The following is a 56,185-nucleotide window of genomic DNA, read 5'->3' on the forward strand; positions in this document are numbered from 1 at the left end:
CCCAACCGAGCACACCGCCAACACGAACATCCCCGGCATTCGTGCGACAGCCTGTGCTCTGCACCCACCACCACCACACCTTCGAAGCCGAAGGATGGGCCATCGTCATGCACGACGGCATCCCCCACTGCATCCCGCCACCCTGGATCGATCCGGCACGAAAACCCATCCGGAACACCGCACACCACCTACCCGACATCGACTTCACCGCGGGCCGGCTCAGTGTCGGCTAGCGGGCGCCTTCTCGGGCCCGGGCGAGCAGCCGGGCCAACAGGTCGCCGTCCTCGTCGGACTCTGCGCGTCGGCGCCGCCGGCCGGTCGGCTGCTCGGGTGCGTCGTCGACCGCGCGGCGGCGGCCGGAGTACCCAGAGCCGTCGGCGGCAGGACGGCCGCTCGGCGGGCCGCCGGCCGGTTCCGGCCGATCCGCAGCGGCAGAAGGAGACGCCGCAACGGCGGCTGCAGCCGCTGGCGGCGCGTCGACCGGGTCCAGCTCGAAGTCGGTGAACGGACGGAGCCGGGGCAGGGCCGCGAAGTCGTCGACCGGCAGGGTCGGCCGCTGCCCGACGGGCGGCTGCACCGCGGCCGGGGCCGGCTGCGCGGGCGTCGGCGGGGCGGCTGCGGCCGGCTGCGCGGGCGTCGGCGGGGCGGCTGCGGCCGGCTGCGCGGGCGTCGGCGGGGCGGCGGCCGGCTGCGGCGGGCCGGCAGCGGGAGTCGGCGCGGCGGCAGCGACCGGTTGCGGCGCAGGCGGAGTGGCGGCAGGCGGAGTGGCGGCAGGCGGCGGCGCGGCAGGCGGCGGCGCGGTGACAGCTGGCACCGGCTCCGGCGCCACCGCAGGGCTCGCCGCCTGCTCAGCCGTCGGCTGGGCATCGAACGCGGTCGCACCGTCGGAGGACGCGCGAGCCGGCTGCACAGTCGAGCGCACCGCCTCGGACTCCCGGCTGACCGGGCGCACCCGCGCCGGCTCGACGACCGGGCGGGCCGGCGGCTCGGTCGTGCGGCGGCGGGTGACGGTCGTTTCAAAACCGGTCTCATCGCGGGCGGACATCAGCTGGCGGACCTCGTGCTGCAGCGCCTCGAGGTCGGAGCCGATCAACCGGGTCGTCTCGATCCGCTCGAGCCGCAGCTGGCCGCCGACGCTCTCCAGCAGCTCGCCGCGCAGCTCGGCGATCTCGGCCCGCAGCGAGCGGATCTCATCGCCCATGGTTTGCCGCAGCTCGTGGCGCAACATGTCCTCGAGCCGGGCCTCGAAGGCGCGGCGGCTCTCGGCGTCCTGGACGCGTTCGAGGTCCATCCGTCGGCGCAGCTCGAGCGCGACGCTCTCTCGCGCGGCTTCGACCGAGGGCAAAGCACCGGCACGGGCGGCCGCACCGACGGCATCGCCGCGGTTCCTCCCCATCACCGCGAAGGCGCCCATCAGGACGCTCCAAGCGCCTGCCAGCGCGCCAAGCCGCAGTTTCGCCTGGGTGTTCCCGTTGACGATCAGCCACACGCCGACTGCGCCGAGCCCGATGGCAAGCACGAGCAGGACGATGCGAAGCACCAGGCCGCGGGTGATCGGCGGCGCGTCCTCTCGTCTCGGCACGGCCCCCAGCTTAGAGCCCCGATCGAGGGTTGGCCTGGGGAGCGGCGCCGAGCGCCGGCCACCCCACGGCCGTGGAGTGTCAGGACGCGGGCGTGCGGCGGTCCCGTCCGGGGTCGATGCCGGCTCGCTCGAGCAGCAGTCCGGCGACGACGAGCAGCGCGGCGGCGACCAGCACCAGCACACCTACCCGCGCGTCGTTCTGGGCGACGCGCACCGACCGCAGATCAGGCGCCAACCGGACGAGCAGGCCGAGCGCCGCGCCGACCACACCGGCCCCGACGAGCGAGGACGCCTTGCCGAGCGCGACGCACCGGGCGATCGCGATGGCAGCCATCGGCTTGGCGTCCGGATCGTGCCGCACCGCGGCGCGCACCCGGCGCGCGGCGACGAACTCCACGGCCGCGAGAGCCGCGATCGGCACCGGGACGACGTATTGCAACGGCGGCAGATCCGAGTAGCTGAAGCGCAACAGGGCGAACACGGTGACCGCGACGACGATCAGCGGCACGGCGAGGTCCTGCCAGCGCGTGCGCCGCATGCCGGAGCCGCCAGTCATCGCAAGGCCGCCGAGTCGGCCGGCCGCACGCCGGCGACGTCGGCCGCGGGCAGCTCGGCGAGCAGCTCGGCGACCGGCCGGCCGCGCAACTCGGCTGCCGGGTCGGCTGCGAGCCACGGCACGAGCACGAACGCGCGCTCAGCGGCGCGCGGGTGCGGCAACGTCAGCTCCGGGTCGTCGCTGACGACCTCAACCGAGGCAACCCGATCCGACGCGAGCCGGCCCGACGCAGACCGATCCGACGCAACCCGCACCGCGACCACGTCGACGTCGAGGGTGCGCGGCCCCCATCGGACGTCTCGGGTGCGGCCGGCGGCACGCTCGGCGGCATGGGCGCGGGCGAGCCAGTCCGCGGGGCCGGCGCCTGGATCGTCGACGAGCAGCACCGCGTTGAGGTAGTCCGCCTGCGGCACGGGCCCCCACGGCGGCGTCTCGAAGACCGGCGAGACCGCCCGCAGCCACGGTCGAACCGCGTCCACCGCGAGCTGCAGGCAACGGAGCCGGTCGCCGAGGTTCGAGCCGACGGACAGCACCGCGGCGCTCACCGCCGTTCTCGCCGGATCGTGACGGCGACGTCGCCGAACGCGAGCGGGATCGGCGCCTGCGGCTTGTGCACGGTGACCGTCGCCGCGCGCACCTGGGGATCGGCGAGGCAGGCGTCGGCGAGCCGTGCGGCCAGGGTCTCCAGCAGGTTGACCGGCTCGCCGGCCACGACCGCGGCCAGGCGCTGCGCGAGCTCGCCGTAGTCGACCGTCTGGGTCAGGTCGTCGCTCGCCGCCGCGGCCGCGGTGGACACCTCGAGTTCGGCGTCCACGACGAAGTCCTGCCCGTCGCGGCGCTCGTGGTCGAACACGCCATGGAAACCGCGCACCCGCAGTCCGCTCAGCCGGATGCGGTCGGCCGCCGGCCGCCGGCCGCCCGCGTCCCCGCCGGCAGCATCCTGCGCGGCAGCATCCTGGATGGCCGCGTCATGGATGGCGCGGACGGCCAGCGCGGCGTCGACGGACGGCCGCACGTCGTGCACCCGCACGCCCCAGACCCCGGCGGCCGCGCAGTGGGCGGTGAGCGCGGTCGTCGCCGACTCGCGCTCGCCCACCGGCCGCGAGGCGCCGTCCGGCCCGGCCAGCAACGCGCCCAGGAAGGACTTGCGGGAGGCCGCGACGAGCACCGGCAGCCCGAGCTCGACGAACGACGGCAGCGCGCCGAGCAGCGCCCAGTTGTGCGCGCCGGTCTTCGCGAAGCCCAGTCCCGGGTCGAGGGCGAGCTGCGCGGCGTCCACGCCGGCGCCGACCGCGGCGTCGACTCTGGCGAGCAGCTCGGCGCGGACCTCCCGCACGACGTCGTCGTAGTGGGCGAGGTCGCGCATGTGCTCGCTGTGCCCGCGCCAGTGCATCAGGATCCACGGGCACCCGGCGTCGCGCACCACCGCCGCCATCGCCGGGTCGCCGAGGCCGCCGGACACGTCATTCACGACCCGCGCGCCGGCCGCGAGTGCGGCTGCCGCGACCGAAGCGCGGTAGGTGTCGACGGACAGCGGCACGCCCTCGGCGGCGAGCCCGGCGAGCACCGGCTCGACGCGGCGCAGCTCCTCCTCGGCCGACACCCGCAACGCCCCGGGACGAGTGGATTCGCCGCCGACGTCGATGAGGTCCGCGCCCTCGGCGCGCAGTCGCAGCCCGTGCGCGATCGCGGCGTCGACGCCGGCGTATCGGCCGCCGTCGGAGAAGGAGTCGGGGGTGACGTTCACGACCCCGACCACGCTGATCCGCTCGGCGCGAATCGGCAGGCTCGTGTCGCGGCCCGGTCCGCCCGCCGTCATCGGTTTGCTTTCGGGGCCCCCGCGGGAACGTGCAGCGTTCTGTGCGGAACGTTCTCGTGCGGTGTGCTCATCGGCTCAGGATCAGGCTCAGCGCCTCCGCGCGGGTGCGCGGGTCCTCCTGCATCGAGCCGCGCACGGCCGACGTCATCGTCTGCGACCCCGGTTTGCGGATGCCGCGCATCGCCATGCACAGGTGTTCGGCCTGCAGCACGACGACCACCCCGCGCGGGCGCAGTTTGTCGACCAACGCGTCGGCGACCTGCCGGGTGAGCCGCTCCTGCACCTGAGGCCGGCGGGCGTACAGGTCGACGACCCGCGCTAGCTTCGACAGCCCGGTGATCCGGCCGTCCGGGCCAGGGATGTAGGCGACCGCGGCGGTGCCGTGCCACGGCAGCAGATGGTGCTCGCACACCGAGTACAACGGGATGTTCTTCACCAGCACGAGTTCCTCGTGCGACTCGTCGAAAGACGTCTCGAGCACCGCCGCCGGATCTACGTGCAGCCCGCCGAAGATCTCGACGAGCGCCCGGCCGACCCGCGCCGGTGTGGACTTGAGCCCTTCGCGGTCCGGATCCTCGCCAATCGCGAGCAACAGCTCGCGCACCGCTGCCTCCGCGCGGGCCGTGTCGACCCCCCCGCCCGGCTGCCCTTCGGTCAAGCCCGGCTGCCCTTCGGTCAAGCCTGGCCGCCGCCGGACGGGCCGGACTGCGGCCCGAACAGCCCACCCGACGGGCTCGGCGGCTGGGGCATGTTCGGCTCGGGAGTGACGCCGGGCAGCGCCCTGCCACTCCCGTTGCCGTTGCCACTCCCGTTGCCGCTGCCATTGCCGTCCCCGCTGTGGCCGTTGGCGCCGTTGGTCCCGTTCGGCGCCGGCTTGCGCAGCGACATCGGGATCTCGATCGGCGGCCGGTCGCTCGGCGTGCGCTTGCCGAACGCGGTGAAGCTGTTGTGCGGCGGGCGCTTGCGCACCGGGGCGAGGATCCGCTCGAGATCGTCCTTAGACAGCGTCTCCTTCTCGACGAGTTCGAGCACCATCGCGTCGAGCTGGTCGCGGTACTGCTGCAGGATCTCCCACGCCTCGTCGTGCGCGCCCTCGATGAGGTCGCGGACCTCGGCGTCGATGTCGGCGGCGATGTCCTCGGAGTAGTCGCGCTGGTGGCCGTAGTCGCGGCCCATGAACGGCTCGGCGTCGCCGGTGCCGTACTTCACCGCGCCGAGCTTGCTGCTCATGCCGTACTCGGTGACCATCGCGCGGGCGAGCTTGGTCGCCTTGTCGATGTCGTCGGACGCGCCGGTGGTCGGCTCGTGGAACACGAGCTCTTCCGCCGCGCGCCCGCCCAGGGCGTACACGAGCTGGTCGAGGATCTCGGCGCGGGTCTGGGTGTAGCGGTCCTCCAGCGGCAGCACGAGCGTGTGTCCGAGCGAGCGGCCGCGCGGCAGGATCGTCACCTTGTGCACCGGGTCGAGGTTCGGCATGGCCCACGCAGTGAGCGCGTGCCCGGACTCGTGATAGGCGGTGACCCGCTTCTCCTTGTCGCTCATCGCCCGCGTCTTGCGCTCGGGACCGGCGAGCACGCGGTCGATCGACTCCTCGAGCGCCCCGCCGGTGATCAGCCGCCCGTTGTTGCGCGCGGTCAGCAGCGCGGCCTCGTTGATGACGTTGGCCAGATCGGCGCCGGTGAAACCGGGCGTGCGCCGGGCGATCACGCCGAGGTCGACGTCGGCGGCGAACGGCTTGCCCTTCGCGTGCACCTTCAGCACCGCCTCGCGGCCGATGACGTCCGGCGGGCCGACCGCGATCTGCCGGTCGAAGCGGCCGGGCCGCAGCAGCGCGGGGTCGAGGATGTCCGGCCGGTTGGTGGCGGCAATGAGGATCACGCCGCCCTTCACGTCGAAGCCGTCCATCTCGACCAGCAGCTGGTTCAGCGTCTGCTCGCGCTCGTCGTGACCGCCGCCCATGCCGGCGCCGCGGTGCCGGCCGACGGCGTCGATCTCGTCGACGAAAATGATCGACGGGGCGTTGGACTTGGCCTGCTCGAACAGGTCGCGGACCCGGCTCGCGCCGACGCCGACGAACATCTCGACGAAGTCGGAGCCGGAGATCGAGTAGAACGGCACGCCCGCCTCGCCGGCGACCGCGCGGGCGAGCAGCGTCTTGCCGGTGCCGGGTGGGCCGTAGAGCAGCACGCCCTTGGGGATCTTCGCGCCGATGGCCTGGAACTTGGCCGGGTTGGCGAGGAACTCCTTGATCTCGTGGAGCTCCTCGATGGCCTCGTCCGCGCCGGCGACGTCGGCGAACGTGGTCTTCGGGGTGTCCTTGTTGACCAGCTTGGCCTTGCTGCGGCCGAAGCTCATCACCCGGTTGCCGCCGCCCTGCATCTGGCTCATCACGAAGACCAGGACGCCGACGATCAGCAGGACCGGCAGCAGGCTGAAAAGCAGGGACAGCCAGGTGTTCTGCCGCGTGACGTGGGTGCGCCAGTCGGTCGCGGCCTTGCTGTCGTGGGCCTTCTCCAGGGCGTCGTAGACCCGGCCGGACACCCCGGAGGGGTACTGGGTGCTGACCTTCGAATACTTGCCGTCGAGCTTGTCGGTCAGGGTGAGCTGGAGCGTCTGCTCCTTGTCATCGACGACGGCCTTGCTGACGTGGCCCTGCTCGATCTGGGTGAGCGCGGTGGCGGTGCTGACGCCGTGATAGTCGCTGCCGCCGGACAACAGGTTGGGCAGCACGAAGATGACGAACACCGCGATGAGGCCCCACAGCCACCACGCTCGGAGGATCCGCTTACGATTCATATCGTTACCACGAACGACCGGGCGCTCGCGTTCCTTCCCGCATAGGGGCCGCTGGAGTGGCGCGAACACGCCCGCCGACCGGCTAAACGGTACACGTCAGCCCCCGTAGACGACTGGTTTGAGCCGCCCTATGTAGGGCAGGTCGCGGTAGCGCTCGGCATAGTCGAGCCCGTAGCCGACGACGAACTCGTTGGGGATGTCGAAGCCGATGTAGTCGACGGCGACGTCCACCTTCAACGCGTCCGGCTTGCGCAGCAGCGTGACGATGGAGATCGACGCGGGGTTGCGGCTGCGCAGGTTTCGCAGCAGCCACGACAGCGTCAGCCCCGAGTCGATGATGTCCTCGACGATCAGGACGTGTTGCCCGGCGATGTCGCGGTCGAGGTCCTTGAGGATGCGCACGACGCCGCTGCTCTGGGTGCCGCTGCCGTAGGAGCTGACGGCCATGAACTCCATCGTCGAGGCGACGTCGAGCGCGCGGGCCAGATCGGACATGAACATCGCCGCGCCTTTGAGCACGCCCACGAGCACCGGCTCGCGATCGGCGTAGTCCTCGTCGATCTGCTTGGCCAGCTGGATGATCTTGTCCCGGATCTCGCCCTCGGAGATGAGGACCTGCTCGATGTCGTCGTCGAGAACGGACACGCGTCACTCCTGCGGGGCGGGTGGGCCGAGCGCGGCTGCCTCGAGTCTCCCAGACCGCCGGCGGACGACGACCGCCCCGGGTAGCTGCACTTCGTGCTGCCCGTGCCAGCCGACGACGAGCGCGTCGAGGGCGTCGGTGCGCTCGGCGGTGAGGGGCTCAGCGCCGGCGCCGACGGCCCAGTGGCGCAGCACCCGGGTGCGCACGGCACGCGGCAGCCGGGCCAGCGTGCCGACGTCCAGCGCCGCCGACACGTCGCGATGATCTCGGCTGGACGCGGCGTCTTCGCATGGCTGAGCGGAGATCATCGCGGAGCTAAGCGCTGTCGCCGCCCACTCGTCGAGCGCGGCCAGGTCTGCGCGCATCAGCTCCGCGGAACGGGCGAGCGCCGCGCCGACGCCGCCCTGTAACACGTCCTCGAGCAGTGGCAGGACCTCGTGCCGCAGCCGCGCCCGGACGAAGCGGGCGTCGCGGTTGTGCGGGTCGTCCCACACCGGCAGGCCGAGCGCGGCACAGGCAGCCACGGTCGTCGCCCGGGGGAGCGTCAGGAACGGGCGCAGGTAGCGGCCGTCAACCGCCGTCATGCCGGTGATCGAGCGCGGCCCCGAGCCGCGGCCGAGGCCGAGCAGCACCGACTCGGCCTGGTCGTCGCGGGTGTGCCCGAGCAGCACGGCGGCGTCGAGGGCGGCCGCGACGGCGTCCAACGCGGCGTAGCGGGCGGCGCGCGCGGCTGCTTCCGGGCCACCCGCGGTGTCGACGGTCACCGGCAGGATCTCGACCGGGTCCAGCCCGAGTTCGGCGCCGATGGCGGCGACGCGCTCCGCCTGCGCGCTGGAGCCCGGCTGCAGGCCGTGGTCGATCGTCACCAGGCCGATCGCGAGCCCGGCGCGGGGACCCTCGAACGCGGCGGCGGCGGCGAGCGCGAGGGAGTCCGGGCCGCCCGAGCAGGCCACGAGCGTCAATCCCGGGCGGCCGTCGGGCCCGCCGCGCCCACTGGCCAACGGGGCGAGCGCCGCGCGCACCGCAGCGCGGATCTCGGCGACCGCCGGCGCCGGGCCCATACCGCGCTCAGCCGCGACTGATCAACAGCGGGTGTCGGCCGGGATTCGACCGAATCGTGCTGTTGATCAAGAGAGGAGGGCCGTCCGGTCAGGCGTGCACGCGGGCGATCCACCGAGCCGGCTCGGCGATCTCGGCACGCGTCGGCAGCGTCTCGACGGAGGTCCAGATGGCGTTGAAATCGTCCACGCCGATTCGTTCCACGACCGAGCGGACGAACGCCGAGCCGTCGACGTACTGACGGGTCTTGGCATCGAGGCCGAGCAACCGGCGCAGCAGCCGGTCCAGCGGGTTGCCGCCGCGCCGCCGGCGCACCGCGAACCGGCTCTCGATCACCTGCTGACTGGGGATGACCTCGCTCGGCACGGCGTTCATCACATACTCGGCGTGGCCCTCGACCAGCGACATGAAGGCGGTGACCCGCTCGATCACGACGCGCTGTTCGGGCGTGGCCAGCACGGTGAGCAGTCCGGAGCCGTCGCCCTGCCCCCGAACCGCCTTGACGAGCTCGCTCGCCGCGCCGGACAGCCGTCGGCGCAGCTCCGCGGGGTCGGTGTCGAACGTGTCGCCGAGGGCCGCGACCTCGCCCAGCATGTGCTGGCGCAGCCAGGGGACCGCGGTGAACTGGACGCGATGGGTGACTTCGTGCAGGCAGACCCAGAGCCGGAAGTCGTGCGGGTCGACCTGCAACAGCCGCTCGACAGCGACCAGGTTGGGCGCGACGAGCAGCAGCTGCCCGCCGGGTCGGTCGAAGAACTCGAACTGGCCGAGCACCTTGCCGGACAGGAAGCCGAGGATGCCGCCGACCTGGGCGCCGGTGATCCGGCCGCCGACCGCCTCGCCGAACTTGCCGACCGGGTTGGCGGCGGTCAGCCGGTCCACGAGCGGGTCCATGATCGTGCGCAGGCCGCCGGCGTTGGCGTCGATCCAGCCCGCCCGGTCGACGACCCGGGTCGCCGCGGTGACCGGCGGCTCCTGCAGGTGGGTGAGCTGCGCGACGTGGTCCGCGGCGGCGGCCGTCGCCCGGTAGAGCTCGCCGACGACGTCGTCCGCCTCGCGCCGGGAGACGCCCGGCGACGCCGGGCTGAACCGCTTGGCGGTCCGGGCCGCGAGGTCCCAGTCGATGAGCGAAGCCATCACCCCACGCTACCGGCGCAATCGGCGAGCGGCAGGCCGAACGAGTCGACGGCGGCGCGTCAGCCGGGACATCCGCAGCCGGCGAGCGCGGCGACCACCCGGTCCAGGGCGGCCTCGGCTGCCGACGTGGAACTCGCCCGGTCGGCGATCAGCGCGAACGCCAGCGCCGAGCCGGCGCGGTCGTGCACGACGCCGGCGAGCGCGGACACCCCGGTCAGCGTGCCGGTCTTCGCGCGCACGACTCCCGCGCCGGCCGCCGCGCTGCCCGACACGTACCGATCGGCGAGGGTGCCGGACCACGCCGCCACCGGCAGCCCCGCCAGCACGTCGCGCAGTCGCGGCGTGCGCGCCGCGAGCCGCAGCACGCCGACGAGCGCGGCCGGGCTGAGCCGGTCGCTCGCGGCCAGCCCGCTGGCATCGCGCATCCCGGCGCCGGGATCGACGCCGAGGCGGCCCAGCACCGCGCGGATCGCCGCGGCCGCCCCGGCGAACGACGCCGGCTGGTGGTCGGCGAGCGCCACCAACCGGCCCAGGCATTCGGCGATGACGTTGTCCGACAGCTGCAACATCTGCTCGATCAGCTCACTCAGCGGCGCCGAGCGGACCTCGCCGATCAGCGGGCTCGACCTCGGGGCCCGGCCCCGCCCGACCGGCAGCCGCGGGGACCCGAGCGCGGCGGCCAGCGCGCGACCGGCGGCGAGGTCGGGTTCGGCACTGCGCACGGCGGCGCCGGTCCTCGCCCGTCCGCCGTCGACCATCGCGGCAGTGATCGCCGAGGCGTAGTCGCTGGGGACGTCGCCGGGCGCCCAGGACGGGGAGACGGGCGGACCGGTGAACAGGCGGTCGTCGACGACGATCCGGGTGGGGCGCAGGTGCGCGCGGCGGACGGCGGCGGCCAGGCCGGCGATCCGGGCGGCGTCCGGATAGGCCGAGCGGCGCCCGGCCGGCGCGGCGCTGAGCGTGGGGTCGCCGCCGCCGACGAGCACGAGCGCGCCGCCGGCCCCGCGGCGCACCGTCGTGGCGATCCGGTCCGTCGGGGCGCGGACGGCCAGCAGCGCGGCGGCGGTGAGCAGCTTGGCGGTGGACGCCGGCGCGGCGGCACTCGCGCCGCCGGTGTCGTAGAGCACCGCGCCGCTCGCGAGGTCGGCGACCCGGGCGCGCAGCCGGCCGCCGAGACCCGCCGCGCGCACCACCGAGCGCAGCCGTGCGGCGACCGCGGCCGGCGTGCTTGCCGGCGAGGTCGACGTGTTCGGAGCGGGCGCCGCCTGGGCGGCGGCGGACGGGCGCGACGGCGGGGCGGCCGCGGCGGACAGCGCGGCGGCGCCGACGCTGTTCCGCGGCGCCGGCCGCGCAGCAGGCGCACGGCGCGCGGCGGCGGTCACCGCGTAGCCGGCGACGACGGCCGCGGCGGCAAGCGCCATGACCAACAGCACTCGGGCCGCCGTCGCCCACCGTCGCCTGCCCACGATGGGCCAGACTAGGTGGACCATGCGAGCCGCGCTGCTGCGCCGGCGCCGATCCGAGGAGCTGCCGTCGTGGAGTTCGACGTCCTGATCGAGATCCCCCGGGGAAGCCGGAACAAGTACGAGATCGACCACGCGACCGGTCGGATGCGGCTGGACCGCACGTTGTTCACCTCGACCCAGTACCCGGCCGACTACGGCTACATCGAGGACACGCTCGGCGAGGACGGCGATCCGCTCGACGCGCTCGTGCTGCTGCCGGGCGATCCGCTCTACCCGGGCGTGCTGGTCCGCTGCCGCGCGATCGGCATGTTCCGGATGACGGATGAGAAGGGCGGCGACGACAAGGTCCTGACCGTGCCGTCGAGCGACCCGCGGCTCGCGCACCTGGCCGACATCGACGACCTGCCGCAGTTCGACCGGATGGAGATCCAGCACTTCTTCGAGGTCTACAAGGACCTCGAGCCCGGCAAGAGCGTCGAGGGCGCGAACTGGGTGGGCCGGGCAGACGCTGAGGCCGAGATCATCAATTCCCGCAAGCGACTCGCCGACAATCCCGGCGCCGTCCACTGACGCTGCGCGCTAGCCGGCTTGTCCTGGTTCCGGGACGTCCAACCGAAAGCTGATTTTCGACCGGACGGAACCAGGAGAAGCGGGCGAGCGGCGGCGAACACGAGCGGCGAGCGGCAACTCGCCGGCGGCGTCACTCGACCGCGGTGATCTGCACCGGGCGATGCGCGAGGTACTGGTTCGGCCGCGGGTTGTGGCAGGTGAGGCCGGTGGCGCGCACCCGGTCGACGCGCACGGTGACATCCAGCAGGCCGTGCGGCCCACGCAGGCGGACGAGCGCAACGCCGTCCGTCGCCGGTCCGACGCCGACCACCTGGAGGTCCCGGCGGGCGCGCAGGGCCAACTGCTCGTGCGCGAAGGCGAGCGCCGCCTGCGCGGCCGGCGCCAGGCCGATCCGGCCACGCAGCAGCGCGCCGACCACCTCGCCGTTCTCGGCCGCCGCCACGAACTCCGCCGCGGCAAACGGCAGCACTCGGCCGTACAGCAACCCGATCGGCAGCACGAGCACGTTGGCCGCGAACCGGTCCCCGCCCATATGGCTGGACTCCCAGACGCGGCCGCGGCGCAGCTCGGCGATCGCCGCCGCCACCGGCCGGCCGCGCAGCGCGCAGCAGGTGTCGTGCTTGCTGTGCGCGCAGACCAGGTAGAGCGGCTCGTGGTCGAGCTCGCCGCTTGAGCCGTCGAGAGGCAGTTCCAGCAGCTCGGCCGGGTCGGCGTACCGGCCCCAGCGCAGCGATTCGACGCCGTCGCGGGTGTCGGCCAGCGCCCAGCGGCGGGTCGGCGCGCTCGCCGTGCGTCCGGGCCGGCGGATCGCCTGGACGCGGACACCGGCGCGGGTGGCGCGGGACTCCAGCTCGGCCGCGAGCCTCGCCGGAAAGCGAGATTCGCGCAGCCCGGCCGCGCCCCACGGACCTGGCTGTTCGACGAGCAACAGCCGGGCCGCCGGGAACGCCGTGCCCAGCATCGGGTCGCCGCGCAGCTGCGCCCGCAGCGCACAACGGTCTGGCGTCTCCTTCGGGTGCGGCGCATGCGCGGCCTGCGCCGGCCGGGCGTTCACGCCGGCACGAGGACGGCTTCGCGCAGCAGCCGGCGCGCGAGGGCGAGCTGGCCGGCGGCATCCAGGCCGGGCAACTCGCCCGGCGTGAGCGGCGCGCCGACGAGCACGGCCTTCAACGCCTCCGCCGCGGCGGCCGGCACGGTGATCGTCCGGTCGAGCAGCACCAAGCGCAGCTCGGCGTCCGCGGCGCCGCCCTCGAGGCGGGCGCGCAGGCCGGCCCGCGCGCGCAGCGGGGTCCGGGCGTCGAGGGTCTCGGCCGCGCGCAGCTGGGCGAGCGGGCCGACCGGTTCCGGGCGGGTGCGCCGCGTCAGGTTCACGCCGACCGCCCGCGCCACCGCGGCGACGTCGACGTCCGGCAGCCGCTCGGCGACCCGCGCGACAGCGCCCGCGAGGTGCTCGGCGAGCACCGCGGGATCGGACAGGTCGACGCCGGCGGGCAGCGACGCCCGCAGCTGCGCGTCGTCCTGCAACGCGTCGAACAGGTGCCGGACCAGCTGGTAGCGGGTCACCGGGTGGACGCCGACGGTGAGGTGGATCGACGTGTCGCCCTCGGCCTTCGCCGAGTGGATCGTGCCGCGCGGCAGGTACAGCGCATCCCCGGGCTCGAGCACAGTGTCGATGACCGGCGACTCCGCGGCGCGGGCGGCGACCTCGGCGCGGCGCTGCTCCCACGGCTGGTTGTCGAGCGGATCCCGCACGACCGGCTCGTGGATCGTCCAGCGCTTGCGGCCCGCGACCTGCAGAACGAAGACGTCGTGCACGTCGTAGTGCGGCGCGAAGCCCTGATTCTGCGGTGGGGTGACGTAGGCGTTGATCTGCACCGGGTGGCCGAGCTCGTCGGCCAGCCGGCTGCCGAACGACACCAGCGGCGGCCAGCTGCGGTGCAGGGCCTGCAGCACAAGGGTGGCGCCGTCGGCCAGTCGTGCGAGCACCTTGTCGTCGGCCGCCTGGTCGCCGATCGAGGCGCCCGCGCCGCCGCCGCGGGTGAACGTCGAGGACGCGAGGACGGCGCCGTCCTTGGCCATCCGCAGGAACGGGGTGCGCAGTCCGCGGCTGGAGGTCAGCTCGTCGACCGCCGCCGCGTCGAGCAGATCGTCGAAGCGGCCGTCGAGCTCCGCGGCGGTGCTGAGCAACGGCGCCCGGCCCCAGTGCAGCGCGGCGAACTTCTCGCCCGGGCACGACACACAGCGCGCCAGCGCCGACCCGGGGTCAGCCGTCACAGCCATCCCAGTTCCTGTCCCGGCCATGCCGGTTTCTGGGCTGACCTGGACGGGCCGACGCGAGTTCCACGCCGGCCCGCCACTGCTCGAAATGTCCGCTCACGCGCCGCTGTCGGCCGGGCCCTCCGGACCGGGCGAGGCGGCGCCGTCCGCCCCGCCATCGCCGCCGCCGGCGGAGCCGTCCGCGCCACCGTCGCCGCCGCTGCCGGCCGAACCGTCCGCTCCGCCGTCGCCGAAGCCAGCGCCGCCGTCACCACCGCCGTCGGCCGCGCCGTCCGCGCCACCGTCGCCGCCGGCCGAACCGTCCGCCCCGCCATCGCCGCCGCTGCCGGCCGAACCGTCTGCCCCGCCGTCGCCGCCGGTGCCGGCCGAACCGTCCGCCCCGCCATCGCCGAAGCCAGCGCCGCCGTCGCCGCCGCTGTCGGCCGCGCCGTCCGCTCCACCGTCGCCGGTTGTGATGTCGCTGTCGTCCATGTGATCCTCCAATTTCGGTTTGGCTCTAGCTCTTGCGTTCCGAGCTAGAAGCCGGAATGTCGCTGCACACTCACCCTGCCACTTACCCGCCCGACGTCAGCTAACGGGCGCCGGGGGCTGGGCTCAGCGCGGCCATGTGGAGAGCGACGATGCCGCCCGTCAGGTTGCGAAAGCGGACGTCCGCCCAGCCGGCGGTCGCGATGGTGGCCGCGAGGTCTTCCTGTGCCGGCCACGCGCGGATGGACTCGGCCAGATAGACGTAGGCCTCAGCGTTGGAGGACACCCGGCGCGCGACCTTCGGCAGGGCGCGCATGAGGTAGTTGAGGTAGATGACGCGAAACGGCCGCCAGCTCGGCCGGCTGAACTCGCAGACGACGAGACGTCCGCCCGGGCGGACGACCCTGGCCAGCTCGCGCAATGCCCGCGGCACGTCCGACACGTTGCGCAGTCCGAAACTGATCACCGCGGCGTCGAACGAGTCGTCGGCGAAGGGCAGGGCGGTGGCGTCGCCGGCCACGAACGGCACGCGGAGCCGTCGACGCCGATTTCCCCGGCCGGCCTTCAACATGCCCAGCGAGAAGTCGCAGGCGACGGCCCGGACGCCGGGACGAGCCAGCTCGACGGTCGACACCCCGGTGCCGGCGGCGAGGTCGAGCACGGTCGAGCCGGGCGTCAACTCCAGGCACTGCCGCGTGCGCCGGCGCCAGTGCCGGTCCTGGCCGAACGACAGCACTGTGTTGGTGAGGTCGTAGCGGCGGGCGACGCCGTCGAACATCCGCGCGACTTCACGCGGGCGCTTGTCCAGGGTCGCTCGAGGCACCCGGGCAGTCTCGCACCGCGCACGCGGGCCGCTCACCGGCGGACCGCTCAACCGCGCCTCTCGTGCTCCGGGTCGGCCAGCCGGATCGCGCCGGCGACGACGGCGACGAGGCACAGGGCGTACACGACTGCGCGCCAGGCGGAGATCGGCACGTTCTCGCGCAGCAGCAGCACCCCGAGCAACACCCCGGTGAGCGGGTCGGTGGCCAGATTGGCCGGCAGGGTCGCGCCCAGCGCGCCCACCTGGAAGGAGAGCTGGGTGAGCACGATGCCCCCAGCGCCGACCAGCACGATCCCGATGAGCGGGACGAATCCGCGCGGCGTCGCCAGCAGACCGTGCAGACCGGCCTTGCTGAACCGGTCGGACGCCGCGTCGACCAGCACCGCGAGCGTGCCGAAGTACAGGCCGGCGACGGCGCCATACATGACCCCGCGGCACACCCGGCCGCGGCCGATGACGGTGAGCACGAGCCCGGCGCCGAGGACGAGCACCGCAAGCACCGCCATCCCGATCACGTGCGGGCGCGGGACGTGCCCCGCGGCCGGGCGGCCGATGAGCGCCAGGAAGACGGCGAGGCCGCCGAGCACCCCGAGCACGCCGAGGTAGTCGGCGCGCCGCGGGTGGTGGCCGCCGGTCAGCGCGCTGACCACCAACGCAACCGGCAACATCAGCACGACAAGCGGCTGAATGACGACCACCGAGCCGAGTGACAGCGCCACGATCTGCAACAGGAACCCAACGAGGTCCCCGCCGATGGCCATCAGCCAGACGGGATTGCGGGCCATTTGGAGCAGCGCGGACGCCGAAGCCTCGCCCTCGTCCCCGACGTGCGCCTGCGCCATCCGGTGCTGCACGACGATCGAGGCGCCGTACACGACTGCCGAGCCGACCCCGAAGGGCACGGCGACGGCTAGGGACACTCCGGCAGGGTAAGGGAGGTCGCCCGCGGCCGCCTGACGGCGGGCGGGCGCGCTTCAGCTTGCGGCCGCGGCCGGGGTGAGGGTCAGCGCGGTGGAGCTGAAGTGCGAGTGCACCCGGTGGTCGACCGGGTCCTGCGCCGGGTCGCGGTGCACGACCAGGTGCCGGTAGAGCGTGTCGCGCTGCGCGGGCACGCGGCCGGCGCCGCGGATCAGCTCGATCAGCTCGGCGCGGTTGCTGCGGTGCCGCGCGCCGGCGGAGGACACGACGTTCTCCTCGAGCATGACGCTGCCCAGGTCGTCCGCGCCGAAGTGCAGGGTGAGCTGGCCGATGTCCTTGCCCGTCGTCAGCCACGAGCCCTGCAGGTGGTTGACGTTGTCGAAGAACAGCCGGGCGACCGCGACCATCCGCAGGTACTCCAGGCTGGTGGCCTGGGTGCGGCCCTTCAGGTGGTTGTTCTCCGGCTGGTAGGTCCACGGGATGAAACTGCGGAAGCCGCCGGTGCGGTCCTGCACGTCGCGGATCATCCGCAGGTGCTCGATGCGCTCGGCGTTCGTCTCGCCGGTGCCCATCATGAACGTGGCGGTGGACTCCAGGCCGAGGCCGTGCGCGGTCTCCATGACATCCAGCCAGACGTGCCCGGGCTCCTTCAGCGGGGCGATGGCGGTGCGCGGCCGGTCGACGAGGATCTCCGCGCCCGCGCCGGCGAACGAGTCCAGCCCGGCGGCCTTGAGCCGGCTGATCACCGTCGCGTGGTCCAGGTCGGACGTCCGGCCGATGTGCACGACCTCGGACGCGCCGAGCGAGTGCAGGGTCAGCTGCGGATAGCCGGACTTGATCGCCGCGAAGGCCCGCTCGTACCACTCGATGCCCAACTCGGGCGAGTGGCCGCCCTGCAGCATGATCTGGGTGGCGCCGAGGTCGACGGCCTCGCCGCAGCGTCGCAGGATCTCCTCGAGCGAGTGCGTCCAGCCCTCGCTGTGGTTCGGCGCGCGGTAGAACGCGCAGAACTTGCAGGCGGTGACGCAGACGTTGGTGTAATTGATGTTGCGGTCGATGATGTAGGTCGCGATGTCCACTGAGTCGCCGGCGAAGCGGCGGCGGCGGACGGCGTCGGCCGCCTGGCCGAGCGCGTGCAGCGGCGCCTCGGTGTAGAGCAGCAGGGCCTCGTCCGCCGTGATCCGCCCGCCGTCGGCGGCCCGGTCGAGAACCGTCCTGATCGCCATGGGCCCAGGGTACGGGCCCTACGATTGCGGCCATGAGCCTGCCACCGCCCAGCTCGGACACCGCGGCGCTCGTCACCGGCGCCTCGTCCGGGATCGGCGCCGAGTTCGCCCGCGAGCTGTCCCGCCGCGGCCACCAGGTGGTGCTGGTGGCGCGCTCGGGCGACAAGCTCGCCGAACTTGCCGCCGAACTGGGCGCCGGCGCGCACGTGCTCACCGCAGACGTCGGCCACCCCGCGGCCCGCGCCGCGCTGCCGGATCGGGTCGCCGAACTCGGCCTGAGCGCGTCCATGCTCGTCAACAACGCCGGCTTTTCGACGCTCGGCCCGGTGGCGAAGTCCGATCCGGCCGCCGAATTGAACCTCGTCGAGGTCGACATCGCCGCGGTCGTCGACCTGTGCTCGCGGTTCGTGCCCGGGATGGTCGAGCGCGGCCGCGGCGCGGTGCTGAACGTGGCGTCCACCGCCGCGTTCCAGCCGCTGCCCGGCCAGGCCGCCTACGGCGCGGCGAAGGCGTTCGTGCTGTCCTACACGCAGAGCCTCGCGACCGAGCTGCGCGGCACCGGGGTGAGCGCGACGGCGTTGTGCCCCGGCCCGGTCAAGACCGGATTCGGCGAGCGGGCCGGGTTCGCCGAGGGCGACTTCGACGGCGCCCTGCCGAAGGTGATGTGGGTATCGGCGGCGGACGTCGCAAAGAAAGCGATCGACGCGATGGCGGCGGGCAAGCGAGTCGTCATCCCGGGCGCGGTGAACCGCGTGGGCGCCGGCTTGGCGCAGCTGACGCCGCGGGCGCTGCTGCTGCCCGCGCTCGCCCGGGTGCATCCCGGCCTCAAGTAACCCGTCCCCGCGCTTCTCCTGGTTCCGTGACGTTCGTTTCGCGGCCGAAAACGAGCAGCACGAGGCCAGGAGAATCGTCCGACGGCGGCGAACACCGGCTCGGTCAGACGGCGGCGAACACCGGCTCGACGGGCAGCCCGGCCCGGCGCGCGAACTCCCGCACGCCTTCGACCTGGCGCGCGCCGAGGGAAAAGTCGAGCGTGCGGAAGTACGTCGCCAGCGTCGCCGCGTCGAACACCTCCCAGCGCGCCGCCGTCGCCGCGACGTCCTCGACGTGCGCCAACGCGTCGTCGCGGGAGCGGACGAACGCGGCGTGCACGTCCTTGACCAGACCCGGGTTCGCCTCGGCGTAGGAGCGCCGCGCGGCCCACACCGCGAACACCATCGGCAGGCCGGTCCACGACTTCCACGCGGCGCCGAGGTCGTGCACTTGCAGGCCGAGTCGCGGCGCGTCGTAGGTGGCGCGCAGGGCCGTGTCGCCGATCACCACCGCGGCGTCGGCTTCCAGCAGCATCGACGTCAAATCCGGCGGGCAGGTGAAGTACTCCGGTCGCACGCCGTGCACCTGCTCCAGCCACATCCGGGCGAGCAGCACCGAGGTCCGCGACGTCGAGCCGAGCGCCACTCGCCGTCCGTCCAAGTCGGCCAGCGGGACCTGTGAGACCAGATTGACCGACAGCACCGGGCCATCCGAGCCGACCGCGATATCCGGCAGCACGACGAGATCGTCGGCATGGCGCAGGTACTCGACCAGCGAGATGGCGCCGACGTCCAGCTCGCCGGCGATGAGCATGTCGTTCAGCCGGTCGGGGGTGTCCTTGGTCAGCTCGACGTCGAGCAGCGCGCCGTCGCGAACCAGCCCCCAGTAGATCGGCAGGCAATTCAGGAACTGGATGTGCCCGACCCGCGGACGTCCCGTTGCCACCTGGCCGACGCTACGCCCGGGATGGCGCGCGCCCGAGTCAGCCGACGGCAGGCAGCGTCAGCGTCTGGCCCGAGCCGCCGGCGATCGTCACCGGCGTCGGCGTCAACCCGCCGCGGTAGTTGACCGACCCGCCGGCCACGACCAGCCGGACGCTGTGCCCGACGGCGAAGCGGTGCACGATCGCCGGCAGCGTGACCGTCACCCGCTTGCCCACGTCCGGCACCCGGATCGGCGCCTCCAGACCGTGAATGGCGCTCGCCGTGCCGTCCGGGGCCACGTCCTCGACCTTGACGAAGAGCACCAGCTGGCCGGCCGGCCCGGTTGACTGGCTGAGCGCGGCGCTCGGCGCCTGCACCGTGAACCTGGCGACCGGCGAGCCGGCCACGTCCAGCGGGTGGCCCAGCGTCGCGCCGGTCCAGCTCGCGAAGGTGCCGGGCGCGTCGCCCGCGGGCGACGCGACCGGCGAGTAGCCGCTCAGCACGTCGACCGGGTCGATGCTGCTCGGCGCGCCGGCCGGCGGGGTGGTGAAGGTCTGCGATCCCGGCGCCGCCGAGCCGGCGGGCGCCAGCGTCTTGTCGCCGGACATCGTGTACGTGCGGGCGGCGCCGACCGGGAACGACGACGACGTCGCGTACGCCGGCGTGGCGATGCCCGAGTAGGACACCCAGTCGCGGAAGTAGGCGAACTGCGGTCCGGTGCTGACGCTGCTGCCGCGCAGGTAGTGGGCGAACCAGTCGGCGATGCGGGCCGTCTCGTACTGGGTCGCGGGGTTCGGGTTGTCGAGGTCCAGCTCGCCCGGGGCGGGTGTCGACTCCGAGTGCCCCCACGACTGCCAGACCATCTTGACCGGCGTGCCCTGCGCCTTGAGCGCCCGGTAGGTCGCGGCCGCCTCGTTCAGGTTGAACAGCGTGTCGTTCTCGCCCTGCATCAACAGCGTCGGCACCTTTATCTTCGACAGGTACGTCGCGACCGACGCGTGCCGCAGCGACGCGACGTCGGCCGGTTGGAAGTAACCGGTGGAACCTGCGGTGACGAGCGCGGGGCAGACGAAGGTCGCGAAGTTCGGGCAGCCGACGAGCCGGGACGGGTCCTGCTGGCCGCCCTGGCCGCCGTCGACGACGCCCTCGGCGCTGAAGCCGAGCCCCCAGACCAGCTTCGTGGCGCCGGGCGTCGAGGTGGAGACGCCGGTCGTCTGCGCGGTGTTGTTCGGGTCGAGGGAGTAGGACAGGTCGTTCCAGGTGATCAACGGGACGATGGTGTCCACGCGCGGGTCGACGGCGGCGGCGGCGAACTGGATCTCGCCGCCGTACGAGCCGCCGATCATGCCCACCCGCGGGTCGTACTTCTCCGCGCGGCCGGCGTGGTTCTTCCCGTCGTGCTCGACGACGGTGAGTTGAGCCGCGGGCGTGGTGTGGGCGGCGTCGGTATAGGCGATGCCTGGGGCGCCGCCGAGGTAGCTGACGAGTTGGGCGGCGGCCTTGCCGTCGTAGTCCGGGTCGTCGAGGGTGATCTTGCAACCGGAGCCGCCGAAGCCGAGGCCGCTGTAGCTCAGCACCTCGTAGCCGCGGGTCGCGAAGGCCTTGCCGATGCCGGCCTGGTCGTCCTTGGAGCCGCCGAAGCCGTTGGTCGTGAGGATGGCCGGCACCCTGTGCGCGGCGCTGGCGGACGCCGGAGTGTAGAGGTCGCCGACGATGTCGCAGGCCTGCGCGCCGTCCGGGCCGGTGTGCACCGCGAAGTGCAGCGTCTGGACGGTGTACGCGGCGGCCGCGCCGGCGGGGCCGCCGCTCGACACGGCGAGCGCCGCGCAGGCGGCGAGCGAGGCGGCGGCGATCGCGGCGGCGCCGATTGCGGCGGGGATTGCGGGCTTGCGCACGGGTGGTGCCTTTCCCTCGACGGTGAGCGGTTGGCTACTTGCCGGTAACAACGTCGCAATGTGGTCTGGGTTACGCCCCGGGTGGCACAGTTTCGCCATGGCGACCGATCTCGAGCTCGCGACCAATCTGATAACCCGGGTGAACGTGGGCGACGCGCTTACCCGGACAGCCGGCCGGGTCCCCAACACGCTCGCGGTGGTGGACGGCGGTCGCCGGTGGACCTACGCGCAGCTGAACGAGCGGGTGAACCGCGTTGCGAACGGCCTCGCGGCCATCGGCTACACCCGCGGCGACGCGCTGGGCCTCGCGTCGGGCAACAGCTGCGAGTTCCTTGTCACCTACTTCGCCTGCGCCAAGCTCGGGGTGGTGTGCGTGCCGCTGAACCTCGGTTGGCGCGCCGATGAGATCGCCTACGTCCTCGACCACTGCGCGGCGCGCGGGCTCGTCGTCGAGGCGCAGCTGGTGGGCGCGGTGCTGCCCGGCGTGGAGAAGGCGCCAGCAGTGCGCGATCTGATCGTCGCCCCGGGCGCCGGCGGCGACTATCCCGAGACGCTGCTCGACCGCACCTGGCGCACCTTCGCCGACGTGGAGTCTGGCGCTGGCGCCTCGGCGGCCGAGCCCGACGTGTTCGTCGGCGAGCGAGATCCGGTCAGCTATCTCTACACGAGCGGGACGACGTCGTTTCCAAAGGGCGTCGTCGGCAGCCACGTCGCGATCTACGTCGAGTCGCTGATGGTCGCCGCCGAGACCGGCCTACGCGTGGGCGAGCGGATCGCCTGCCTGATGCCGCTGTTCCACACCGCCCAGCTGAACGGCATCGGCACGCCGGCGGTGCTGATGGGCGCGACGCAGTATCTGCTACGCGGCTTCGACGCGGAGGCACTGCTCGAACTGGTCGAGCGCGAGCGCATCGAGCGGACGTTCGCGCTGCCGATGATGTACCGGGCGCTGGTCGAGCGGGCGGACATCGGCTCGCGCGACCTGTCGTCGCTGCGCAAGGCGGCCTACGCGATGGCGCCGATGCCCGACGCGTTGCTGCGCCAATGCCTGGACGTCTTCGGCTGCGACTTCTACCTCGCCTTCGGCCAGACGGAGATGAGCCCGGTGACGACCTACTTCCAACCCGAGCACCAGCTGTCGCATCCCGGCGCCGTCGGCACGCAGGTGGTCAACGTCCAGATCGGGATCATGTCGCCGGCCGGCGAGCTGCTGCCGCGCGGCGCCGAGGGCGAGATCGTCTACCGCGGGCCGCACGCGCTCAACGGCTATCTGCACAACGCCGAGGCGACCGCCGAGGCGTTCGCGCACGGCTGGTTCCACTCCGGCGACGTCGGCCGGCTCGACCCCGACGGCATGCTCTGGTACAGCGACCGCTCCAAGGACGTCATCAAGACGGGCGGGGAGAACGTCGCGTCCATCGAGGTCGAGAAGGCGTTGTACGCGGCGTCGCCGGACGTCGCGGAGGCGGTGATCGTCGGCCTGCCGCACGAGCGGTGGACCGAGGCGATCACAGCGGTGGTCGTGCCCCAAGCCGGCGCCACGATCGACCCGGCCGCGCTGCTCGCGGCGATGCGCGGGCACGTGGCGCCGTACAAGATCCCGAAGTCGGTGATCGTCGTGCCCGAGTTGCCGAAGACGTCCACCGGCAAGATCCAGAAGAACGTCGTGCGCGAGCAGTTCACGGCGCATTACGGCTGAGCGGTCGGGACGCCCTCCCCCAGCGCATTTGCTCTGCTTACCGACACGGAGCGCTCACCCTGACGGAGCAGAGCAAATCGGCGGGGCATAGGCACCCGGCTCCGGACGCCGGCGCACCGATTAGCGTCGCACCGATTACCGTCGGCAGGCGTGCCCACCGACGACTTTTCCGGTCACTCCCCCGTCGACATCGCGCTGATCGCGGAGCTCGCCCGGGCCGCCGGAGACCTCGCCGCGCGGATGCTGGCCGAGGGCGTGCGCGTCGAGCAGAAGACGTCGATCACCGATGTCGTGTCCGCGGCCGACCACGCGGCCGAAGATCTCGTGGTCACCCGGCTGCGCGCCGAGCGGCCCGGCGACGCGATCGTCGGCGAGGAGGGCACCGCGGACTCCGCGGCCGGCGCGGACGTGCGCACCTGGTACATCGACCCGGTCGACGGCACCTACAACTTCGTCAGCGGCCTGCCGATCTGGTGCGCCGCGCTCGCGCTCGTGGCGCCGGGCGCGCAACCGCTCGGCGCCGTCTACCAACCGTCGGCCGACGAGCTGTGGGTCGGCGGCCCGGGCGCGCCGACCACCCGCAACGGCACGCCGGTCGAGCCGCTGGCCGACCGCGATCTGGACGCGATCGCGCTGACGACGTACCTGCATCCGACGACGTTGCCGGACGACCAGATCCGCGAGCCGCTGCTGCGGGTGCTGCGCGGCGCCGCGAGCGTCCGGATGCTCGGGTCGGGCTCGGTCGAACTCGCGGCCATCTCGGCCGGCCGCCTCGGGGTGTCGCTGCAGGTCGACTCGCTGCCGTGGGACTGGCTGCCGGGCGCGGCGCTGGTCACGGCGGCCGGCGGCGTTGCCGAGGTCGTCGAGGCGCACGGCCACCGCTGGCACGCGGCCGGCAACCGGCGGGCCGTCGAGCAGGTCGCCGCGCTGCTGCGCTGAGCGACACGCCCGACCCTCCAACGACTTGTCCGCGCTTCGTCGGCGTCCAGCCCGACGAAGCGAGGACAATTTGCTTAAGGACTTGTCCGCGTGTCGTCGGCGTGGAGGCCGCCCGGGCGAGCACAACTCGCAGAACGTCAGTCTTCGCTCTCCAACCGGGCGTCCAGATCGTCGCGCTGGGTCTGCCGCGCGGCGACGCGCGCCTCCAGGTTCCGGCTGAACGCGGCGCGCGGCTTGGCGAGCAGCACGAGCGACAACGGGACAGACAGGATCAGCGCGATGGCGGCGGCGAGCAGCCCGCGCAGCCCGGTGAGAACGAGCAGACCCCAGAGGGCGAAGAACAACCCGAAGCGCAACAACGTGTAGAGCCACATCGAGCCCATCCAGCCGGCGAAGCTCGGCCCCGCCGGCGTGCCGCTCCCGTTCGGCTGCTGCTCGCTCATCGCGTCAGGCCCAGACGGCCTGTGGCGCGGCGCGCCGCTGCGCCAACGACACCGGGCCGTCGTAGGTCCGAATGATCTCGTAGCGGGTGTTGCGCTCCTTCGGCTGAAAGCCGGCGTCCCGGATCAGGTTCAGCAGGTCGTCGCGGGTCAGCTTGTCGGGCGTGCCGTAGCCGTCGGCGTCGTGCGTGATCTTGTATTCGACCACCGAGCCGTCCATGTCGTCCGCGCCGTAGTTGAGCGCGAGCTGCGAGGTGGACAGCCCGTGCATCACCCAGAACACCTTGACGTGCGGGAAGTTGTCGAGCATCAGCCGGGAGACGGCGAAAGTCTTGAGCACGTCTGCCGGCTGGGCCATCGGCAGGTGCGAGAGGCGGTTGTTGTCGTTATGGAAGCGCAACGGGATGAACACCTGAAACCCGCCGGTCTCGTCCTGCAGCTCGCGCAGCCGCAGCACGTGGTCGACACGGTGCCGCGGCTCTTCGATGTGGCCGTAGAGCATCGTCGCCGGCGTGCGCAGCCCCTTGCTGTGGGCCAGCCGGTGGATGCGCGACCAGTCCTCCCAGTGCGTGTTGTGGTCGACGATCTGCTTGCGGACGTCCCAGTCGAAGATCTCCGCGCCGCCTCCGGTGAGCGACTCCAGGCCCGCGTCGATCAGCTCGTCGAGGACCTCGTCGGCGGACAGCCCGGAGATCTCCTCGAAGTAGTGGATCTCGGTGGCGGTGAAGCACTTGAGCGCGACGTCGGGCAGCGCGGCCTTCAGCTCGCGCAGCACCCGCGGGTAGTACTTCCACGGCAGCGTCGGGTGCAGGCCGTTGACGATGTGCAGCTCGGTGAGCCCGTCGTCCTTCATGGCCAGCGCCTTCTCGACGGCCTCTTCGACGCGCATCGTGTACGCGTCTTTCTGCCCGGGCTTGCGCTGGAAGCTGCAGTAGGCGCAGGACGCCGCGCACACGTTGGTCAGGTTGAGGTGGCGGTTGACGTTGAAGAAGACGGTGTCGCCGTTCTTCTCGGTGCGCAGGCCGTGCGCCAGGCCGCCCAGCCAGGCGAGGTCGTCGCTGTCGTAGAGGTCCTCGCCGTCGCGGCGGGTGAGCCGCTCGCGCGCCTCAATCTTCTCGGTCAGCTCGGCCTTGCGGGCTTCGGTCAACGCCATGCCGACCAGCCTACGTAGGAATCGGACGGCCGCCGACGGCTACCCGGGCGGGTGTCCGGGGCACGATGGGCGGGTGCGGGTCATCCCATCGTTGCCGAGCGTCAGCGGGCGGCCGAGCCGCACCGCGCAGGCCACCGCTCTCGGCCGCGCGCTCGAGCTGAGCCGCGACCCCGCCGAGCGAATCGTCAGCGACCCGCTCGCGCCGTTCTTCCTGCCGCCAGCCACCCGGGCGCTGCTCGCGCCGCTGTACGCGGCCGGGCCGGTGGTGCGCCTGGCCGAACGGACGCCGCCGGCCGCGATCTCGACGTCCGCGCTGTGCCGCCACCGCTTCATCGACGAACACCTGCTCGCCGCGCTGCCGGACGTCGAGCAGGTGCTGCTGCTCGGCGCCGGCTACGACGCCCGCGCGTACCGGTTCGCGAACCAGCTCGGCGACCGGACCGCCTACGAGGTCGACCTGCCGGCGATGGCGCGGCGCAAAGCGTCGGTCGTCGCGGCGCACGCCGACCTGTTCGGGCCGGCGCAGGTGGTGCGGGTGGAGACCGACTTCGCCCGGCAGTCGCTCGCGGATCGCCTCGCCGACGCCGCGTTTCCCTCCGGCGTCGCCACGTTCGTGGTGTGGGAAGGCGTGAGCATGTACCTCGCGGCGGACGCGGTGCGCGCCACGCTCGCGGCGCTGCGCGAGGTGTGCGGCCCCGGTTCGATGATCGCGATGGACTGCTGGCAGCGGGCCGGCGAGCGGACCCCGCTCGGCGCGGCCCGGCGCGCCGGGGAGCAGTCGCTGCGGCTGCTCGGCGAGCCGGTCCGGTCCGCCCTGCCGGCGGACCGGGCGCCGGCGCTGCTCGACCAACACGGCTTCGAGGTGGCCGACCTGGCGCAGGCGGCCGCGATGACCCGGCGGTTCGCGACCGGGGGCCGCCGCTGCGACCGCGGCATGTACGTGCTGGCCGCCCGCCGCCGCTGACCGCCGGTCACTCCGCCGGTCACTCCGCCGGCGGCGCTGCCGGGGGACCCGCGTCGAGGGCGGCGCCGAGCCGGCCGGTCCAGCGGGTGATCAAGTCGTGCCGCACGCCGAGCACGTCCAGCACCTTCGCCGCCACGAAGTCGACGAGCTGCGCGATCGACTGCGGCGCGCTGTAGAAGCCGGGGCTGGCCGGCAACACGACCGCGCCCGCGTCGTGCAGCTCGAGCAGGTGCGCGAGCGTCGCCCGGGTGTACGGCGTCTCCCGTGGGATGATCACGAACGGCCGGCGTTCCTTCAGCGTGACGTCCGCCGCGCGTTGCAGCAGGTCCTTCGACAGGCCGAGCGCGATGCCCGCGACCGACGCGGTCGAGGCCGGCACGACGACCATGCCGCGAGCCGGGTACGAGCCGCTCGCCGGCCCGGCGCCGAGATCGCCGGCCGGCCAGTACTCGACGCCAGGCACGTCGCGGCCGAGCCAGCTGGCGAGATCCTCGCGCCAGTGGCTGTCGCGGAAGGACAGGCCGGTCTCGTCCAGGATGGTCAGCCGCGCCGCGCGCGAGACGACGAGGTCGACCGGTTCGTCCGCGTCGAGCAGGGCGTTGAGCACTGCTCTCGCGTATGGCGTGCCGGACGCGCCGGACACCCCGACCACCCACGGCTCACGAGCCATCACGCGCCCAGGCCGTGGACGACGAGATCGGCCAGCGCGAAGCCGAACAGCCCGATGCCGATCACGCCGTTCGCGGTGAAGAACGCGCGGTTGACGCGGGACAGGTCGTCGGCGCGCACGATCAGGTGCTCGTACGCCAGCACCAGCACGGTCAGCGCGACCCCCGTCCACCACAGCCAGCCGAGCCCGGCGGCGGCGCCGAACCAGGCGAACGCCACTGCCGTGACGACGTGCACTGCCGAAGACGCGCGCAACGCCGCCGGAACGCCGAAGCGCACCGGCACCGAGCGCACGCCGATGCGCCGGTCGACCTCGGTGTCCTGGCAGGCGTAGATCAGGTCGAACCCGCCGATCCAGGTGCCGACCGCGACGCCGAGCGCGGTGGCCGCCCAGCTCGCCGATCCCGTCACGGCGATCCACGCGCCGACCGGCGCGACAAATTGCGCGAGCGCGAGCAGCGCCTGCGGGTAGTCGGTGAACCGCTTGCCGTAGCTGTAGAGGACGAGCAGGAACACCGCTATCGGCGCCAACGCGAGGCACAGCGGCGACAGCGCGAGCGCGCTGGCGAGGAAGACCACCAGCGACACGAGCGTCCCGACCCAGGCGCTGCGCACGCTGAGCTCGCCGGTGACCAGCTCGCGGCGGGCGGTGCGCGGGTTCAACGCGTCGAACTCGCGGTCGAGGATGCGGTTGGCGCTCATCGCCACTGTCCGCGCCGACACCATCGCGACGGTGATCAGCAGCAGCTGCAGCCAGTGCACCGAGCGGGTCTGCGCCCACATGGCGGTCAGCGCGGCGATGTAGGCGAACGGCAGCGCGAACACCGAGTGCTCGATCATCACGAGCCGCAGGAATTTGCGCACCCGGCTGCGTTCGGGCGCCGCGATGCTCACGATCTGTGAGTCTGCCAAAGTTCAGCCGAAGCGCGGCGGCTGGCCGGTCGCTTCGAGCACGGACCGCCACAGGTCGCCGTCCGGATCCACCTCGTTGCGCCCGCGGGTCGCGAGCTCGATCGGCAGGTGGACGAAGCGGCCGTGCTGCGGTGAGCGTCAGGACGTCGGCGGTGAACACGCCGCCGATCGTCCCGGCCGCGCGTTTCGGCTGGCTGACGCCGACGGCGGGTCAGCGTGCCTCAGCGGCGTGCCCGGATGCCGTACTCGCGCCAGCGCCGGTCGACCAGCGCGAGCGTCTCGGCGTCGAGAACGCACTCCTCCGGCCAACCGCGGGTGTAGCCCTCGGTCGGCAGCTTGCGGGTCGCGTCCACGCCGAGCTTGCCGCCGTAGAACTGCGCGTAGCTGGCGTGGTCGAGGTGGTCGACCGGCCCGATCGAGTGCAGCGCGTCGTGGGCGTAGTCGACGTTGCCGAACGCGCGCCACGCGACCTCGGCGTAGTCGTGCACGTCGCAGTCGGCGTCCACCACGACGATCAGCTTGGTCAGCGCCATCAGCCCGGCGCCCCAGATCGCGTTCATGACCTTCTGCGCGTGCTTGGGATAGCGCTTGTCGATCGAGACGATCGCGCAGTTGTGGAACACGCCCGCCGCGGGCAGGTCGTAGTCGACGATCTCCGGCACGGTCAGCCGGATCAGCGGCAGGAAGATCCGCTCGGTCGCCTTGCCGATCGGGGCGTCCTCCTGCGGCGGCCGGCCGACGATGATCGACTGGAAGATCGGCTTCTTGCGCATCGTCAGCGTCTCGACCCGCACGACCGGGAACGGCTCGACCGGCGTGTAGAAGCCGGTGTGGTCGCCGAACGGCCCCTCCGGCGCCCGCTGGCCCGGCTCGACCCAGCCCTCGAGCACCACCTGAGCGCCGGCCGGGACCTGCAGCGGCACGCTGACGCAGTCGACGAGCTCCACCCGCTCGCGCTGCACGAAGCCGGCGAACAGGTACTCGTCGATGTCGCCGGGCAGCGGGGCGGACGCGGCGTAGGTGACCGCCGGCGGGCAGCCGAACGCGATCGCCACCGGCAGCCGCTCGCCGCGCCGTTCGGCGATTGCCGCGTGCGACGTCGAGTCCTTGTGGATCTGCCAGTGCAGGCTGACGGTGCGCGGATCCTGCAGCTGCAACCGGTACATGCCGAGGTTGCGCGCGCCCGTCTCCGGATGCTTGGTGTGCGTCAGCCCGAGGTTGAGGAACACGCCGCCGTCGCCCGGCCACGCCTTGACCCCGGGCAGCAGCGCCTCGAGGTCGATCTCGTCGCCGCGCAGCACGACCTCCTGGCTGGGCGCGTCCTTGACCCGCCGTGGCGGGGCGGCGCGCAGCTGGCCGACCTTGCCGAGCGCGTCGCGGAAGCCGCTGAGCCCCTGCGGCAACTCGGGCTTGAGCAGCTCGGCGATCCGCTCGCCGATCTCGTCGAGTCTGGTGACGCCGAGCGCCTTCGCCATCCGCCGCTCGGCGCCGAACACGTTGATCGCGAGCGGCATCGCGCCGCGGGTCGGGTTCGTGAACAGCAGCGCAGGTCCCTGCTCGCGCAGCACCCGCGCGACGATGCCGCTCACCTCCAGCTGCGGGTCGACGGGCGCCTTGACGGTCGCGAGGTCGCCGTCCTTGTCCAGGGCACGAAGGAAGTCCTGCAGGTCGGCGTAGGCCATACCGCCAAGGTATCTCTGCCTTGGTGCCCGAGCTGGTCGCGTTCTGGGCCGTTTTCGCGACCAGCTCAGCCACCAAGGCAGAGGTGGCTACCCTCGCGGCCATGGCGCAGCTGCTGCTGGTGGAGGACGACGCGGCGATCCGCACCGCCCTCACCCGTTCGCTGCGCGACCACGGCCACGTCGTGACGTCGGTGGGCGCCGGCATGCCCGCGCTGTCCGCGGCGGTCGAGAACAAGCCGGACGTCGTGCTGCTCGACCTCGGCCTGCCGGACATCGACGGGGCGGATGTGCTGTCGATGCTGCGCGCCGTCAGCGACGTGCCGGTGATCATCGCGACCGCTCGCGACGACGAGGCCGAGATCGTCCGGCTGCTCGACCTCGGCGCCGACGACTACGTGATCAAGCCGTTCACCGCGGCACAGCTCACCGCCCGGATCCGCGCGGTGCTGCGCCGCTCCGGCAAGACCGACGAGGATCCGGTGATCACCGTCGGCGGGCTGGTCATCGACACCCGCAGCTACGAGGTGACCGTCGACGGCCGGCCAATCGAGCTGGCGCGCAAGGAATTCGAGCTGCTGCTCGCGCTGGCCCGGCGCGCCGGCGAGGTCGTCACCAAACGCGACCTGCTCGGCGAGGTGTGGCAGCTCGCGTGGGGCGGCTCGGACCGGACGGTGGACGTGCACCTGTCCTGGCTGCGCCGCAAGCTCGGCGAGACGGCGGTCGCGCCGCGCTACCTCCACAGTGTGCGCGGCGTCGGCGTGCGGCTCGCGGCGCCCAGCGAGGCCTGATGCGCCGCCGGATCCTGCTGCTCGTGGTCGGCATGACCACGCTCGTCGTGCTCGCGTTCGCCATCCCGCTCGCCATCCTGATCCGCCGGAGCGTGTATCAGGACGCGACCACCCGGCTCGAGTCCGCCGCCGGCCAGTTCGTGGCCTTCCTGCGGGGCGCCCAGACGTCGCCGACGGACGCGCAGATCACCGCGTACCTGAAGAGCGTCAGCGTGGAACGCTCGGTGTCGGTGGAGCTGCCGACCGGCACGGGGCTGGGCGCCCCGCCGCCTGGCGACCTGAGCCAGCTCGATCAGCTGGCCGGCGCGGGCGGCGCCGCCGGGACGGGCGGCAGCGAAGGGGCGGGGGGCGCCAGCGGCGAGTCGGCCGGCGGCCCGGGCGCGCGCGGGGGTCCGCAGTCGAGCGCCCAATCATGGGCGGGCGGCCAGCTGGCACAGCTGCGGCTGTTCGGCCGCGACGGGCTGCTCGTCGTCCGCGTCTACGCCAGCGACAGCCAGCTGCGCAGCGGCGAGACCGGGTGGTGGCTGTTGCTGGCCGGCGCGAGCGTCGGGCTGCTGCTCGCCGGCGCGTTCGCCGGCGAGGTGCTCACCAGGCGCATCGTCCGGCCGCTCGTGCAATCCGCGGCGACCGCGTCCCAGCTGGCCGCCGGCGACACGCTCGCCCGGGCGCCGACCGACGGGCCGACCGAAGTCGCCGACGTCGGTCGCGGGCTGAACCGGCTCGCCGACCGCATCGATGAACTGATCGCCGAGGAGCGCGAGACCGTCGCCGACCTGTCGCACCGGCTGCGGACACCGCTCACCGCGCTGCGGCTGGACGCGGAGTCGCTGCGCGACCCGGCCGACGCCGAGCGCGTGGGCACCCACGTCTCCAATCTCGAGCGGATGCTCACGGCGGTCATCCATGCCGCCCGCCGGCCGCAGCGCGAGGGCCGGATCCCGTCGTGCGACGCGACAGCGGTGGTGGCCGACCGGTTCGGCTTCTGGACACCGCTCGCCGACGATCAAGGGCGGCGCGGCGAACTCGCGCTGCCCGACGCGCCGGTGCCGGTGCGCGCCTCGGCCGAGGACCTTGCCGCGGCGGTGGACGCGCTCGTCGAGAACGTCGTCGCGCACACGCCCGAAGGCGTCGACTTCGCGGTGCGGCTGGTGCCGACGGCGACCGGCGCACGGCTCGAGGTGGCCGACGAGGGCCCTGGGCTGCCGCCGGACGCTGTGCTGCGCGGACGCAGCGACCGCGGCTCGACCGGCCTCGGGCTCGACATCGCCAGACGATGCGCAGAGGCGTCCGGCGGGCGGCTGACCACCGGCGCCGGCCCGGGCGGCGGCGCGCTGGTGATGCTGGAACTCGGCGCCCCCTGACCGCAGCCGCTTTGCGAGCAGCTGAGCTCAACCCCAGCGCCAGGACGACACGATGGACGCCGCGGCTGTCCTCGAGGCGGCGAACGCGTCCCGGCTGGCGGTGTAGGTGATCACGTAGCCGTAGCCGCCGTGCAGCACGACCGTCTGTTCCTGCCGCAGCCGGTAGCCGGCCTGCGCGTCATCGAAGGTGTAGCGCCGCCCCGCGCTGCCGTCGACCCGCGTGGCCGCGACCGGGCTGAGGTCGGTGAGCTTCAGCGCGCGGCCTAACGCGGCCACGGCCCGACTGCGGTACGCATCGACGTCCTCGCCGGCCGCGACCTGCTCGCGGACGACGTTGACGTTCGTGATGAAACCGCCGCCGACCGGGCCGGTGTAGGCGTCGAGCGCGCCGGCCTGCTCGGCAGTGGCCTGGTTCTCACGCCAGCCGGGCGGCAGGACGACCGAGAAGTCGCGCTTCGGGCTGGGCAATCGACCCTTGCCGACGGCGCCGGGGGCGGTGCTGCGATCGCTCGGGCCGCCCGAGATCGACGTCCCGGCGACCGCGGTGGACGTCGTGGACGTCGTGGACATCGGGGCCGGACTCGAACCCACCAGCTTCGACAGCGTCGCGGATCGGTCGCATCCGGCGAGCGCAACTGCCGTGGCGGCGACGGCGACGACGGCCGTGATCCGGTGCATTGCGCCAGACCCTATAACGGGGCGCCGCCGAGCCGGTCCCTAACCGAAGTTGACCTTTTGTTGACGCTTGGCTGATGAGGGGCTGACCCGCCGGGCGCGACCGTAGTCGCTATGACCCGACGCCCCGCCTCGAAACTGACTTCGCGCGCCACCTACGCCGGCGCCGTGGCCGCCGCCGCGGCCGGCGCGCTCACCGTGGGGTTGATCAGCGGCGTCGCCGCGTCGGCTGAGCCGGCGTCGACGACTTCCGATTCGACTGGCACGACGGGCTCGACCGGGACGACGGGATCGACCGGGACGACGGGATCGAACACGTCAGCCGGCGCCTCGTCGAACTCGACCTCGAGCGGCATCAGCAGCAGCTCGGACCAGGGCTCGCAGACCTCCAGCGCGAGCAACGGCTCATGAGCGCCACCTGGACGGGTTCGGCCTGGAGCTGCACGATGCGCCTCGTCGTCGCCGACGATCGCGCGTTGCGGCCGGCGCACGAGGACCTCGTGGCGCTGCTCGATCGCGTCGACAAAGCGGCGAGCCGGTTCCGGCCGGACTCGGAGCTGAGCGGGGCGAACGCGCGAGCCGGCCTGCCGACGCCGGTGTCCCGGCTGCTGGTCGAGCTGGTGGACGCGGCGCTCGGCGCCGCCGCGGCGACGGACGGCGCGGTCGACCCGACGCTCGGCCAGACCCTGCGCGAACTCGGCTACGACCGCGACATCGCCCTGCTGCGCGCGAGCGATGTCTCGCCCACCAGCGCCGTCGACAGCGCCGCGGCGCTGGCCGGTGCCCCGCCATCCGTCCCAACCAACGACCGAGCGGCAGGCGAGGCGCGGCCGGGTCATCGCTGGAGCCGGATTCGGCTAGACCGACGGGCCGGCCTGCTCACCGTGCCGCGCGGGGTCGAGCTCGACCTCGGCGCCACCGCGAAGGCTTGGACGGCCGACCTCGCGGCCCGCACTTTCGCCGATCGGTACGGCACTGGCGTGCTCGTGGAGCTGGGCGGCGACCTCGCCGTCGCCGGCCCGGCAGGCGACGGCTGGCGGGTCCGGGTCGCCGAGCGCGCCGGCGGCCCCGGCCAGGTGGTGACCGTGCGGCACGGCGGCGTGGCCACCTCCACGACGACGCTGCGCACCTGGCAGCGTGACGGGCAACGCAGGCACCACGTCATCGACCCGCGGAGCGGCCAGCCGACCGACGGTCCCTGGCGGACCGCCTCGGTCTGGGCGGCCACCGGGCTCGAGGCGAACATGGCGAGCACCGCCGCGCTGGTGCTCGGCGCGGACGCGCTCGCCTGGCTGACCCAGCGCGGCTTCGCGGCCCGGCTCGTCGCCCAGGACGGTTCGGTGACGACCACCGCCGGCTGGCCGCGCCCCACCGATACCAGCACCGCGCCCGCCGCAGACACCCGCGCGCCGACCGATCCCGACGCCACCCCTGAATTCGATCAAGTTTTCCGGCGACAGGGCCACGGCGCGACCCGCGCAACGTCCCCCACACCGGAAAACGTGATCCTGGCCGGAGCGCCGTCGTGAACGTCTGGATCACCGCCCGCGGCGCCGGCCTGTCCGCGCTGACGCTGTTGACCATCTCGACGTGTATCGGCGCACTCGTCAGCCGTCGCGCCGCCACCGGCCAGGTGAGCGACCTGCGCAGCATCGGGCGGCGCTACGTCGCCCAGCACGTGCACCGCACCGTCGCCGCGCTCGGCCTCGCCGCGCTGACGCTGCATGTGACCGCGATCCTCGCCGACTCCTACGCCCACGTCGGCTGGCGCGGCGCGCTGATCCCGTTCACCTCGGCTTATCGCCCGGTGTGGGTCGGCGTCGGGACGCTGGCCGTCTACACGTTCCTGCTCGTCGCCGGCGTCGGCATGGCGCGCGGCCGGATGGCGTCATCCCCGCGCGCCGCGCGCTCGTGGCGCGCGCTGCACTGCCTCGCCTACGCCGGCTGGGCCGCGGCGATGCTGCACGGCCTCAACTCGGGCACCGACAGCTCGACCGGCTGGGTGCGCCTGCTCTACGTCGTCTGCCTCTCAGCGGTGCTCGGCGCCGCTGGCATCCGGCTGCTGACGCTGGCGCCGCGCGGGGCCGACCGATTCGCCGACCCGGCAGCCGATCGATTCGGCGCCCGCCCGCCAGTCGCCGCCGCGCAGCCCGAGCCCACCGTCCCCCTGTTGAGCAGAGCGCACCGATGACCGAGCTTGCGAGGTCATCAATGTGGCCAGCACGCCGTCATCGCCCGACGGAGGAGGGCAGGATGACCGAGCTTGCGAGGTCATCAATGTGGCCAGCACGCCGTCATCGCCCGACGGAGGAGGGCGTATGACCGCCGTGCTGCGCCGTCCGCGGGAGACACCGCCGCTGGACACCCGGACCTGGACGATCGGCGCGCCGCGCCTGCTCGCTGGCCTGGACACAGCCGACCGCCTCGACCTGCGCGAGCACCTCGGCACGCACGGCCCGTTGCCGGCCGTCGAGTTCGACCGACTGCTGGCCGTGCTCGACGCCGTCGGCGGGCTGCCCGGCCGCGGCGGCGCCGGCTTCCCGTTCGCCGCGAAGCTGCGCGCGCTCGCGCCGCACCGGCGCCGGGTCGTCGTCAACGGCGCCGAGAGCGAGCCCGCCAGCCGCAAGGACCGCGTGCTGCTGCGCCGCACGCCGCACCTCGTGCTGGACGGCGCGCTTGCCACTGCCGCCGCGATCGGCGCCCGCGAGGTCGTCGTCGCGCTGCACGACGAGACGACCGCGGCCGCCGTCCGCGCCGCGGGCGCCGAGCGCGCGGACGCCGCCCGGCTGAGCGTCCGCGTGACGCCGGGCGGATTCGTCGCGGGCGAGGCTCGCGCGCTCGTCCGCGCGCTCGACGGCGGCCCGGCGCTGCCGCCCGGCCGGCGCACACCGCCGACCGACTCCGGCACGGTGCTGTCGAACGCCGAGACCTTCGCCCAACTCGCCGTGCTGCTGCGTGTCGGCCCGCACCGCTACACGGACACCGGCGCCCTCGACGAGCCGGGGACCACGCTGCTGACCGTCGGCGGGGCCGTCGACAGGGCCGGCGTGGTCGAGCTGCCGACCGGCACGCCGCTGGGCATCGTGCTCGCCGCGGCGGGGGTCGTCGAGCGGCCACAGGCCGTCGTCGTCGGCGGCTACCACGGCGCATGGTGCGCGCCGATTCCGGAGATCCGGTTGTCCCGCGCGGGGTTGCGCAGCGCCGGCGGGACGCTCGGCGCGGGCGTGCTGCTCGTCGTCGACCACGGCACGTGCGCGCTCGGCGAGCTCGCCCGGGTCGCCGGCTGGCTCGCCGGCGAGTCGGCCCGGCAATGTGGCCCGTGCCGGTTCGGCCTCCCCGCGCTGGCCGCCGACGTCGCCGCGCTCGCCGCCGGCCAGCCCGCCCCCGGCGGCCGGCCGGGACGGCAGCTGTCAACGGTCGAGGCGGCGCTCGACCACGCGCGCGCCGTCACCGGCCGCGGCGCGTGCGCGCACCCGGACGGCGCGGCCCGGTTCGTCACCTCCGGCGTGCATCTGCTGCACGACGAGATCGACCGGCATCTCGAGAGCGGCGGCTGCGGCCGGCCGGTGCTCGGCCGGCTGCCGATCGGCGCCGCGTGATGAGCGTGCTGCGCGTCGACTGGACTCGTTGCGACGGCCACGGCCTGTGCGCCGCGCTGCTCGTCGATCGCATCGGCCTCGACGAGTGGGGCTTCCCCGTCGTCCACCACTCCGAGGTCGGCGACGACACGCCCGCCGACGTCCGCCGCGCCATCGCGGCGTGCCCCGCCCTCGCCCTGTCCACGACCAGCCAGTGAACCGCGTGAAAGGAACACCGATGACAGCGCTCGCCGAGCGAAGCTCGCCACCGACCGCCGCTGTAGACGGAATTGTCGACGTCGAGATCGTCGTCCCCGTCTACAACGAGGAACGCGATCTCGAGCCGAGCATCCGTCGCCTGCATGCCTATCTCGCGCGCGATTTCCCGTTCGAGTCGATCGTCACGATCGCCGACAACGCGAGCACCGACCGCACCTGGTCGGCCGCGCAGCGGCTGGCCGCCGAGTTCGACGGCGTGCGCGCGGTGCATCTCGACGCCAAGGGCCGCGGTCGCGCGCTGCAGCAGGTCTGGGCGTCCTCGCAGGCGCGGGTCGTCGCCTACATGGACGTCGACCTGTCCACCGACCTCGCGGCGCTGCTGCCCCTGGTCGCGCCGCTGATGTCCGGGCACAGCGACGTCGCGATCGGGTCACGGCTGTCCCGCTCGTCGCGGGTGGTGCGCGGACCGAAGCGCGAGCTCATCTCCCGCTCCTACAACCTGCTGCTGCGCACGACGCTGCGGGCCGGCTTCTCCGACGCGCAGTGCGGCTTCAAGGCCATGCGCACCGAGGCCGCGCGGGTGCTGTTGCCGCACGTGCGCGACACTGCGTGGTTCTTCGACACCGAGCTGCTGGTGCTCGCCGAGCGCAGCGGCATGCGGATCGCCGAAGTGCCGGTGGACTGGGTGGACGACCCGGACAGCCGCGTCGACATCCGGGCCACCGCGCTCGCGGATCTGCGCGGCGTAGCCCGGCTTGGCCGCGCGTTGGCCCGCGGCGACCTGCCGCTGCGCGAGCTGCGCACCGCCGTCGGCCGCGACGAGGTCGCGGTGCCCGGCGTTCCCCGCCGGCTCGCCGGACAGGCCCTGCGCTTCGCCGCGATCGGCGTGCTGAGCACGCTCGCCTACCTGCTGCTGTTCGTCGTGTTGCGCCCGTCGACCGGCGCGCAGGGCGCAAACTTGCTCGCGCTGCTGATCACGGCGGTCGCCAACACCACGGCGAACCGCCGGTTCACCTTCGGCGTGCGCGGCGGCGGCGTCGCCCGGCATCAGCTGCAAGGGCTGGTCGTGTTCGGCCTCGGCCTCGCGCTGACGAGCGGTTCGCTGTGGCTGCTCGGCGCGACGACCCCGCACCCCGCCCGCGCGCTCGAAGTCGCAGTGCTCGTCGTGGCAAACCTGCTCGCCACCCTGTTGCGGTTCGTCCTGTTCCGCCAATGGGTGTTCGGACGTCGTCGGATGGAGACCGCCAAATGACCGCCCTATCTGAGCCGATGATCTCGGCCGCACCTGACGAGAACGCACGGCCCAGCCGAGATCATCGCGTGCTGCGCGAGCGCGGCTCGCTGTTCGGGCTGCTCGGGGTCACCGCGCTGCTGTACCTGTGGAACCTCGGCGCGTCCGGCTACGCCAACGACTTCTACGCAGCCGCCGTGCAGGCCGGGACGAAGAGCTGGAAGGCGTTCTTCTTCGGCTCGTTCGACTCGGCCAACCTGATCACCGTCGACAAGCCGCCGGCCGCCCTGTGGCCGATGGAGCTGTCCGGCCGGCTCTTCGGCTTCAACTCGTGGTCGATGCTCGCGCCGCAGGCGATCGAGGGCGTGCTCGCCGTCTGGCTGCTGCACGCGACGGTCAAGCGCTGGTTCGGGCACTGGGCCGGCATCCTCGCCGGCGGCCTGCTCGCGATCACGCCGGTCGCGGTGCTGATGTTCCGGTTCAACAACCCGGACGCGCTGATGGTGCTGCTCATCGTGGCGGCCGCCTACTGCACCACCCGCGCGATCGAGGTCGCGTCGACGAAGTGGCTGGTGTTCGCGGGCCTGGTCGTCGGCCTCTCGTTCCTGGCGAAGGGCCTGCAGCCGTTCACCGTCGTCCCGGCGCTGGGAATCGCCTACCTCGTCGCGGCCCCGGCGAGTTGGCGGCGCAAGGCGGCGCAGCTGCTCGCCGCGGTGGCCGGCATCGTCGTCGGCGCCGGCTGGTGGGTGCTCGCCGTGCAGCTCACGCCGGCCGCCGACCGGCCCTACATCGGCGGCTCAGGCGACAACTCGCCGCTCGGCCTGGCGTTCGGCTACAACGGGCTTTCCCGGCTGTCCGGCTCCAGCGGCGGCGGCCCGGGCGGCGCCGGCGGTGGCTTCGACGGCGCCACCGGCATCGGCAGGCTGTTCAACTCCGACAACGGCGGCCAGATCGCCTGGCTGATCCCGGCCGCGCTGATCGCGATCGTCGCGCTGGCCGTGGTGACCCGACGGGCGGCGCTGACCGATCGAACCCGGGCCGCGGTGATCATCTGGGCCGGCTGGCTGCTGGTCACCGGGGCCGTGCTCAGCTTCGCCGGCGGCGTCATCCACACCTACTACACCGTCGAGTTGGCGCCGGCGATCGCGGCGCTCGTCGGCATCGGCGCGGTGACGCTGTGGCGGCGGCGGGCCGACGCGCCGGCCAGGGTGGCGCTCGCCGCGGGCACGCTCGTCACCGGCGGGTGGGGCTACACGTTGCTGCACCGCACGCCGTCGTTCTACGGGTGGCTGAGTTACCTGTTGCTCATCGCCGGCATCGCGGGGGCGGCGCTGCTGCTCGCGCCTCCTGCCGCGATTCGGCGCGGGCTGACGATGACGGCGCTGAGCGTCGGGCTGGTCGTCGCCGGCGGCGCATCGGCGGCGTACGCGCTCGACACCACGACGACGCCGCACACCGGCTCGACGCCGACCGCCGGTCCGGCTGTCGCCGGCGCCGGGTTCGGCGGCCGCGGCGGGTTTGGCGCAGGCCGCGGCCGTGGCGGGTTCGGCGGCGGCGAGCTGCCGGCCGGCTTCCCGGCCGGGTTCCCGGCCGGCGGGTTCCCGGGCGCCGGCAACGGCGCCGGCGGATTCCCCGGCGCGCCTTCGCAAGGCGGCGCCCTCCCTGGCGGCACGACCCAGGGTGGGACCGGCACGGCGCCGGGCGGCACGTCCACCCAGGGCGGCGGCGCGACCGGCGGCGACGCGACCGGCGACGCGACCGGCGGCGCGACCGGAGGTGGCGGGCTCGGCGCCAGCACCAGCTCGGCACTCATCGCGGCGTTGAAGAGCACCACGACGAAGTGGGCGGCGGCGACCATCGGTTCGCAGAGCGCCGGGCCGCTCGAACTGGCCAGTGGCACGGCCGTCATGGCGATCGGCGGGTTCACCGGCAGCGACAACGCGCCGACGCTCGCGCAATTCGAGCAATACGTCCAGGCCGGGCAGGTCCGCTACTTCATCGCCTCCGGCGGCGGTGTCGGCGGTGGTTTCGGCGGCGGCGGTCGCGGCGGCGGCGCCGGCAGCGCGATCACGTCCTGGGTCGAGGCGCACTACACCGCCACCACCATCGGCGGCTCGACCGTCTACGACCTGACGAAAGCGAAGGCGTCATGACCAGCACCTCTGTCCGGCCCGCCTCGGTGAGTGGTGCGGAATCGACTGAGTGGCACGACATTTCGCGCCACTCGACGGACACCGCACCGCTAACCGGGAGCAGGTGGCGCGAGCGCGTCCCGTTCGGCCTCCTGCTGCTCGGCACCGCGCTGCTCTACCTCGTCGGGTTGTCGAAGTCCGGCTGGGCGAACCAGTTCTACGCGGCCGCCGCACAGGCCGGCAGCAAGAGCTGGACGGCGTTCCTGTTCGGCTCGCTCGACCAGTCGAACTTCATCACCGTCGACAAACCGCCGGCCTCGCTCTGGGTCATGGACATCTCGGTGAAGATCTTCGGCGTGAACTCCTGGTCCGTCCTCGTGCCACAGGCGCTCGAGGGTGTCGCGGCGGTCGCGGTGCTGTACGCCGCGGTCAAGCGGGTGGCCGGGGCGAACGCCGGTCTGCTTGCCGGCGCCGCGCTCGCGACGACGCCGATCGCGGCGCTGATGTTCCGCTTCAACAACCCGGACGCCTTGCTGGTGCTGCTGATGACGGCGGCGGCCTACGCCACGGTGCGGGCGATCGAGGCTGCTCAGGCCCGTTGGCTGATGCTCGTGGGCGTGCTGGTCGGCTTCGCGTTCCTGACGAAGATGCTGCAGGGGCTGCTGGTGGTGCCGGCGTTCGCAATCGCGTATCTGATCGCGGCGCCGACGACCCTCCGCAAGCGCATGCTGCACACGCTGGCCGCGGGCGTCGCGATGATCGTCGCGGCCGGTTGGTGGATCGCGCTCGTCGAGCTGTGGCCGGCCGGGTCGCGCCCGTACATCGGCGGGTCAACGGACAACAGCGTGCTCGAGCTGGTGTTCGGCTACAACGGGGTGGGCCGGCTGACCGGTTCGAGCAACAACGGCAGCGTGGGCGGCAACGCCGGCGGCGGCTTCTCCTCTGGCGAGACCGGATTGACGCGGCTGTTCGGCGCCGACATGGGCACCCAGATCAGCTGGCTGCTGCCGGCGGCGCTGGTCGCGCTCGCCGTCGTCGCGTGGCAGACAGCACGCCGGCCGCGGACCGATCCGCTCCGGGCGAGCCTGATCGTGTGGGGCGGGTGGCTGCTCGTCACCGGCGTGGTGCTCAGCTTCGCCAGCGGCATCATCCATCCGTACTACACGGTGGCGCTGGCGCCGGCGATCGCCGCGTTGATCGGCATCGGCGTCGTCGAGATGTGGCGCACGCGCGCCACATCTCTCGGCAAGTGGGGCCTGGTCGCGTTGCTGGCGGCCGCCGCATGGTGGAGTTACGAGCTGCTGGGCCGGGCGTCCTGGCACCCAGAACTGCGCTGGATCGTGCTGGCGGCAGGCGCGGTCGCGATCGCCGCGGTGCTGTTCGGTTCCCGGCTCAAGGGCTATCTCGTCGCGGCGGTGATCGCGCTGACGCTGCTCGTGGCGCCGACCGCGTACGCGCTGCAGACGGCGTCGACGGCGCACACCGGCGCGCTGCCGACCGCGGGCCCCGCGTCGACCACCGGCGCCGGACGCGGCGGGTTCGGCGGTCGCGGCGGCTTTGGCGGCGGCGCTCGGCCCGGCGGCGGTACCGGCGGATTCCCCGGCGCCGGCGGATTCCCCGGCGCCGCCGCCGCCGGGACGGCGAACGGCACCACCGGCGGCACCACCGGAACCACCGGCGGCTTCCCAGGCGCCGGGACGACCGGCGCCACCGGCGGCACCACTGGAACCATCGGCGGGTTCCCGGGCGGCGGCACGGCTGGACGCGGCGGCTTCGGCGGCGGCATGGGCGGCCTCGGCGGCGCGGCCACGGTCAGCAGCACGCTGACCACTGCGCTGCAGAAGAACGCGAGCGCGTACACCTGGGTGGCCGCCACGACGAGCGACAACGAGGCTGCCTCGCTCGAGCTCGCGTCCGGCCAGGCGGTGATGTCGCTGGGCGGCTACAACGGCACCGACCACGCCATCACGCTCGCGGCGTTCCAGCAGCTGGTCCAGGCCGGCAAGGTGCACTACTACATCGCCGACCAGCAGGGGTTCATCGGCTCGACGGCGGCGAACACCTCGACGGCCTACGCGATCCAGCAGTGGGTGGCGAGGACGTACACCGCCTCGACCGTCGGCGGCAGCACCGTCTACGACCTGACGGCAACCGGCTGAACTCGCCGATGATCTCGGCCGGAGCGTGCCAATCCGCACGCTCCCGCCGAGATCATGCTGACGGGCTGGCCCGCGAAAACGGCCGGGTCAGCTGAGGCCGGCGTAGCTGTGCAGGCCGGACACCACGATGTTGACGACCAGGAAGTTGAACGTGATGGCGCCGAAGCCGGTGAGGTTGATCCACGCGGCGGCCCGGCCGCGCCAGCCGGCGGTGGCCCGGGCGTGCAGGTAGCAGGCGTAGACGACCCAGACGATGAACGCCCACGTCTCCTTCGGGTCCCAACCCCAGTAGCGGCCCCAGGCGGCCTCGGCCCAGATGGCGCCGCAGATGATCGCGACGGTGTACAGCGGGAAGGAGAACGCGACGATGCGGTACGCGGCCTTGTCCAACGCGGCGGCCGAGGGCAGCTTCGCCGCGAGCGTCCCGATCGTCCCCGGCTGGTAGTCCGGCAAGGTGCTGCGCCGGTCGTGCCGCGACTTCGCCAGGTACAGCACGGTCAGCACGGCGCTCGTCATCAGCGCGCCCTCGGCGATCGACACGAGCGTCACATGGATGGCCAGCCAGTACGACTGCAGCGCGGGGACGAGCGGCTGGGCCTGGGAGTACAGCACCGTCCCGGCGAGGAACATCATCAGCACGACCGGCAGCAGCACGAAGGCGCCGAGGAAGCGCAGCTGCGGCAACCGCCAGAGGACGGCCAGGAACGCCGCGACGCCGATCAAGCCGGCGACCGAGGCGAACTCGTACATGTTCGACCACGGCACCGCGTCCACCGCGATCGCGCGCACCGCGATCGAGGCCGTGTGGAACAGCGCGCCGAGGACGGTCACAAGCACCGACCAGCGCCCGATCCGGTCGGCCTTGCCGCGCCGCCCGCCGCCCGCCGAGCCGGCCAACACCGTCGAGCCGGCCGGGACCGCGGGCCGGGCGGGCGCGGAGACCACCGGCGGGCCACCAGCGCCCACCAGCTCGCGCGCGGGGGCCGCCGACGCGTCGAGCTTGCGGCCCACCCGGCTGAACGCGAACTCGGCGGTGTAGCCGATCATCGCGAGCGCGTAGACCGCGATCGCGGTGGTGAACAGCCCGTCCGAGACGTGGGCCATCGATCCGCTGATGCCAGCCACAGTCAGTCCCTTCCTGCGCCGATCGTCTCGCTCGGCGCGCGCTGCGCCGTCGGCCCGTCCACGTCCCCGCCCCCGTCGTCCCCGTCTTGCTGATCCTCGTGCGCCGGCGCGGCCGACCGCAGGCGGGACAGCACCTGCTCGAACTCCGCCGTGAAGTTCCCGGAGTCGCTGCGGGCCAGGCCGCCGACGTGCACCACGGTAGGCGATCCGGTCCCGCCCGCGCCGCCCGGGACTATGCGCAACCACAGCCGACGTCGCCGCACGCCGAGTGAGCCGATCAGGCCCACCACCATGGCCAGCGCGGCGATCAGCAGGTAGCCCTGCGCGGGGTCGTGCGAGACCTGCAGGCTGGCCCAGGGGAGCCAGCCGTCGAAGGTCACCTGAACGCCGTTCTTCAGCGTCGCGGTCTGCTTCTCCTTCAACGTCAGCGTGCCGATCTGCTTCATTTTCGAGTGCGCCAGCGAATACACGCTCTGCTGCCCCGACCCACCGTTGAGGTCCCCTTCGTAGACGAACATCCCGAGCGCGGGGTCGTTGACCTGCGGCGAGGCCGACCGGACCACTCCGTCGGCCCCGGTGACCGGCGTCGGCGCGAAGAAGCCGCTGATGCCGATGTCCTGCTTCGCCCCGGCCGGCCCGGGCAGCTTGAAAGCGCCCTCGGAGTAGAGCGTCGACGCGTCGGTCGGGATGAACGCTTCGGTGCGCGTCTGCGTCGTGCCGTCCGGCATCCGGACGGTCACCTGCGGCGCGAAACCGTGCGAGATCAGATAGACCCGGTCGCCCTCGATGCGCAGCGGGTGGTTGACGCTGATCGAGGCGCGCTTCGTCGGGCCGTCGACCGAGGGTTGGTACACGACGTCGGCGCGGAACTCACTCGGCTCGCCGGACGCCGTATAGGTGGCGGTGAACTTCGTCAGGTCGTCGATGCAGAACGGCGCGGGCGCCACCCTGCCCTCGGCGGCGAACCGCCCCGGCTTCCACGCGTCGTACTGCGAGACGGTGTCGCAGAAGCCGTCGCCCTGCTTGAGCACCCGCTGGCCCTCGTAGGTGTAGAGCCGGCCGATCGCGATGAGCACCAGCGCGGCGAGCAGCGCGACGTGGAAGATCAGGTTGCCGGTCTCGCGCGAGTAGCCCTTCTCCGCCGATAGCGTCACCGCCCCGGACGGCTCCTCCCGTTGCGCGATCCGCCACCTGCGGCCGAGGGTCGCGCGGGCGGCTCGGGCGTAGTCGGCCGCCGGCGCCGACGTCTCGAACGAGCCCGACTCCGGCAGCTTGTCCAGGTTGCGCGGGGCGGGCAGCGGGGTGCGCGCCACCGCCCGGGCGTGCACCCGGATCCGCGGGATCAGGCAGCCGACGAGCGAGACGAACAGCAGCAGGTAGATCGCAGCGAACCAGGCCGACCCGAACACGTCGAACATGCCGATCGAGTCGAGGAAGCGCCCCCACCCGCCGTGCGCGGAGATGTAGGCGTCGGTCTTGCTCGGGTTCAGCGGACGCTGCGGCAGCAGCGAACCGGGCACCGCGGCGACGGCCAGCAGGAACAGCAAGATCAACGCCGTCCGCATGCTGGTCAGCCGACGCCAGACCGTCCGCAACGCGCGCAGCACCGGCCTCACACCTCGAAGCCGGACGCGGCGCCGACCTTCGCCCGCAGCGTGTCCATCAGCGTGTTCCACTCGCCGGTCACGAGCAGCACGCCGATGACGATGAGCAGCCCGCCGCCGACCATGCTGACGGCGCGCAAGTGCCGCCGGACGAAACCGAGCGCGCGGGCCACCCAGCCGAAGCCGAGCGCGACGAGCACGAAGGGGATGCCGAGGCCGAGGCAGTAGCAGGCCTGCAGGAATGCCCCGCGGCCGGCCGAGCCTTGCGTGTAGGCCAACGCGTTGACGGTGCCGAACGTCGGGGTCAGGCATGGCGCCCAGGCGAGGCCGAACACGACGCCGAGCAGCGGCGCGCCCAGCAGTCCGGCCTTCGGCAGCCGGCGCACCCGCCACTCGCGCTGCAGGAACGGGATCCCCCCGAGGAAGGCGAGGCCCATCACGATCGTCACGCCGCCGAGGACCCGCTCGATCACCACCGTGTGGGCGCGGATCGTCGAGCCGAACGCGCCGAACGCGAGACCCTGCACCACGAAGATCGCGGTGAAGCCGCAGACGAAGAGCAGCGCGCCGACCACCATCCGCCGCTGGCTCGGCTTCGCCGCCTCGCCGGACAGCCCCGCGACGTAGGACAGGTAGCCCGGCACCAGCGGCAACACGCACGGCGACAGAAAGCCGATCACGCCGACGAGCGCCGCGACGCCGGCCGCGGCCAGCAGCGGACCGTCGGTGACGGTGTGGGCGAAGCCGCCGGCGGCGAGCGGCAGCGCGGGAGGCATGGTCAGCGTTCCGCGAGCAGCTTGTCGAGCGCGGTCTGCAGATCCCGGTCGGCGAGCCGGACGATGTAGACGGCCGCGACCTTGCCCTGCTTGTCGATCAGCACGGTGAACGGCAGGGCCAGCTGCGGGATGTTGCCGAGCTTCAGCGCCACCTTGCCCGGCTGGTCGAAGACGATCGGGAAGCTGATCTTGTTCGTCGTGACGAAGTCCTCGGCGGCGGACTTGTCATCCTTGGTGTCGATGCCGACGAAGTCCACGCCGCGCGACTTGATCTTGCGGTAGAGCAGGTCGAACTGCGGGGTCTCCGTCTGGCATGGCCCGCACCAGGACGCCCAGAAGTTGAGCACCACGACCTTGCCCTTGGCCGCGGCCAGGCCGAATTTCGCACCGTCGAGCAGCGTGCCACTGGCGGGGCCGGCCGGCTCGCGTTGGGCCGCCGGGGTGACCGCGCCGAGCTTGTTCCCGCCGGTGAACTGATAGCTGGTCTGCTGCTGGGTGTCGACGGCGTCGCTGCCGCCGGTGCACGCCGACAGCGCCAACACCCCGAGGCAGACCAGGGCGGCGGCAAGCAGGCCGTGCAGGCGTTTCATCGCCGTCCAGTGTGCGTTATGACGTTCGTCGGCTCGGCGCCGGACTCAGGCCCCGCTCGGCCCGACACAGCAGGCGCACGGGGTCGGCTCAGGCGTCGGCTCAGGCCCCGGTCCCGCGGCCGCTCGGCAGCCGCGCCGCCGGCTCGACGTAGCCGATTCCGACGATCGTGTCACCGTCGAAGTGCAGCGACGTGACCGACGCGAGCGCGCACTGCCGACTGCGCGGGTCGTGCGCGAGCCGGAGCCCCTCGGCCTTGCGTCGCGCCGCGACCACCGGCAGCTGGTGGGTGACGCACACTGCCTCACGGCCGCCGGCGGCGTCGCGGGCGGCGCGGGCCGCGGCGAGCACCCGCTCGGCGATCTGCGTGTAGGGCTCGCCCCAGGACGGGCGCAGCGGGTTGAGGAAGTACTTCCAGTTGCCGGGATCGCGCAACAGGTTCTTGCCGCCGGCCACCGGTCGTCCCTCGAGCTTGCTGGCCGCCTCGATCAGCCGGTCGTCGGTGTGCAGCTCGAGCCCGGTGGCCGCGGCCAACGGCGCGGCGGTCTGCTGGGCGCGCTCCAGCGGCGAGGCGACGAGGTGCGCGACGTCGCGGGCCGCCAGCCAGTCGGCTGCCGCCTGCGCCTGCCGCTCGCCGAGCTCGCTGAGCCGAAAGCCTGGCAGCCGGCCGTAGAGGACGCCGTCCGGGTTGTGCACCTCGCCGTGCCGCAACAGATGGACGGTGCTCACCTGGCCATGCTGCCAGACGGCCGCTCCGGCCGTCCGGACCGACGTCGGTCGGGCAGGGCAGACGCGGCTGCCTTCGCCGCCGTCGGCAGGGCGCTCACGATGCGCTCGAAGGCAGGCTCGTCCATCGCCGCGTTGACGAACCACGCCTCGTACGGCGACGGCGGCAGATAGACGCCGGCGTCGAGCATCGCGTGGAAGAACGGCTTGTACCGGTAGGTCTGGGCGGCGCGCGCGCCGTCGAAGTCGCGCACCGGATCGGCGCTGAAGAACACCGACACCAGGTTGCCCGCGTACTGCACCTGGTGCACGACCCCCGCCTGCGTCAACGCCGCGCCCGCCAACTCACCCACTCGCCGGGCGTTCGCGTCCAGCCGCTCGTACACGGCGGCGTCGGCGAGCCGCAGCGTTGCGAGACCCGCGGCGACGGCCACCGGGTTCCCGGACAGCGTGCCCGCCTGGTAGACGGGCCCGGACGGCGCCAGCCGCGACATCACGTCGATACGGCCGCCAAACGCCGCCGCGGGCAGCCCGCCGCTCATCACCTTGCCGAAGGTGAACAGGTCCGCGTCGACCGGGTCCAGGCCGTACCAGCCGGTCGCTGACACGCGGAAGCCGGTCATCACCTCGTCCATGATCAACAACGCGCCGTGCGCGGCGGTGAGCTCGCGCAGCCCCGCGTTGAAGCCCGGGTCCGGGGGCACCGCGCCCATGTTGCCGGCGGCCGCCTCGGTGATCAGGCAGGCGATGTCCGCGCCGAACTCGGCGAAGCACGCGCCGACGGCCTCGAGGTCGTTGTAGGGCAGCACGATCGTCTCGGCGGTCTGCGCGCCGGTGACGCCCGGCGTGTCCGGCAGGCCCAGGGTCACGACGCCCGACCCCGCGGCGGCGAGCAGCGCGTCGACATGGCCGTGGTAGCACCCGGCGAACTTGACGACGCGGTGCCGGCCGGTGACGCCGCGGGCGAGGCGAATGGCCGACATCGTCGCCTCGGTCCCACTGTTGACGAGCCGGACCTGCTCGACGGGCCCGATCCGGCGCACGATCTCCTCCGCCAACTCGACCTCGCCGACGGTCGGCGTGCCGAAGGACAACCCGTGCGTCGCCGCCGCCCGGACCGCCGCGACGACCTCCGGATGCGCATGGCCGAGAATCATCGGCCCCCACGACGACACCAGGTCGACGTAGTCGCGGCCGTCCGCGTCGGTGATCAGCGGCCCGCGGCCGTCGACCATGAACCGCGGGGTGCCGCCGACCGCGCGAAAGGCGCGCACCGGCGAGTTCACCCCGCCGGGCGTGACGGCGAGCGCGCGGTCGAACAGGGCGGCGGACTGCGGCGACTCGGACACATCGCCCAGTCTGCCAACCGCTTTCGACTTGTCCTCGCCTCGCCGGGCTTGGGACCGACCCAGCGAGGACAACTTGCGGGGGATGGGCCAGGATCGTCGGCATGGACATCCGCAACGCCGTCGCCGTCGTCACCGGCGGCGCCTCCGGCCTGGGCCTGGCCACCGCGACTCGGCTCGCCGCGGCCGGCGCGCGGCCGGTGCTGATCGACCTGCCATCCGCACCAGGCGCCGACGAGCGCGCCGCCGCGATCGGCGGGGTGTTCGCTGCCGCCGACGTCACCGACGAGGCGCAGGTGGCCGCCGCGCTGGACATCGCGGCAGGCCTCGGCCCGTTGCGGGTGGCGGTGAACTGCGCCGGCATCGGCACGCCCGGCCGGGTGATCGGCAAGAGCGGCGTGCTGCCACTCGACCAGTTCGCCCGGGTCGTGACGGTGAACCTCGTCGGCACCTTCAACGTGCTTCGGCTTGCCGCAGAGCGCATGCTGGCGCTGGACCCGATCGGCCTTGCTGGCGAGGAGCGCGGGGTCATCGTCAACACCGCGTCGGCCGCCGCCTTCGACGGCCAGATCGGGCAGGCGGCCTACGCGGCGTCCAAGGGCGGCGTGGTCGGCATGACGCTGCCGATCGCGCGCGACCTCGCCGACAAGCTCATCCGGGTCATGACGATCGCGCCGGGCCTGTTCCGCACGCCGATGCTGGCCGGCCTGCCACAGGAGGCACAGGACTCGCTCGGCAACCAGGTGCCGCACCCGAGCCGGCTGGGCGACCCGAGCGAGTACGCCGCGCTGGTCGAGCACATCATCGCGAACCCGATGCTCAACGGCGAGGTGATCCGCCTGGACGGCGCGATCCGGATGGCGCCGCGCTAACCGGTCAACCGGTCAACTCGCGCTGCATCACGATCCGCCGAGCGACGCCGTCGAGGCCCAGGTCGCGTTGGCGCTGCCGGCGTCGTGACAACTCCGGGGTGCTCGGCTCGATCTCGACGAACCCGCGCCGGCGGTACCAGGGCCCGTTCCACGGCACGTCGGCGTAGGTCACGAGCGTGATCGCCGGGTAGCCGCGGCCGCGCGCCCAGTCGCAGGCGTGCTCGAGCAGCCGGCCGCCGATCCCGCGGCGCATCGATCCGGGCACGACCGCGATCTCGGCGAGATGCCCGACGCCGTCCACCTCGTCGACCTCGGCGAACGCGACGGGCGGCCGGCCGACGACGAACACGCGGGCCGTCTCGGTCCGGTTCTCCGGACGGTACGGCAGATCCGGCAACTCGTAACCGGCCACGCGGAACACGGTGTCGGCCCGTTCGGCGACCTCGGCGAGGTGCGCCAGATCGGCAGGCTCGAGGTCGCGGACGGCGTACTCGTCGGCCAGTTCCGCGCCGAGTATCCGCAGCACCTGGTCGGCGGCGCGGGTGAGCACGACGAGCTCGCGGGCGTCCGTCAGCTGGACGATCACCCCCGCGGCGCCGCGGGGCAGCCCGCTTTGCCAGCCGAGCACCGGCAGCGCGCCGTCGACGCCCGGCCGCGCTGCGGCGACGGCTGCGCGATCGATCACCTCGTCGCCGACGCGGATCTCGTCGACGGTGATCGTCAGCGAGTGCGTGGCATTCGCCGCGCGCACGACGAACGCGTCGATGCCGAGCACCAGCGCGACCGCGATCGCCCAGCCGGGCAAGTGCGCGACCCCGCCGCCCAGACTCAGGTCGAGGGCGAAGCCGGCGAGCAGCGCGGCGGCGAGTATCCATACGCTGCGGTATGTTCGGGCCCGCTCGGTGTAGGCCGGCGCCTGCTCGAGGGAGGACTCGACGGCGGCGCGCTCGCTCATCGCCAGATCGCTGTCGGGTCGAGTCTGGCGAGTCTCATGTCGACCGGCGGGCGACCTCGACGGCCCAGTAGGTGAGGATCACCGACGCGCCGGCGCGCTTGATCGAGGTCAGGGTCTCGGCGATGACGCGCTCGCGGTCGAGCCAGCCGCGTTCGGCGGCGGCCTCGACCATCGCGTATTCGCCGCTGATCTGATACGCCGCGACCGGCACCGGACTCGCGTCGGCCACCGCGCGTAATACGTCGAGGTATGGCAGCGCGGGCTTGACCATCACGAGATCAGCGCCCTCGGCGACGTCGGCCGCGACTTCGCCCAGCGCCTCGCTCACGAGCCGGCTCGCGTCCTGCTGATAGCTCGCGCGGTCGCCTTCCAGCGAGGAGTTGACGGCTTCCCGGAACGGGCCGTAGAAGCCCGACGCGTACTTCGGCGCGTAAGCGAGGATGCCGGTGTCGACGTGCCCGGCGTCGTCGAGCGCGTGCCGGACCGCGCCGACCTGGCCGTCCATCATTCCGCTGGCGCCGAGCAGATGGGCGCCGGCCTCGGCCTGCGCAATGCCCATCGCCGCGTAGCGCAGCAGCGTCGCGTCGTTGTCGACGCCGCCGGCGTCGTCGAGCACGCCGCAGTGGCCGTGGTCGGTGAACTCGTCCAGGCACAGGTCGGCCATCAGCACCGTCGCGTCGCCGAGTTCCGCGCGCAAGTTGCGCAGGGCGACGTTGAGCACGCCGTCGGGGTCGTCGGCAGCGGAGCCGGTCGCATCCTTGCGCTCGTCGGCCGGGACGCCGAAGATCATCAGGCCGCCGACGCCTGCGTCGACCGCGTCGACGGCCGCCTTGCGCAGCGACTCCTGCGAGTGCTGCAGCACGCCAGGCATGGACGAGATCGCGACCGGCTCGGCGAGGTCGTCCCGGACGAACATCGGCAGCACCAGATCGGACGGCCGGACAGCGACCGCGCTGACCAGCCGGCGCAGCGCGGCGGTGCGGCGCAGCCGGCGCGGCCGCCAGGTCGGAAACGGCGCAGGCTGCGGCAGGCTCACGCCGTCCGAGGCTACTCAGCCGCCACCATCCGCAAGTTGTCCTCGCCACCTCGGCCGCGAGCCCGGTTTAGCGAGGACAACTCGTCCGAGTCGGCAAACTCGACCACGGACCCAACCCGGCACGGCCCGGGCGCCGTACACCTTTCGTGAGCAGGACGAGCCGCCGGCGCGGGAGCGCGCCATGATCTCGGACGTGCGCAGCGTCGAGCGACCGGCGGGCGAGCCGGGCGACCCGCCGGACGACGGCGCGGCGGAGCTCGACTTCAGCGCGCACCTGCGCCCGATGTTCCGCCTCGCGGTCACCCTCAGCTCGTTGGACGAGGCCGACGACATCGTGCAGGACGCGCTCACTCGGGCCTGGGCGAAACGCCACCAGTTCGACCTCGGCCGCGGGTCGCTGCGCTCGTGGCTGCTCGCCATCGTGGCCGATCAGGCGCGCAGCCGATGGCGGCGGCCGCAGCCGATCTGGGAGGTCCTCGACCCCGGCTCGCTGACCACCCCGGCCGCCGGCGAGGTGGGTGCGGACCTTCGGCAGGCGGTCGCCGCGCTACCGCAACGCCAGCGCGCGGCGGTCATCCTGCACCACTTCGTCGACCTGCCGGTGACAGAGGTCGCCGCCCTCATGCGGTGCGCGCCGGGCACGGTCAAGTCGACCCTGCACGACGCCCGCAAGGCACTCGCGATCGCGTTGGGAGAGTCCTATGCCCGGGATTGACGAGCTGTTGCGCGCTGAGGGCGAACGGTGGCGGGTCGAGGTCGACGGCCGTTGCCCGACGACGGCCGCGGCGCCGATGAGCGCGGCGCCTGCGGCCGTGGCGCCTGCGACGTCTGCAACGACACGGGCGCCTAGGACGGCGCGGCCCCGACGGCTGCCGCCCCGCCGGGTCCTGCTGTGGTCGGCGTCGCTGTCGGCCGTCGCGGCGTCGGTTGTCCTCGCCGTCGCCGCCCTGACCGCCGACGGCGGGGGCGGCACCGACCGGACCGCCAGCAGCTCATCTGCCGCGGCGGCCGCGAAGGCGCCCGCCCAAAGGGCCAGGAATGCCGCCCCGGTCAGCGCGGGAGGCATGGCCGACCTCCAAGCGGGGGCGGGCCGCGTCCCGTCCGCGAGGCCGACCGTCCGCCCCGCCTCGTCGTCGCTGATCCTCACGGGCACGATGTCGTTATCGGTCCGCTCGAACGCCGCGGTCGACACCGCGGCCACCCGGGCCACGGGGATCGCCGACGGCGCGGGCGGCCGCGTCGACGCCGACTCCCGCAGCTCGGCCAATCATGACGCGACGTCCACCGCCACCCTGGTGCTTCGCGTCCCGAACGCCGCGTTGCCCTCGGTGGCCGACCGGCTCGCAGCGCTCGGCACGGTGCGCTCGCGGAATCTACAGACCAAAGACGTCACCACTGAGGTCGCCGACGTCAACTCCCGGGTGACCAGTGCGCGCGCGGCCATCGCCGGGCTCACCCGGCTCTACACCCGAGCGAACACGGTGCGCGACCTCATCACCGTCGAGTCGGCGCTCACCGCCCGGCAGAGCGACCTCGAAGCACTCGAGGCCCAGCAGCGCACGCTCTCGGCGCAGACCAGCCTGGCCACCCTGACGGTGTCGATCGACGTCCGGGCGCCCGCGACGGCCAAGCACACCGCGCATCGCGGCGGGTTCACCGGCGGCCTGCACAACGGTTGGCACGCATTCACCGCGACGCTGCACGCGATCGCGACCGGCGTCGGGGCGGCACTTCCGTTCCTGGTGGTCGTGCTGATCATCGGGGCCGGCGGCGCACTCGCCATCCGCCGCCGGCAGCCGCGACCGTCGCCCGACCCGGAGCCCTGACCGCGATGGGCTACCGGGACGCGCGGCGGGCTGCCGTGCGCGCGGACTTCTTCGCCGCCACGGCGGCCGCCTTCTCCTTCTCCTCCGCGGCGCGGGCCACGGCGAACTCGGCGAGCGCGTCGATCAGCGCGGGCACGGTAGCCGCCTCCGGCTGGACGTCCACCCGCAGGCCGAACTCGCGCGCGGTCGCCGCGGTGTGCGGGCCGATGCACGCCACGACCGTCCGAGCGTGCGGCTTGCCGGCGATGCCGACGAGGTTGCGCACGGTCGAGGACGAGGTGAAGCAGACCGCCTGGAACCCGCCGGACTTGATGGCGTCGCGGATCTCGGCGGCCGGCGGCGCGGCGCGCACGGTGCGGTACGCCGTCACATCGTCGATCTCCCACCCGAGCTCGCGCAGACCGGCGACGAGGGTCTCGGTCGCGATGTCGGCGCGCGGGAGCAGCACCCGGTCGATCGGGTCGAGCACCTCGTCGTACGGCGGGAACTCGGCGAGCAACCCCTCCGACGACGCGTGTTCCTCGGCCGGCACCAGCTCCGGCTCGATGCCGAACGCGCGCACCGCCTCCGCCGTCGACTCGCCCACGCAGCCGATCTTCACGCCGGCGAAGGCACGGGCGTCGAGGCCGAACTCGGTGAACTTCTCGCGCACCGCGCGCACCGCGTTCGTCGAGGTGAACACGACCCACTCGTAACGGCCGGTGACCAGGCCCTTGATCGCGCGTTCCATCTGGGTGGGCGTGCGCGGCGGCTCGACGGCGATCGTCGGGACCTCGACCGGCACCGCGCCGTGGCCGCGCAGCCGCTCGCTCATCGCGCCGGCCTGCTCCTTCGTCCGCGGCACGAGGACCCGCCAGCCGTACAGCGGCCGGGACTCCCACCACGCGAGCTTGTCCCGCGCCGCGGCGGCCTTGCCGACCGTGACGACCAGCCGGCCGGACATCCCGGCGGCGGTCAGCTCGAGGTCCCCGAGCTGGCCCGCGGCCGTCTGCTGGCCGGTGGTGGTCCCGTTGCAGGACACGCTCGCCGGGCTGTCGGGCTTGCGGCCGTAGGCGACGAGTTGCTCGGCGACGCGCGCGACGTCGGCCGCGTCCAGGGTCAGCACGAGCGTGCCCGGAGCGGCCGCCAGCGCCTCGAAGTCGGCGCCCTGCGCGTCGTCGAGGTCCGCCTCGGTGCGCACCGCGCCGACCGGCACGCCCGCGTAGGCCGCAGTGCCTGCGCCGAGCGCCAGGCCCGGCACCACCGCGAACGGCACGACCGTCTTGGCGACGGCGAGCACCTCCTTCACCAGCCGGTCGTCGGCGAACGGGTCGCCAACGCTCAGCCGCACGACCGTCTCGCCGTTGCGGGCCTCGGCGAGCAGCGCCTTGGCGGTCTCGGCGGGCGTCGACTCGGCCAGCCGGACCCGGTCGCCGGCCAGGGCGCGGATCACCTGCGGCACCGCGTCGTCGGCGACGACCACGCCGGCGGCGGCGAGGGCCGTCACCGCCGCCGTCGTGAGCAGGGCCGGATCGCCGGGGCCGGATCCCACGAAAGTGATTCGTCCGACGGTCTTCCGCGCGCGGGTCATGTGGAGCTCCCCATCAAGGTGTCAGCACCGTCGGCGATCAGTTCGGCGGCAAGCCGCCGCCCCACGCCGTCGGCATCGGTCATAGGCCCGGTGGCGGACAGTCGGACGGCGTCGCTGCCGTCCACCGCCGTCACCGAACCGCGTAGAAACACTTCTGCGCCGCCGTCGTCGTCCTCGGCGATCTCGGCCAGCGCGCCTACCGGCGCGGAGCAACCGGCCTCGAGCGCGGCGAGCAGCGACCGCTCGGCGGCGACTGCCGCGCGGGCGTCCGCGTCGTTGAGCGCGGCGAGCGCGGCGAACGCGGCTTCGTCGTCTGCCCGGCACTCGAGCGCGAGCGCGCCCTGGGCCGGGGCAGGCAGCATCTGGATCGGGTCGAGCACTTCGGTCGCCTCGCCGGCGCGGCCGAGCCTGCGCAACCCGGCGTAGGCGAGCACGACGGCGTCCAGTTCGCCGTCGGCGACCTTGCGCAAGCGGGTGTCGACGTTGCCGCGCAGCGGCACGACCGCCAGGCCGAGGCCGAGCGCGTGCAGCTGCGCCGCGCGCCGCGGCGACCCTGTCCCGACCCGCGACCCCGCCGGGAGCTCGCCGAGGGTGAGGCCGTCGCGGGCCACCAACGCGTCGCGCGGGTCCTCGCGGGACGGCACCGCCGCGACGGCGATGCCCTCGGCGGTCGCGGTGGGGAGGTCCTTGTACGAGTGGACGGCGACATCGATGCGGTCCTCGATGAGCGCGGCGCGCAACGCGGTCACGAAGACGCCGGTGCCGCCGATCTCGGTGAGCGCGGCGCTCGACCGGTCGCCCTCGGTCACGATCGACACGATCTCGACTGCCGGGCCGAGCAGATCGGCGATCGTCTTGGTCTGCGTGCGGGCCAGCGCGGACGCGCGGGTGCCGACCCGCAGAGTGCGGGGGAACGCGCTCATCCGGGGCCGCCAGGTCGGGTCTTGCGGACGGCGGCGACCGCCTCGGCGGCGGCCGGGTCGAGATCGAACAGCTCGCGCAGCGCCTCGGCGTACTGGTCGCCGCCGGGCATCGAGGCGAGCTCCTTGACCCGGACGGTCGGCGCGTGCAACACCTTCTCGACGGCGCGGCGCACGGCGTCGGCGACCTCGCGGCGCTGCGCCGGCTCGAGGTTGGGCACCCGGCCGTCCAGCCGCCGCAGCTCCGCGTCGATCACCTGGTTCGCCCGGGCGCGCAGCGCGGTGACGGTGGGCGCGACGGCCAGCTGTTGCTGGGCGGCGAGGTGGTCGCGCAGCTCGTCGGCGATGATCGCCGTCGCGGCCGCGACCTCGGCGTCGCTGACCGACGCGCCGCTGCTGCGCAGCGCCTCCAGGTCGAGGTAGGTGACGCCGGGCAGCGTGCCGACCGCGGGGTCGACGTCGCGGGGCAGGGCGATGTCCAGCACGACCAGCGGCCGGCCCGCGCGGTCGCCGACGGCGTCTGCCTCGATGACGAGCCCGGTGGAGCCGGTGCAACTGAGGACCAGGTCTGCTGCGCCCAGCTCGACCGCGAGGTCGCACATCGGCGCGGCGCGGCCGGCCAGGGACGTCGCGAGCCGGGCAGCGTTTTCGGGCGAGCGGTTGGCGATCACGATGTCGGTCGCGCCGCGGCCGCGCAGCGTCGCGCCGGCGAGCGCGCCCATCGAGCCTGCGCCCACGATCAGCGCGCGCCGGTCGACCAGCGTGCCGAGGACGTCCTGCGCGCGGTCCAGCGCGACAGACACGACCGACGCGCCGGCGCGGTCGATTCCGGTGTCGGAGTGCACCCGCTTGCCGACCCGCAGCGCGGTCTGCGCGAGGCCGTGCAGCACGGTGCCCGCCGTGCCCATCTCGGTGCCGAGCGCGTAGGCGGCGCGCAGTTGGCCAAGGATCTGCGATTCGCCGATCACCATCGAGTCCAGCCCGGCCGCGACGGTGAACATGTGCTCGGCGGCCGCCTCGGCGAAGTGCACGTACAAGTGGTCGGACAGGTCCGCGACCGCGAGCCCCGAGTGCCGGGCGAGCACCGTGCCGATCTCCGCGACGGCCGGGTGGAAGCGCGCGACGTCGGCGTAGACCTCGACGCGGTTGCACGTCGACAGCAGCAGCACCTCGCTGATCGTCTCGCCGTTGTGCAGTTCGTCGAGAGTCTTGCGGACGTCGTCGACCGGCAGCGACACGCATTCCAGGACTGGCACCGGAGCGGTGCGG

General features: G+C 73.3%; 54 protein-coding genes and 1 pseudogene (1 of these 55 cut by a window edge). 18 read left to right on the forward strand and 37 right to left on the reverse strand.

Features of this window, described 5'->3' with window-relative positions; translation table 11 throughout:
• Window positions 1-233: hypothetical protein (locus tag ACFFBG_RS15545; RefSeq protein ID WP_375480323.1), on the forward strand; the 233-nt coding region annotated here is incomplete at its 5' end.
• Here the strand turns inward: ACFFBG_RS15545 and ACFFBG_RS15550 are convergent.
• The 11 genes and pseudogenes from ACFFBG_RS15550 to dacB all read right to left on the reverse strand — a co-directional run bounded on the left by ACFFBG_RS15550 (window position 230) and on the right by dacB (window position 11,058).
• The gene (locus tag ACFFBG_RS15550; protein WP_375480325.1) at window positions 230-1,582 is read right to left on the reverse strand and encodes a hypothetical protein; all 1,353 of its coding nucleotides are present in this window, start codon (window positions 1,580-1,582) and stop codon (window positions 230-232) included. The genes ACFFBG_RS15545 and ACFFBG_RS15550 overlap by 4 nt on opposite strands.
• A gap of 79 nt (window positions 1,583-1,661) precedes the next feature.
• Window positions 1,662-2,138 (reverse strand): DUF3180 domain-containing protein, encoded by a 477-nt coding sequence (locus ACFFBG_RS15555; protein ID WP_375480327.1) that lies wholly within the window; start codon window positions 2,136-2,138, stop codon window positions 1,662-1,664.
• Window positions 2,135-2,671, reverse strand: coding sequence for a 2-amino-4-hydroxy-6-hydroxymethyldihydropteridine diphosphokinase (gene folK, locus ACFFBG_RS15560; protein ID WP_375480547.1), 537 nt, complete (start codon window positions 2,669-2,671; stop codon window positions 2,135-2,137). The genes ACFFBG_RS15555 and folK overlap by 4 nt, the downstream gene beginning before the upstream one ends.
• Before the next feature lie 8 nt (window positions 2,672-2,679).
• Complete coding sequence (gene folB / locus ACFFBG_RS15565; RefSeq protein ID WP_375480549.1) at window positions 2,680-3,009, reverse strand: dihydroneopterin aldolase; 330 nt, start codon at window positions 3,007-3,009, stop codon at window positions 2,680-2,682.
• A 54-nt stretch (window positions 3,010-3,063) separates the two neighbouring features.
• A pseudogene (gene folP / locus ACFFBG_RS15570) lies at window positions 3,064-3,957 on the reverse strand (dihydropteroate synthase); the annotation flags it as partial.
• Window positions 3,958-4,024: 67 nt separating this feature from the next.
• Window positions 4,025-4,615 carry a GTP cyclohydrolase I FolE gene (gene folE, locus ACFFBG_RS15575; protein WP_375480329.1) on the reverse strand — a complete coding sequence of 197 codons (591 nt, stop codon included), beginning with the start codon at window positions 4,613-4,615 and terminating at the stop codon, window positions 4,025-4,027.
• A gap of 17 nt (window positions 4,616-4,632) precedes the next feature.
• On the reverse strand, window positions 4,633-6,753 hold the full coding sequence (gene ftsH / locus ACFFBG_RS15580) for an ATP-dependent zinc metalloprotease FtsH (RefSeq protein WP_375480331.1): 2,121 nt from the start codon (window positions 6,751-6,753) through the stop codon (window positions 4,633-4,635).
• Between the two features lie 96 nt (window positions 6,754-6,849).
• Window positions 6,850-7,398 carry a hypoxanthine phosphoribosyltransferase gene (hpt, locus tag ACFFBG_RS15585; RefSeq protein WP_375480333.1) on the reverse strand — a complete coding sequence of 183 codons (549 nt, stop codon included), beginning with the start codon at window positions 7,396-7,398 and terminating at the stop codon, window positions 6,850-6,852.
• Window positions 7,399-7,401: 3 nt separating this feature from the next.
• A complete protein-coding gene (gene tilS / locus ACFFBG_RS15590; protein ID WP_375480335.1) occupies window positions 7,402-8,457 on the reverse strand; it encodes a tRNA lysidine(34) synthetase TilS in 1,056 nt (351 codons plus the stop codon).
• 88 nt (window positions 8,458-8,545) lie between these two features.
• Window positions 8,546-9,592, reverse strand: coding sequence for a zinc-dependent metalloprotease (locus ACFFBG_RS15595; protein WP_375480338.1), 1,047 nt, complete (start codon window positions 9,590-9,592; stop codon window positions 8,546-8,548).
• Window positions 9,593-9,651: 59 nt separating this feature from the next.
• The gene (gene dacB / locus ACFFBG_RS15600; protein ID WP_375480340.1) at window positions 9,652-11,058 is read right to left on the reverse strand and encodes a D-alanyl-D-alanine carboxypeptidase/D-alanyl-D-alanine-endopeptidase; all 1,407 of its coding nucleotides are present in this window, start codon (window positions 11,056-11,058) and stop codon (window positions 9,652-9,654) included.
• A gap of 69 nt (window positions 11,059-11,127) precedes the next feature.
• Here dacB and ACFFBG_RS15605 point away from each other — a divergent pair, with 69 nt between their 5' ends.
• Window positions 11,128-11,628, forward strand: coding sequence for an inorganic diphosphatase (locus ACFFBG_RS15605; protein ID WP_375480342.1), 501 nt, complete (start codon window positions 11,128-11,130; stop codon window positions 11,626-11,628).
• Between the two features lie 130 nt (window positions 11,629-11,758).
• Here ACFFBG_RS15605 and ACFFBG_RS15610 read toward each other — a convergent pair whose 3' ends face one another.
• The 6 genes from ACFFBG_RS15610 to mqnC all read right to left on the reverse strand — a co-directional run bounded on the left by ACFFBG_RS15610 (window position 11,759) and on the right by mqnC (window position 17,340).
• Complete coding sequence (locus ACFFBG_RS15610; RefSeq protein ID WP_375480344.1) at window positions 11,759-12,682, reverse strand: sucrase ferredoxin; 924 nt, start codon at window positions 12,680-12,682, stop codon at window positions 11,759-11,761.
• Window positions 12,679-13,908, reverse strand: coding sequence for a cupin domain-containing protein (locus tag ACFFBG_RS15615; protein ID WP_375480346.1), 1,230 nt, complete (start codon window positions 13,906-13,908; stop codon window positions 12,679-12,681). The genes ACFFBG_RS15610 and ACFFBG_RS15615 overlap by 4 nt, the downstream gene beginning before the upstream one ends.
• 93 nt (window positions 13,909-14,001) lie before the next feature.
• On the reverse strand, window positions 14,002-14,376 hold the full coding sequence (locus ACFFBG_RS15620) for a hypothetical protein (protein WP_375480348.1): 375 nt from the start codon (window positions 14,374-14,376) through the stop codon (window positions 14,002-14,004).
• Window positions 14,377-14,476: 100 nt separating this feature from the next.
• A complete protein-coding gene (locus ACFFBG_RS15625; RefSeq protein ID WP_375480350.1) occupies window positions 14,477-15,196 on the reverse strand; it encodes a demethylmenaquinone methyltransferase in 720 nt (239 codons plus the stop codon).
• Window positions 15,197-15,243: 47 nt separating this feature from the next.
• Window positions 15,244-16,116 carry a DMT family transporter gene (locus ACFFBG_RS15630; RefSeq protein WP_375480352.1) on the reverse strand — a complete coding sequence of 291 codons (873 nt, stop codon included), beginning with the start codon at window positions 16,114-16,116 and terminating at the stop codon, window positions 15,244-15,246.
• Between the two features lie 54 nt (window positions 16,117-16,170).
• The gene (mqnC, locus tag ACFFBG_RS15635; RefSeq protein WP_375480354.1) at window positions 16,171-17,340 is read right to left on the reverse strand and encodes a cyclic dehypoxanthinyl futalosine synthase; all 1,170 of its coding nucleotides are present in this window, start codon (window positions 17,338-17,340) and stop codon (window positions 16,171-16,173) included.
• 32 nt (window positions 17,341-17,372) lie between these two features.
• Between mqnC and ACFFBG_RS15640 the strand changes: the two genes are divergently transcribed.
• Complete coding sequence (locus ACFFBG_RS15640) at window positions 17,373-18,173, forward strand: SDR family NAD(P)-dependent oxidoreductase (RefSeq protein WP_375480356.1); 801 nt, start codon at window positions 17,373-17,375, stop codon at window positions 18,171-18,173.
• Between the two features lie 103 nt (window positions 18,174-18,276).
• Here ACFFBG_RS15640 and ACFFBG_RS15645 read toward each other — a convergent pair whose 3' ends face one another.
• Together ACFFBG_RS15645 and ACFFBG_RS15650 are read right to left on the reverse strand one after the other, a co-directional pair.
• The gene (locus ACFFBG_RS15645; RefSeq protein WP_375480358.1) at window positions 18,277-19,098 is read right to left on the reverse strand and encodes a menaquinone biosynthetic enzyme MqnA/MqnD family protein; all 822 of its coding nucleotides are present in this window, start codon (window positions 19,096-19,098) and stop codon (window positions 18,277-18,279) included.
• Window positions 19,099-19,135: 37 nt separating this feature from the next.
• The gene (locus tag ACFFBG_RS15650; RefSeq protein ID WP_375480360.1) at window positions 19,136-20,971 is read right to left on the reverse strand and encodes a CocE/NonD family hydrolase; all 1,836 of its coding nucleotides are present in this window, start codon (window positions 20,969-20,971) and stop codon (window positions 19,136-19,138) included.
• Between the two features lie 97 nt (window positions 20,972-21,068).
• Here ACFFBG_RS15650 and ACFFBG_RS15655 point away from each other — a divergent pair, with 97 nt between their 5' ends.
• Both ACFFBG_RS15655 and ACFFBG_RS15660 read left to right on the forward strand, forming a co-directional pair.
• The gene (locus ACFFBG_RS15655; RefSeq protein ID WP_375480362.1) at window positions 21,069-22,670 is read left to right on the forward strand and encodes an AMP-binding protein; all 1,602 of its coding nucleotides are present in this window, start codon (window positions 21,069-21,071) and stop codon (window positions 22,668-22,670) included.
• A gap of 150 nt (window positions 22,671-22,820) precedes the next feature.
• Complete coding sequence (locus ACFFBG_RS15660; RefSeq protein WP_375480364.1) at window positions 22,821-23,609, forward strand: inositol monophosphatase family protein; 789 nt, start codon at window positions 22,821-22,823, stop codon at window positions 23,607-23,609.
• 137 nt (window positions 23,610-23,746) lie between these two features.
• Here ACFFBG_RS15660 and ACFFBG_RS15665 read toward each other — a convergent pair whose 3' ends face one another.
• Window positions 23,747-24,052 (reverse strand): DUF4229 domain-containing protein, encoded by a 306-nt coding sequence (locus ACFFBG_RS15665; protein ID WP_375480366.1) that lies wholly within the window; start codon window positions 24,050-24,052, stop codon window positions 23,747-23,749.
• A gap of 4 nt (window positions 24,053-24,056) precedes the next feature.
• The gene (gene mqnE, locus ACFFBG_RS15670; protein ID WP_375480368.1) at window positions 24,057-25,202 is read right to left on the reverse strand and encodes an aminofutalosine synthase MqnE; all 1,146 of its coding nucleotides are present in this window, start codon (window positions 25,200-25,202) and stop codon (window positions 24,057-24,059) included.
• Window positions 25,203-25,275: 73 nt separating this feature from the next.
• Between mqnE and ACFFBG_RS15675 the strand changes: the two genes are divergently transcribed.
• Window positions 25,276-26,166 (forward strand): class I SAM-dependent methyltransferase, encoded by an 891-nt coding sequence (locus tag ACFFBG_RS15675; RefSeq protein ID WP_375480370.1) that lies wholly within the window; start codon window positions 25,276-25,278, stop codon window positions 26,164-26,166.
• A 19-nt stretch (window positions 26,167-26,185) separates the two neighbouring features.
• Here the strand turns inward: ACFFBG_RS15675 and ACFFBG_RS15680 are convergent, their stop codons facing one another.
• From ACFFBG_RS15680 to ACFFBG_RS15690, 3 genes are all read right to left on the reverse strand, one after another.
• Window positions 26,186-26,836 (reverse strand): UbiX family flavin prenyltransferase, encoded by a 651-nt coding sequence (locus ACFFBG_RS15680; protein WP_375480372.1) that lies wholly within the window; start codon window positions 26,834-26,836, stop codon window positions 26,186-26,188.
• Window positions 26,836-27,747, reverse strand: coding sequence for a menaquinone biosynthesis prenyltransferase MqnP (gene mqnP, locus ACFFBG_RS15685; protein ID WP_375480374.1), 912 nt, complete (start codon window positions 27,745-27,747; stop codon window positions 26,836-26,838). Before mqnP ends, ACFFBG_RS15680 begins: the two co-directional genes overlap by 1 nt.
• Before the next feature lie 221 nt (window positions 27,748-27,968).
• Window positions 27,969-29,429, reverse strand: a complete 1,461-nt coding sequence (locus ACFFBG_RS15690) for a menaquinone biosynthesis decarboxylase (RefSeq protein WP_375480376.1) — start codon at window positions 29,427-29,429, stop codon at window positions 27,969-27,971.
• A 101-nt stretch (window positions 29,430-29,530) separates the two neighbouring features.
• Between ACFFBG_RS15690 and ACFFBG_RS15695 the strand changes: the two genes are divergently transcribed.
• The gene (locus tag ACFFBG_RS15695; protein ID WP_375480378.1) at window positions 29,531-30,217 is read left to right on the forward strand and encodes a response regulator transcription factor; all 687 of its coding nucleotides are present in this window, start codon (window positions 29,531-29,533) and stop codon (window positions 30,215-30,217) included.
• The gene (locus ACFFBG_RS15700; RefSeq protein WP_375480380.1) at window positions 30,217-31,578 is read left to right on the forward strand and encodes a sensor histidine kinase; all 1,362 of its coding nucleotides are present in this window, start codon (window positions 30,217-30,219) and stop codon (window positions 31,576-31,578) included. The genes ACFFBG_RS15695 and ACFFBG_RS15700 overlap by 1 nt, the downstream gene beginning before the upstream one ends.
• Before the next feature lie 27 nt (window positions 31,579-31,605).
• On the opposite strand, the gene ACFFBG_RS15705 is transcribed toward ACFFBG_RS15700, so the two are convergent.
• The gene (locus tag ACFFBG_RS15705) at window positions 31,606-32,256 is read right to left on the reverse strand and encodes a hypothetical protein (RefSeq protein WP_375480382.1); all 651 of its coding nucleotides are present in this window, start codon (window positions 32,254-32,256) and stop codon (window positions 31,606-31,608) included.
• Window positions 32,257-32,408: 152 nt separating this feature from the next.
• The gene (locus ACFFBG_RS15710; RefSeq protein ID WP_375480384.1) at window positions 32,409-32,654 is read right to left on the reverse strand and encodes a hypothetical protein; all 246 of its coding nucleotides are present in this window, start codon (window positions 32,652-32,654) and stop codon (window positions 32,409-32,411) included.
• A 6-nt stretch (window positions 32,655-32,660) separates the two neighbouring features.
• Between ACFFBG_RS15710 and ACFFBG_RS15715 the strand changes: the two genes are divergently transcribed.
• The 7 genes from ACFFBG_RS15715 (at window position 32,661) to ACFFBG_RS15745 (ending at window position 41,572) form a co-directional block, all read left to right on the forward strand.
• A complete protein-coding gene (locus ACFFBG_RS15715) occupies window positions 32,661-33,782 on the forward strand; it encodes an FAD:protein FMN transferase (protein WP_375480386.1) in 1,122 nt (373 codons plus the stop codon).
• Entirely contained in the window at window positions 33,779-34,444 is a 666-nt protein-coding gene (locus tag ACFFBG_RS15720; protein ID WP_375480388.1) for a ferric reductase, read from the forward strand. The genes ACFFBG_RS15715 and ACFFBG_RS15720 overlap by 4 nt, the downstream gene beginning before the upstream one ends.
• Window positions 34,445-34,571: 127 nt before the next feature.
• Complete coding sequence (locus ACFFBG_RS15725) at window positions 34,572-35,852, forward strand: NADH-ubiquinone oxidoreductase-F iron-sulfur binding region domain-containing protein (RefSeq protein WP_375480390.1); 1,281 nt, start codon at window positions 34,572-34,574, stop codon at window positions 35,850-35,852.
• Window positions 35,852-36,049: a ferredoxin gene (locus ACFFBG_RS15730; RefSeq protein ID WP_375480392.1), complete on the forward strand. Its 198-nt coding sequence runs from the start codon at window positions 35,852-35,854 to the stop codon at window positions 36,047-36,049. The genes ACFFBG_RS15725 and ACFFBG_RS15730 overlap by 1 nt, the downstream gene beginning before the upstream one ends.
• A gap of 20 nt (window positions 36,050-36,069) precedes the next feature.
• Window positions 36,070-37,302, forward strand: a complete 1,233-nt coding sequence (locus tag ACFFBG_RS15735; RefSeq protein ID WP_375480394.1) for a glycosyltransferase — start codon at window positions 36,070-36,072, stop codon at window positions 37,300-37,302.
• Window positions 37,299-39,434 carry an ArnT family glycosyltransferase gene (locus ACFFBG_RS15740; protein ID WP_375480397.1) on the forward strand — a complete coding sequence of 712 codons (2,136 nt, stop codon included), beginning with the start codon at window positions 37,299-37,301 and terminating at the stop codon, window positions 39,432-39,434. Before ACFFBG_RS15735 ends, ACFFBG_RS15740 begins: the two co-directional genes overlap by 4 nt.
• On the forward strand, window positions 39,431-41,572 hold the full coding sequence (locus ACFFBG_RS15745) for a glycosyltransferase family 39 protein (RefSeq protein ID WP_375480399.1): 2,142 nt from the start codon (window positions 39,431-39,433) through the stop codon (window positions 41,570-41,572). The genes ACFFBG_RS15740 and ACFFBG_RS15745 overlap by 4 nt, the downstream gene beginning before the upstream one ends.
• A gap of 87 nt (window positions 41,573-41,659) precedes the next feature.
• Here the strand turns inward: ACFFBG_RS15745 and ccsB are convergent, their stop codons facing one another.
• The 6 genes from ccsB to hemL all read right to left on the reverse strand — a co-directional run bounded on the left by ccsB (window position 41,660) and on the right by hemL (window position 47,740).
• A complete protein-coding gene (gene ccsB / locus ACFFBG_RS15750) occupies window positions 41,660-42,697 on the reverse strand; it encodes a c-type cytochrome biogenesis protein CcsB (RefSeq protein ID WP_375480401.1) in 1,038 nt (345 codons plus the stop codon).
• A 2-nt stretch (window positions 42,698-42,699) separates the two neighbouring features.
• A complete protein-coding gene (locus ACFFBG_RS15755; protein WP_375480403.1) occupies window positions 42,700-44,304 on the reverse strand; it encodes a cytochrome c biogenesis protein ResB in 1,605 nt (534 codons plus the stop codon).
• A gap of 5 nt (window positions 44,305-44,309) precedes the next feature.
• Window positions 44,310-45,077, reverse strand: coding sequence for a cytochrome c biogenesis CcdA family protein (locus ACFFBG_RS15760; RefSeq protein ID WP_375480405.1), 768 nt, complete (start codon window positions 45,075-45,077; stop codon window positions 44,310-44,312).
• A gap of 2 nt (window positions 45,078-45,079) precedes the next feature.
• On the reverse strand, window positions 45,080-45,667 hold the full coding sequence (locus ACFFBG_RS15765) for a TlpA family protein disulfide reductase (RefSeq protein ID WP_375480407.1): 588 nt from the start codon (window positions 45,665-45,667) through the stop codon (window positions 45,080-45,082).
• A 100-nt stretch (window positions 45,668-45,767) separates the two neighbouring features.
• Window positions 45,768-46,394: a histidine phosphatase family protein gene (locus tag ACFFBG_RS15770; protein WP_375480409.1), complete on the reverse strand. Its 627-nt coding sequence runs from the start codon at window positions 46,392-46,394 to the stop codon at window positions 45,768-45,770.
• Window positions 46,391-47,740, reverse strand: coding sequence for a glutamate-1-semialdehyde 2,1-aminomutase (gene hemL / locus ACFFBG_RS15775; protein WP_375480411.1), 1,350 nt, complete (start codon window positions 47,738-47,740; stop codon window positions 46,391-46,393). The genes ACFFBG_RS15770 and hemL overlap by 4 nt, the downstream gene beginning before the upstream one ends.
• Window positions 47,741-47,841: 101 nt before the next feature.
• Between hemL and ACFFBG_RS15780 the strand changes: the two genes are divergently transcribed.
• Window positions 47,842-48,609, forward strand: coding sequence for an SDR family NAD(P)-dependent oxidoreductase (locus tag ACFFBG_RS15780; protein ID WP_375480413.1), 768 nt, complete (start codon window positions 47,842-47,844; stop codon window positions 48,607-48,609).
• 4 nt (window positions 48,610-48,613) lie between these two features.
• On the opposite strand, the gene ACFFBG_RS15785 is transcribed toward ACFFBG_RS15780, so the two are convergent.
• Window positions 48,614-49,564: a GNAT family N-acetyltransferase gene (locus ACFFBG_RS15785; protein ID WP_375480415.1), complete on the reverse strand. Its 951-nt coding sequence runs from the start codon at window positions 49,562-49,564 to the stop codon at window positions 48,614-48,616.
• Between the two features lie 34 nt (window positions 49,565-49,598).
• Entirely contained in the window at window positions 49,599-50,600 is a 1,002-nt protein-coding gene (hemB, locus tag ACFFBG_RS15790) for a porphobilinogen synthase (RefSeq protein ID WP_375480417.1), read from the reverse strand.
• Between the two features lie 181 nt (window positions 50,601-50,781).
• On the opposite strand from hemB, the gene ACFFBG_RS15795 reads away from it, so the two are divergent.
• Both ACFFBG_RS15795 and ACFFBG_RS15800 read left to right on the forward strand, forming a co-directional pair.
• The gene (locus ACFFBG_RS15795; RefSeq protein ID WP_375480419.1) at window positions 50,782-51,315 is read left to right on the forward strand and encodes an RNA polymerase sigma factor; all 534 of its coding nucleotides are present in this window, start codon (window positions 50,782-50,784) and stop codon (window positions 51,313-51,315) included.
• The gene (locus ACFFBG_RS15800; protein WP_375480421.1) at window positions 51,302-52,426 is read left to right on the forward strand and encodes a DUF4349 domain-containing protein; all 1,125 of its coding nucleotides are present in this window, start codon (window positions 51,302-51,304) and stop codon (window positions 52,424-52,426) included. Before ACFFBG_RS15795 ends, ACFFBG_RS15800 begins: the two co-directional genes overlap by 14 nt.
• Window positions 52,427-52,436: 10 nt before the next feature.
• Here ACFFBG_RS15800 and ACFFBG_RS15805 read toward each other — a convergent pair whose 3' ends face one another.
• The 3 genes in view from ACFFBG_RS15805 to ACFFBG_RS15815 are tightly spaced (each overlapping or abutting the next) and all read right to left on the reverse strand, a layout consistent with a single transcriptional unit that may run on beyond the window.
• Window positions 52,437-53,996 (reverse strand): uroporphyrinogen-III synthase, encoded by a 1,560-nt coding sequence (locus ACFFBG_RS15805; RefSeq protein WP_375480423.1) that lies wholly within the window; start codon window positions 53,994-53,996, stop codon window positions 52,437-52,439.
• Complete coding sequence (gene hemC / locus ACFFBG_RS15810; protein ID WP_375480425.1) at window positions 53,993-54,919, reverse strand: hydroxymethylbilane synthase; 927 nt, start codon at window positions 54,917-54,919, stop codon at window positions 53,993-53,995. The genes ACFFBG_RS15805 and hemC overlap by 4 nt, the downstream gene beginning before the upstream one ends.
• A protein-coding gene (locus ACFFBG_RS15815; protein WP_375480427.1) for a glutamyl-tRNA reductase crosses the window boundary here: on the reverse strand, window positions 54,916-56,185 show its 3' portion. It continues 29 nt past the right edge of the window; the window shows 1,270 of its 1,299 coding nt (coding positions 30-1,299); its start codon lies beyond the right edge, outside the window — the gene reads right to left on this strand; the stop codon is at window positions 54,916-54,918. Before ACFFBG_RS15815 ends, hemC begins: the two co-directional genes overlap by 4 nt.

It is taken from the genome of uncultured Jatrophihabitans sp. (genome assembly GCF_964251945.1).
Lineage (GTDB): Bacteria > Actinomycetota > Actinomycetes > Mycobacteriales > Jatrophihabitantaceae > Jatrophihabitans.

Coding starts and splice junctions, on each gene's coding strand:
- ACFFBG_RS15555 (WP_375480327.1), bottom strand. CDS start 2,138: ATGACTGGCGGCTCCGGCATGCGGCGCACGCGCTGGCAGGACCTCGCC.
- ftsH (WP_375480331.1), bottom strand. CDS start 6,753: ATGAATCGTAAGCGGATCCTCCGAGCGTGGTGGCTGTGGGGCCTCATC.
- tilS (WP_375480335.1), bottom strand. CDS start 8,457: ATGGGCCCGGCGCCGGCGGTCGCCGAGATCCGCGCTGCGGTGCGCGCG.
- ACFFBG_RS15595 (WP_375480338.1), bottom strand. CDS start 9,592: ATGGCTTCGCTCATCGACTGGGACCTCGCGGCCCGGACCGCCAAGCGG.
- ACFFBG_RS15615 (WP_375480346.1), bottom strand. CDS start 13,908: ATGGCTGTGACGGCTGACCCCGGGTCGGCGCTGGCGCGCTGTGTGTCG.
- ACFFBG_RS15620 (WP_375480348.1), bottom strand. CDS start 14,376: ATGGACGACAGCGACATCACAACCGGCGACGGTGGAGCGGACGGCGCG.
- mqnC (WP_375480354.1), bottom strand. CDS start 17,340: ATGGCGATCAGGACGGTTCTCGACCGGGCCGCCGACGGCGGGCGGATC.
- ACFFBG_RS15640 (WP_375480356.1), top strand. CDS start 17,373: ATGAGCCTGCCACCGCCCAGCTCGGACACCGCGGCGCTCGTCACCGGC.
- ACFFBG_RS15655 (WP_375480362.1), top strand. CDS start 21,069: ATGGCGACCGATCTCGAGCTCGCGACCAATCTGATAACCCGGGTGAAC.
- ACFFBG_RS15665 (WP_375480366.1), bottom strand. CDS start 24,052: ATGAGCGAGCAGCAGCCGAACGGGAGCGGCACGCCGGCGGGGCCGAGC.
- mqnE (WP_375480368.1), bottom strand. CDS start 25,202: ATGGCGTTGACCGAAGCCCGCAAGGCCGAGCTGACCGAGAAGATTGAG.
- ACFFBG_RS15680 (WP_375480372.1), bottom strand. CDS start 26,836: ATGGCTCGTGAGCCGTGGGTGGTCGGGGTGTCCGGCGCGTCCGGCACG.
- ACFFBG_RS15690 (WP_375480376.1), bottom strand. CDS start 29,429: ATGGCCTACGCCGACCTGCAGGACTTCCTTCGTGCCCTGGACAAGGAC.
- ACFFBG_RS15695 (WP_375480378.1), top strand. CDS start 29,531: ATGGCGCAGCTGCTGCTGGTGGAGGACGACGCGGCGATCCGCACCGCC.
- ACFFBG_RS15700 (WP_375480380.1), top strand. CDS start 30,217: ATGCGCCGCCGGATCCTGCTGCTCGTGGTCGGCATGACCACGCTCGTC.
- ACFFBG_RS15705 (WP_375480382.1), bottom strand. CDS start 32,256: ATGCACCGGATCACGGCCGTCGTCGCCGTCGCCGCCACGGCAGTTGCG.
- ACFFBG_RS15715 (WP_375480386.1), top strand. CDS start 32,661: ATGAGCGCCACCTGGACGGGTTCGGCCTGGAGCTGCACGATGCGCCTC.
- ACFFBG_RS15725 (WP_375480390.1), top strand. CDS start 34,572: ATGACCGCCGTGCTGCGCCGTCCGCGGGAGACACCGCCGCTGGACACC.
- ACFFBG_RS15730 (WP_375480392.1), top strand. CDS start 35,852: ATGAGCGTGCTGCGCGTCGACTGGACTCGTTGCGACGGCCACGGCCTG.
- ACFFBG_RS15735 (WP_375480394.1), top strand. CDS start 36,070: ATGACAGCGCTCGCCGAGCGAAGCTCGCCACCGACCGCCGCTGTAGAC.
- ACFFBG_RS15740 (WP_375480397.1), top strand. CDS start 37,299: ATGACCGCCCTATCTGAGCCGATGATCTCGGCCGCACCTGACGAGAAC.
- ACFFBG_RS15745 (WP_375480399.1), top strand. CDS start 39,431: ATGACCAGCACCTCTGTCCGGCCCGCCTCGGTGAGTGGTGCGGAATCG.
- ACFFBG_RS15760 (WP_375480405.1), bottom strand. CDS start 45,077: ATGCCTCCCGCGCTGCCGCTCGCCGCCGGCGGCTTCGCCCACACCGTC.
- ACFFBG_RS15765 (WP_375480407.1), bottom strand. CDS start 45,667: ATGAAACGCCTGCACGGCCTGCTTGCCGCCGCCCTGGTCTGCCTCGGG.
- ACFFBG_RS15780 (WP_375480413.1), top strand. CDS start 47,842: ATGGACATCCGCAACGCCGTCGCCGTCGTCACCGGCGGCGCCTCCGGC.
- ACFFBG_RS15785 (WP_375480415.1), bottom strand. CDS start 49,564: ATGAGCGAGCGCGCCGCCGTCGAGTCCTCCCTCGAGCAGGCGCCGGCC.
- ACFFBG_RS15795 (WP_375480419.1), top strand. CDS start 50,782: ATGATCTCGGACGTGCGCAGCGTCGAGCGACCGGCGGGCGAGCCGGGC.
- ACFFBG_RS15800 (WP_375480421.1), top strand. CDS start 51,302: ATGCCCGGGATTGACGAGCTGTTGCGCGCTGAGGGCGAACGGTGGCGG.
- ACFFBG_RS15805 (WP_375480423.1), bottom strand. CDS start 53,996: ATGACCCGCGCGCGGAAGACCGTCGGACGAATCACTTTCGTGGGATCC.
- hemC (WP_375480425.1), bottom strand. CDS start 54,919: ATGAGCGCGTTCCCCCGCACTCTGCGGGTCGGCACCCGCGCGTCCGCG.